The organism is Citrobacter sp. Awk 2, assembly GCF_028069815.1.
Lineage (GTDB): Bacteria > Pseudomonadota > Gammaproteobacteria > Enterobacterales > Enterobacteriaceae > Citrobacter.
In genome coordinates, this window is record NZ_JANEWL010000034.1 from 1 (window position 1) to 41,322 (window position 41,322).

42 protein-coding genes, 2 pseudogenes and 1 other annotated feature are annotated in these 41,322 nt (G+C 50.1%); of the genes and pseudogenes, 25 read left to right on the forward strand and 19 right to left on the reverse strand.

The window, feature by feature from the left end:
- Positions 1 to 102: 102 nt before the first annotated feature.
- Positions 103 to 1,077, reverse strand: a complete 975-nt coding sequence (gene cysB / locus NNO02_RS10860; protein ID WP_271450383.1) for an HTH-type transcriptional regulator CysB — start codon at positions 1,075 to 1,077, stop codon at positions 103 to 105.
- A 208-nt stretch (positions 1,078 to 1,285) separates the two neighbouring features.
- Positions 1,286 to 3,883, reverse strand: a complete 2,598-nt coding sequence (gene topA, locus NNO02_RS10865) for a type I DNA topoisomerase (protein WP_271440939.1) — start codon at positions 3,881 to 3,883, stop codon at positions 1,286 to 1,288.
- Between the two features lie 398 nt (positions 3,884 to 4,281).
- Here topA and NNO02_RS10870 point away from each other — a divergent pair, with 398 nt between their 5' ends.
- Positions 4,282 to 4,533 (forward strand): YciN family protein, encoded by a 252-nt coding sequence (locus tag NNO02_RS10870; RefSeq protein ID WP_003020616.1) that lies wholly within the window; start codon positions 4,282 to 4,284, stop codon positions 4,531 to 4,533.
- Positions 4,534 to 4,641: 108 nt separating this feature from the next.
- Here NNO02_RS10870 and sohB read toward each other — a convergent pair whose 3' ends face one another.
- Entirely contained in the window at positions 4,642 to 5,688 is a 1,047-nt protein-coding gene (sohB, locus tag NNO02_RS10875) for a protease SohB (protein WP_271454807.1), read from the reverse strand.
- A 221-nt stretch (positions 5,689 to 5,909) separates the two neighbouring features.
- On the opposite strand from sohB, the gene NNO02_RS10880 reads away from it, so the two are divergent.
- Both NNO02_RS10880 and cobO read left to right on the forward strand, forming a co-directional pair.
- Entirely contained in the window at positions 5,910 to 6,671 is a 762-nt protein-coding gene (locus NNO02_RS10880) for a YciK family oxidoreductase (RefSeq protein WP_271440937.1), read from the forward strand.
- Positions 6,668 to 7,258: a cob(I)yrinic acid a,c-diamide adenosyltransferase gene (gene cobO / locus NNO02_RS10885; RefSeq protein ID WP_271440936.1), complete on the forward strand. Its 591-nt coding sequence runs from the start codon at positions 6,668 to 6,670 to the stop codon at positions 7,256 to 7,258. The genes NNO02_RS10880 and cobO overlap by 4 nt, the downstream gene beginning before the upstream one ends.
- An 83-nt stretch (positions 7,259 to 7,341) precedes the next feature.
- Here the strand turns inward: cobO and rluB are convergent, their stop codons facing one another.
- Positions 7,342 to 8,217: a 23S rRNA pseudouridine(2605) synthase RluB gene (gene rluB / locus NNO02_RS10890; RefSeq protein ID WP_271440935.1), complete on the reverse strand. Its 876-nt coding sequence runs from the start codon at positions 8,215 to 8,217 to the stop codon at positions 7,342 to 7,344.
- A gap of 253 nt (positions 8,218 to 8,470) precedes the next feature.
- Here rluB and NNO02_RS10895 point away from each other — a divergent pair, with 253 nt between their 5' ends.
- Both NNO02_RS10895 and NNO02_RS10900 read left to right on the forward strand, forming a co-directional pair.
- On the forward strand, positions 8,471 to 9,268 hold the full coding sequence (locus NNO02_RS10895; RefSeq protein WP_271454808.1) for a hypothetical protein: 798 nt from the start codon (positions 8,471 to 8,473) through the stop codon (positions 9,266 to 9,268).
- Between the two features lie 345 nt (positions 9,269 to 9,613).
- Complete coding sequence (locus NNO02_RS10900) at positions 9,614 to 10,171, forward strand: recombinase family protein (protein ID WP_271454809.1); 558 nt, start codon at positions 9,614 to 9,616, stop codon at positions 10,169 to 10,171.
- Between the two features lie 283 nt (positions 10,172 to 10,454).
- Here NNO02_RS10900 and NNO02_RS10905 read toward each other — a convergent pair whose 3' ends face one another.
- Positions 10,455 to 10,889 (reverse strand): hypothetical protein, encoded by a 435-nt coding sequence (locus NNO02_RS10905; protein ID WP_271454810.1) that lies wholly within the window; start codon positions 10,887 to 10,889, stop codon positions 10,455 to 10,457.
- A 163-nt stretch (positions 10,890 to 11,052) separates the two neighbouring features.
- Between NNO02_RS10905 and NNO02_RS10910 the strand changes: the two genes are divergently transcribed.
- Genes NNO02_RS10910 through NNO02_RS10925 form a run of 4 tightly spaced genes read left to right on the forward strand, consistent with a single transcriptional unit; the run spans position 11,053 to position 13,765 of the window.
- Entirely contained in the window at positions 11,053 to 11,550 is a 498-nt protein-coding gene (locus NNO02_RS10910) for a hypothetical protein (protein ID WP_271454811.1), read from the forward strand.
- Positions 11,551 to 12,978, forward strand: coding sequence for a PAAR domain-containing protein (locus tag NNO02_RS10915; protein WP_271454812.1), 1,428 nt, complete (start codon positions 11,551 to 11,553; stop codon positions 12,976 to 12,978).
- Positions 12,978 to 13,373, forward strand: coding sequence for a hypothetical protein (locus tag NNO02_RS10920; RefSeq protein ID WP_271454813.1), 396 nt, complete (start codon positions 12,978 to 12,980; stop codon positions 13,371 to 13,373). The genes NNO02_RS10915 and NNO02_RS10920 overlap by 1 nt, the downstream gene beginning before the upstream one ends.
- Complete coding sequence (locus tag NNO02_RS10925) at positions 13,358 to 13,765, forward strand: hypothetical protein (RefSeq protein ID WP_271454814.1); 408 nt, start codon at positions 13,358 to 13,360, stop codon at positions 13,763 to 13,765. Before NNO02_RS10920 ends, NNO02_RS10925 begins: the two co-directional genes overlap by 16 nt.
- 356 nt (positions 13,766 to 14,121) lie before the next feature.
- On the opposite strand, the gene NNO02_RS10930 is transcribed toward NNO02_RS10925, so the two are convergent.
- Positions 14,122 to 14,742, reverse strand: a complete 621-nt coding sequence (locus NNO02_RS10930) for an L-threonylcarbamoyladenylate synthase (RefSeq protein WP_003833336.1) — start codon at positions 14,740 to 14,742, stop codon at positions 14,122 to 14,124.
- Entirely contained in the window at positions 14,739 to 15,617 is an 879-nt protein-coding gene (rnm, locus tag NNO02_RS10935) for an RNase RNM (RefSeq protein ID WP_271440934.1), read from the reverse strand. The genes NNO02_RS10930 and rnm overlap by 4 nt, the downstream gene beginning before the upstream one ends.
- Before the next feature lie 135 nt (positions 15,618 to 15,752).
- On the opposite strand from rnm, the gene trpL reads away from it, so the two are divergent.
- From trpL to trpA, 6 genes are all read left to right on the forward strand, one after another.
- The gene (trpL, locus tag NNO02_RS10940; protein ID WP_212734703.1) at positions 15,753 to 15,797 is read left to right on the forward strand and encodes a trp operon leader peptide; all 45 of its coding nucleotides are present in this window, start codon (positions 15,753 to 15,755) and stop codon (positions 15,795 to 15,797) included.
- Positions 15,774 to 15,868 (forward strand) — a sequence feature (Trp leader region). Its footprint overlaps the gene before it by 24 nt.
- Before the next feature lie 23 nt (positions 15,869 to 15,891).
- Positions 15,892 to 17,454: an anthranilate synthase component 1 gene (locus NNO02_RS10945; RefSeq protein WP_271454815.1), complete on the forward strand. Its 1,563-nt coding sequence runs from the start codon at positions 15,892 to 15,894 to the stop codon at positions 17,452 to 17,454.
- On the forward strand, positions 17,454 to 19,049 hold the full coding sequence (gene trpD / locus NNO02_RS10950; RefSeq protein WP_202038509.1) for a bifunctional anthranilate synthase glutamate amidotransferase component TrpG/anthranilate phosphoribosyltransferase TrpD: 1,596 nt from the start codon (positions 17,454 to 17,456) through the stop codon (positions 19,047 to 19,049). Before NNO02_RS10945 ends, trpD begins: the two co-directional genes overlap by 1 nt.
- Before the next feature lie 3 nt (positions 19,050 to 19,052).
- Positions 19,053 to 20,411, forward strand: a complete 1,359-nt coding sequence (gene trpCF / locus NNO02_RS10955; protein WP_271454819.1) for a bifunctional indole-3-glycerol-phosphate synthase TrpC/phosphoribosylanthranilate isomerase TrpF — start codon at positions 19,053 to 19,055, stop codon at positions 20,409 to 20,411.
- A 10-nt stretch (positions 20,412 to 20,421) separates the two neighbouring features.
- The gene (gene trpB, locus NNO02_RS10960) at positions 20,422 to 21,615 is read left to right on the forward strand and encodes a tryptophan synthase subunit beta (protein ID WP_202038508.1); all 1,194 of its coding nucleotides are present in this window, start codon (positions 20,422 to 20,424) and stop codon (positions 21,613 to 21,615) included.
- A complete protein-coding gene (gene trpA / locus NNO02_RS10965) occupies positions 21,615 to 22,421 on the forward strand; it encodes a tryptophan synthase subunit alpha (protein WP_271454816.1) in 807 nt (268 codons plus the stop codon). The genes trpB and trpA overlap by 1 nt, the downstream gene beginning before the upstream one ends.
- Before the next feature lie 32 nt (positions 22,422 to 22,453).
- Here the strand turns inward: trpA and NNO02_RS10970 are convergent, their stop codons facing one another.
- The 3 genes from NNO02_RS10970 to ompW form a co-directional block, all read right to left on the reverse strand.
- On the reverse strand, positions 22,454 to 23,926 hold the full coding sequence (locus NNO02_RS10970) for a GGDEF domain-containing protein (protein ID WP_271450390.1): 1,473 nt from the start codon (positions 23,924 to 23,926) through the stop codon (positions 22,454 to 22,456).
- Between the two features lie 191 nt (positions 23,927 to 24,117).
- Entirely contained in the window at positions 24,118 to 24,393 is a 276-nt protein-coding gene (locus tag NNO02_RS10975; protein ID WP_271450391.1) for a hypothetical protein, read from the reverse strand.
- 128 nt (positions 24,394 to 24,521) lie between these two features.
- A complete protein-coding gene (gene ompW, locus NNO02_RS10980; protein WP_040233206.1) occupies positions 24,522 to 25,160 on the reverse strand; it encodes an outer membrane protein OmpW in 639 nt (212 codons plus the stop codon).
- A 281-nt stretch (positions 25,161 to 25,441) separates the two neighbouring features.
- On the opposite strand from ompW, the pseudogene NNO02_RS10985 reads away from it, so the two are divergent.
- The 4 genes and pseudogenes from NNO02_RS10985 to yciA form a co-directional block, all read left to right on the forward strand.
- Positions 25,442 to 25,528 (forward strand): annotated as a pseudogene (locus NNO02_RS10985) (YkgJ family cysteine cluster protein); the annotation flags it as partial.
- A gap of 28 nt (positions 25,529 to 25,556) precedes the next feature.
- Positions 25,557 to 26,300: a YciC family protein gene (locus NNO02_RS10990; RefSeq protein ID WP_040233207.1), complete on the forward strand. Its 744-nt coding sequence runs from the start codon at positions 25,557 to 25,559 to the stop codon at positions 26,298 to 26,300.
- Between the two features lie 56 nt (positions 26,301 to 26,356).
- Positions 26,357 to 26,896 (forward strand): septation protein A, encoded by a 540-nt coding sequence (locus NNO02_RS10995; protein ID WP_003020667.1) that lies wholly within the window; start codon positions 26,357 to 26,359, stop codon positions 26,894 to 26,896.
- A gap of 165 nt (positions 26,897 to 27,061) precedes the next feature.
- Positions 27,062 to 27,463, forward strand: coding sequence for an acyl-CoA thioester hydrolase YciA (gene yciA, locus NNO02_RS11000; RefSeq protein WP_048211486.1), 402 nt, complete (start codon positions 27,062 to 27,064; stop codon positions 27,461 to 27,463).
- 69 nt (positions 27,464 to 27,532) lie between these two features.
- On the opposite strand, the gene tonB is transcribed toward yciA, so the two are convergent.
- On the reverse strand, positions 27,533 to 28,261 hold the full coding sequence (tonB, locus tag NNO02_RS11005; RefSeq protein WP_271440930.1) for a TonB system transport protein TonB: 729 nt from the start codon (positions 28,259 to 28,261) through the stop codon (positions 27,533 to 27,535).
- A 214-nt stretch (positions 28,262 to 28,475) separates the two neighbouring features.
- On the opposite strand from tonB, the gene NNO02_RS11010 reads away from it, so the two are divergent.
- The 4 genes and pseudogenes from NNO02_RS11010 (at position 28,476) to NNO02_RS11025 (ending at position 30,726) form a co-directional block, all read left to right on the forward strand.
- Positions 28,476 to 28,772 carry a YciI family protein gene (locus tag NNO02_RS11010; RefSeq protein ID WP_048211485.1) on the forward strand — a complete coding sequence of 99 codons (297 nt, stop codon included), beginning with the start codon at positions 28,476 to 28,478 and terminating at the stop codon, positions 28,770 to 28,772.
- A gap of 151 nt (positions 28,773 to 28,923) precedes the next feature.
- Positions 28,924 to 29,397, forward strand: a pseudogene (locus NNO02_RS11015) (SOS response-associated peptidase family protein); the annotation flags it as partial.
- Between the two features lie 156 nt (positions 29,398 to 29,553).
- Positions 29,554 to 30,018, forward strand: a complete 465-nt coding sequence (locus NNO02_RS11020; RefSeq protein ID WP_271454817.1) for a hypothetical protein — start codon at positions 29,554 to 29,556, stop codon at positions 30,016 to 30,018.
- 276 nt (positions 30,019 to 30,294) lie between these two features.
- A complete protein-coding gene (locus tag NNO02_RS11025) occupies positions 30,295 to 30,726 on the forward strand; it encodes a hypothetical protein (RefSeq protein ID WP_271454818.1) in 432 nt (143 codons plus the stop codon).
- A gap of 234 nt (positions 30,727 to 30,960) precedes the next feature.
- On the opposite strand, the gene NNO02_RS11030 is transcribed toward NNO02_RS11025, so the two are convergent.
- On the reverse strand, positions 30,961 to 31,134 hold the full coding sequence (locus NNO02_RS11030) for a YciY family protein (RefSeq protein WP_005126414.1): 174 nt from the start codon (positions 31,132 to 31,134) through the stop codon (positions 30,961 to 30,963).
- 142 nt (positions 31,135 to 31,276) lie between these two features.
- Here NNO02_RS11030 and cls point away from each other — a divergent pair, with 142 nt between their 5' ends.
- Both cls and NNO02_RS11040 read left to right on the forward strand, forming a co-directional pair.
- Complete coding sequence (gene cls, locus NNO02_RS11035; RefSeq protein WP_048211484.1) at positions 31,277 to 32,737, forward strand: cardiolipin synthase; 1,461 nt, start codon at positions 31,277 to 31,279, stop codon at positions 32,735 to 32,737.
- 34 nt (positions 32,738 to 32,771) lie between these two features.
- Positions 32,772 to 33,101 (forward strand): HI1450 family dsDNA-mimic protein, encoded by a 330-nt coding sequence (locus tag NNO02_RS11040; protein ID WP_040233211.1) that lies wholly within the window; start codon positions 32,772 to 32,774, stop codon positions 33,099 to 33,101.
- Positions 33,102 to 33,138: 37 nt separating this feature from the next.
- On the opposite strand, the gene NNO02_RS11045 is transcribed toward NNO02_RS11040, so the two are convergent.
- The 7 genes from NNO02_RS11045 to ychE form a co-directional block, all read right to left on the reverse strand.
- Positions 33,139 to 33,975, reverse strand: coding sequence for an ion transporter (locus tag NNO02_RS11045; RefSeq protein ID WP_137381706.1), 837 nt, complete (start codon positions 33,973 to 33,975; stop codon positions 33,139 to 33,141).
- Between the two features lie 47 nt (positions 33,976 to 34,022).
- Complete coding sequence (oppF, locus tag NNO02_RS11050; RefSeq protein WP_048211482.1) at positions 34,023 to 35,027, reverse strand: murein tripeptide/oligopeptide ABC transporter ATP-binding protein OppF; 1,005 nt, start codon at positions 35,025 to 35,027, stop codon at positions 34,023 to 34,025.
- Entirely contained in the window at positions 35,024 to 36,037 is a 1,014-nt protein-coding gene (gene oppD / locus NNO02_RS11055; RefSeq protein WP_124021107.1) for a murein tripeptide/oligopeptide ABC transporter ATP-binding protein OppD, read from the reverse strand. The genes oppF and oppD overlap by 4 nt, the downstream gene beginning before the upstream one ends.
- 11 nt (positions 36,038 to 36,048) lie before the next feature.
- Positions 36,049 to 36,957 carry an oligopeptide ABC transporter permease OppC gene (gene oppC / locus NNO02_RS11060; protein ID WP_048211481.1) on the reverse strand — a complete coding sequence of 303 codons (909 nt, stop codon included), beginning with the start codon at positions 36,955 to 36,957 and terminating at the stop codon, positions 36,049 to 36,051.
- 14 nt (positions 36,958 to 36,971) lie between these two features.
- Positions 36,972 to 37,892, reverse strand: a complete 921-nt coding sequence (oppB, locus tag NNO02_RS11065) for an oligopeptide ABC transporter permease OppB (protein ID WP_005126405.1) — start codon at positions 37,890 to 37,892, stop codon at positions 36,972 to 36,974.
- Between the two features lie 233 nt (positions 37,893 to 38,125).
- Positions 38,126 to 39,757: an oligopeptide ABC transporter substrate-binding protein OppA gene (oppA, locus tag NNO02_RS11070; RefSeq protein WP_040233217.1), complete on the reverse strand. Its 1,632-nt coding sequence runs from the start codon at positions 39,755 to 39,757 to the stop codon at positions 38,126 to 38,128.
- A gap of 773 nt (positions 39,758 to 40,530) precedes the next feature.
- Positions 40,531 to 41,178 carry an NAAT family transporter YchE gene (ychE, locus tag NNO02_RS11075; protein ID WP_137381703.1) on the reverse strand — a complete coding sequence of 216 codons (648 nt, stop codon included), beginning with the start codon at positions 41,176 to 41,178 and terminating at the stop codon, positions 40,531 to 40,533.
- Between the last annotated feature and the right edge of the window lie 144 nt (positions 41,179 to 41,322).

The following is a 41,322-nucleotide window of genomic DNA, read 5'->3' on the forward strand; positions in this document are numbered from 1 at the left end:
AAATAATATAGGGATAATAGACAAAAAGAAAATCATAAATACATTCAACCGCCCCGCGGGTATGGCTGGAGAACAAGGATACCAGCGAGGCAGCTTCCGTTATTATTTCTCTGGCAATTTAATATCTTTGAACATAGCTTCAATATCATCGTTGGAACGCAACGCCACCGCCGTATCCACCACATCGCGTGTCAGATGCGGTGCGAAACGCTGAATGAAATCATACATGTAGCTGCGTAAAAATGTGCTGCGACGAAAACCAATTTTCGTGGTGCTGTGACTGAAAATATCATGAGCATCAACACGCACCAGATCCGGATCAGAGAGAGGATCCACTGCCATGCTGGCAATCACGCCCACGCCCAGCCCCAGTCGGACATAGGTTTTTATCACATCAGCATCGGTTGCCGTAAAAACAATACGCGGTTCAAGACCCGCGCGATTAAACGCGGTATCCAGTTCTGAGCGCCCTGTAAAACCAAAGGTGTACGTCACCAGCGGGTATTGCGCCAGCTCTTCAATGGATACGGAGGCTTTGCCCGCCAACGGATGGTCTGGCGTAACAACAATCGAACGGTTCCAGTGATAGCATGGCAGCATCACCAGATCATCGTACAGATGCAGTGCTTCCGTCGCGATGGCAAAATCAGCATTCCCCTTCGAAACAGCCTCGGCAATTTGCGTCGGCGATCCCTGATGCATATGCAACGAAACGCGAGGATAACGCTCAATAAAACCTTTAATCACGTTGGGCAGCGCGTAACGCGCCTGCGTGTGTGTGGTAGCAATATATAACGAACCTTTGTCGGGCCAGGTATGTTCACCCGCAACCGACTTAATGGCATCCACTTTTGACAAGACTTCGCGGGCAATACGAATAACTTCCTGCCCTGCAGGAGTCACCTGCGTCAGGTGCTTACCGCTACGGGCAAAAATCTGGATGCCAAGCTCATCTTCCAGCATACGAACTTGCTTACTGATCCCAGGCTGGGAGGTATAGAGTCCTTCGGCCGTTGAGGAGACATTAAGGTTGTGGTTTACCACCTCAACGATATAGCGAAGCTGCTGTAATTTCATGTTAAGCCATCCAGAATTGTGCCATCAGAACATCGTTTAAAAGCAGACTCACACGCGCTGCTAATACGATTTAATAATAAAAAGCCTGTCAACTATAACCACTATATCATTTATATGTACGCTGTATAGGTATGACAAAAAATAATACGCCGCAAACAAAAAGGGTCGCTTACGCGACCCTTTGAGGAGAAATTCAGCCAGAACGCTGTTATTTCTTACCTTCTACCCATTTACCGTCAACGAAAAATGCAGACCACCCGGTTGCTTTACCGTCTTTTTCCGCAGCGACATATTGCTGCTTAGTTTTACGGCTAAAGCGAACCATCGACTTATTACCATCGGGGTCCGTCTGCGGCGCATCGGCCAGGTAACGCAGTTTTTCCGGCAGACGATCGCGGAAGCGATACAACTCTTCCACTAACGGTGCACGGGTTTCACGTGATTTCGGGAAGGTGTTAGCGGCCAGGAAAATACCTGCTGCACCGTCACGCAACACGAAATACGCGTCCGATTTTTCACACGGCAGTTCCGGCAACGGAACAGGATCTTCTTTCGGCGGAGCCACTTCACCATTACGCAGGATCTTACGGGTGTTTTTACACTCGTCGTTAGTACATGCCATGTATTTACCGAAACGCCCCATTTTCAGGTGCATTTCAGAACCACATTTCTCGCACTCAACGATAGGACCGTCATAACCCTTAATACGGAACTCGCCCTCTTCGATTTCGTAACCATCGCAGGTCGGGTTGTTACCACAGACATGCAGCTTACGTTTTGGATCGATCAGATAGCTGTCCATCGCCGTACCACACTTCTGGCAGCGACGCTTTGCGCGCAAGGCGTTAGTTTCGGCGTCATCCCCTTCCAGTACGTTCAGGACTTCGTTTTCCGGCACCAGGTTAATGGTGGTCTTGCAACGCTCTTTCGGTGAAAGCGCATAGCCGGAACACCCAAGGAAGACACCGGTGCTGGCGGTACGGATACCCATCTTGCGCCCACATGTTGGACAATCAATGCTGGTCAGTACCATCTGGTTCGGACGCATGCCGCCTTCTTCGGGATCTTTCTCGGCTTTATCCAACTGCTGAGTAAAATCACTGAAGAAGTTGTCGAGCACACCTTTCCACTCAGCTTCGTGGTTCGCCACCTGGTCAAGGCTGTCTTCCATCTGCGCGGTGAAATCGTAGTTCATCAATTCGCGGAAGTTTTCTTCCAGACGATCGGTGACAATTTCACCCATTTTTTCAGCGTAGAAGCGACGGTTCTCAACACGAACGTAACCGCGATCCTGAATTGTAGAGATGATCGAGGCATACGTTGATGGACGACCAATACCCCGTTTTTCAAGTTCTTTAACCAACGAGGCTTCACTGAAGCGCGCTGGTGGCTTGGTAAAGTGCTGAGCTGGTGTCAGCTCGACAAGTGTCAGTACATCGCCTTTATCCACGGCCGGTAAGATGCGATCTTCATCACCCTTACGCAGTGCAGGCATCACTTTTGTCCAGCCATCGAAACGCAGAATACGGCCACGTGCTTTCAGGCGGAAATCACCCGCGCCCACGGTTAACGTAGTGGAATCGTATTTTGCTGGCGTCATCTGACAGGCAACAAACTGGCGCCAAATCAGTTGATACAGTTTTTGAGCATCGGCTTCCATATCTTTCAGAGATTCCGCCTGAACAGCGACATCAGAAGGACGAATAGCTTCGTGCGCTTCCTGCGAATTCTCTTTGCTGGCGTACTGGTTTGCGCTTTCTGGCAGATACTTTTTGCCAAAATTATCGCTAATGTAATCACGGACCATCGCCACAGCATCCTGACTCAGGTTGGTGGAGTCAGTACGCATATAGGTGATATAACCCGCTTCATACAAGCGCTGCGCCATCATCATGGTTTTCTTCACGCCAAAGCCCAGACGCGTGCTGGCAGCCTGCTGTAACGTGGACGTGATGAAGGGGGCACCCGGCTTGCTACTGGTTGGCTTATCTTCGCGTTCCAGAACGCTATAACGTGCTTTTTCCAGCAGGCTTACTGCCGCGAGTGTTTGCTCGCGATTTACCGGACGGAACGGTTTATCGTTCTGGTGAGTAACCTCAAGCGGCAATGCATCACCGGCTGGCGTCGTGGTATTGGCATCAATTTCCCAGAACTCTTCGGGGACGAATGCTTTAATTTCACGCTCACGCTCAACAACCAGACGCACGGCAACCGACTGTACTCGGCCGGCAGACAGGCCACGGGCAATTTTTTTCCACAGCAGCGGCGACACCATATAGCCGACAACGCGATCCATAAAGCGACGAGCCTGTTGTGCATTAACACGGTCGATGTTCAGCTCGCCCGGTTTTTCAAACGCCTGACGGATAGCGTTTTTAGTAATTTCGTTAAACACCACGCGGCTGTAGCGGGTGTCGTCGCCACCGATAACTTCCCGCAGGTGCCAGGCAATGGCTTCCCCTTCGCGGTCAAGGTCGGTTGCGAGATAGATGTGGTCGGCTTTTTCAGCCAGTTGTTTCAGTTCAGAGACAACTTTTTCTTTACCAGGCAGCACTTCATAGCGCGCATCCCAGTTGTGCCACGGGTCAACGCCCATGCGGTTGACGAGAGCGCCACGTTCATCCTTTTTGGGCTTTTTAGCCGTTTTGGTGGAGGTTGAGTCGGCGCTCTTTTTAGTTGCTGAGCCACTGGTCGGCAAATCACGGATATGACCGACGCTGGATTTCACCACGTAGTCATTACCCAGATACTTGTTGATCGTTTTGGCTTTTGCCGGGGACTCAACGATGACAAGAGCTTTACCCATATTCACCTTTACCTAATTTGATTCTTCCAGAATGCGTCGCACGTTGATTCACCTTCCACTGGCGACGAGACATCGATATGGTCTCTGCGTCGGAGGATATCAACCCCTTAAACTGATTTGCGCTTGTAATGTAACTCTCATGTAACTGAGTTAACAGGCTTTTTCGCACACAAACGCTTTGGCGCGACGGAGTATTGGTCGAATGTCAAGCAAATCTGTTGCCAGATTGACGAAAGCGTCACACTGTACCTGATAAAATGCGTTACGCAACTTTATTAGCATGCAAAAACAAATCTCGCCAGTTGCAATCCCCTCCTATAGCCTTCATTTAAGTCAGGGAATATTTGCCCATAAGCTGGGCTCGGCGTAGACTAATGTCCTTGTTTAAGGAGTAAATAATGCATAAAGACACTCAACCCATCGATCGCGAAACACTGCTGATTGAAGCCAACAAAATCATTCGTGAGCATGAGGACACGCTGGCGGGGATTGTCGCCACCGGCGTAACGCAGCGAAATGGCGTGCTGGTTTTCAGCGGAGATTACTTTTTAGACGAGCAAGGGCTACCAACGCCCAAAAGCACTGCAGTGTTTAATATGTTTAAACACCTGGCGCATGTGCTTTCTGAAAAGTACCACTTGATCGATTAACGCGAGAAATGATTTGCCGGATGGCTGCGCTGCCTAATCCGGCCTACGATGTTACGAACCTGTAGGCCGGATTAGATGCGTGAGCCTCGCCATCCGGCAATTGCAATTTTACATCAGGGGCTTCTGTCCTCGCTGCCACCAGCGCATAAATAAGCGGTCTGCACTTTCTGCCGCGCTACCAGTGAAACGGTCCATCAGTTTTTTGCGCTGCATATAGCGGACGTTCAGCACTTCACGACCATCCATCAACCCTAAAATCACTTCATCACTGGTATTGATCTCATCGACCAACCCGTTTGCCAGCGCCTGTTGCCCGAACCAGTGTTCACCGGTAGCAACCTGTTCGATGTCCAGAGTTGGACGCATACGCTGCACAAAATCTTTAAACAGATGATGGGTTTCATTCAAATCTTCACGGAATTTCTGTCGCCCTTCTTCCGTATTTTCGCCAAGCAGTGTCAGCGTACGTTTGTACTGTCCAGCCGTGTGCAGCTCGATATCAATATCCTTGCCTTTCAGGAAACGGTTGAAGTTCGGGATCTGCGCCACCACGCCAATCGAGCCCACAATGGCAAACGGCGCTGAGACAATTTTATCCGCTACACAGGCCATCATATATCCGCCGCTCGCTGCGACTTTATCCACCGTTACCGTCAAGGGAATCGCTTTATCGCGTAGGCGCTGCAACTGCGAGGCAGCCAGCCCATAACCATGTACCACACCACCGGGGCTTTCCAGACGCACAACCACCTGATCCTGCGGTTTCACCACCGCCAGTACCGCCGTGACCTCTTCCCGCAGTGCGCTGACCTCGTGGGCATCCATACTGCCCTTAAAATCGAGCACCCAGACGCGAGGTTTTTCTGATGACGCACTGTCCCCCAGTTTTGCTTTGGCTTTGGCGGTTTTGGCCTCTAGCTTATGCTTCTTTTTCTGCGCTTTATGCCATAACTTCTGCTGATGACTATCCAGCAATGCCATCGACAGATCTTCCTTCATCTCTTTATATTGATCGCTAAGATTAATAACGCGTAATTCACCACGCTGACGCTTACGTTGTGTCGCGTTTACAATCAGCATGACAATCACCGCAATAGCCACCACAACAGTGACAATTTTTGCCAAAAACAGCCCATATTCAGACAACAATTCCACGAGACCCACCTTGATTAAACAACGCTACTTTCGCTCAGTGTACAACAGGCGTGTAAACCCGTCTTGCTTCATCCATCCGATGCTGAATCGGCAAAAAGCATGACAAAGTGTTCATTTTGCGGTGTTATTACCTTTGGCTGATTGAAAAACACCAGTGTTTAAGGCATAAAGCCGAAAAGTTATCGCGAACGAGATGGCCAAAGCGTCGCCGAGGAGTAGCCGTGCATTACCAACCTAAACAAGACCTGTTACAGGATCGCATTATTCTGGTCACCGGTGCCAGTGATGGCATCGGACGTGAAGCCGTGCTTACCTATGCACGCTACGGTGCGACCGTTATCCTGCTTGGACGTAATGAAGAAAAATTGCGTCAGGTTGCCCGCACCGTCGCCGATGAAAACGGAACACAACCACAATGGTTTACACTGGATCTGCTGACCTGTACCGCTGAAGAGTGTCACCAGTTGGCGCAACGCCTCGCCGCACATTATCCGCGTCTGGATGGGGTGTTGCATAACGCCGGGCTGCTGGGCGATATTTGCCCGATGAGCGAACAAAATCCGCAGGTATGGCAGGATGTTATGCAGGTCAATGTCAACGCGACGTTTATGTTGACTCAGGCATTGCTGCCGCTGTTACTCAAATCAGATTCAGGATCGCTGGTTTTTACCTCCTCAAGCGTCGGTCGTCAGGGACGGGCTAACTGGGGAGCGTATGCTACCTCTAAGTTTGCAACCGAAGGGATGATGCAGGTCCTGGCAGACGAATACCAGAATCGCCATTTGCGCGTAAATTGCATTAATCCAGGCGGCACGCGTACCGGCATGCGTGCCAGCGCATTCCCGACGGAAGATCCGCAAAAACTCAAAACCCCCGCCGACATTATGCCGCTGTACCTGTGGCTGATGGGCGATGACAGCCGCCGTAAAACCGGTATGACTTTTGATGCCCAACCGGGCCGTAAACCAGGAATTGCCCAATGAGTGAAGAACGCTATCAGCAGCGCCAACAGCGCGTAAAAGACCGGGTTGACGCGCGTGTTGCGGCCGCCAGGGACGAGCGCGGAATTGTCATCGTTTTTACCGGTAATGGTAAGGGTAAAACTACCGCTGCGTTCGGCACAGCAACTCGCGCAGTGGGCCACGGTAAAAAAGTCGGTGTAGTGCAGTTCATTAAAGGTACATGGCCAAACGGCGAAAGAAACCTGCTCGAACCTCATGGTGTAGAGTTTCAGGTGATGGCGACCGGGTTTACCTGGGAAACACAGAATCGTGAAGCTGACACCGCTGCCTGTCTGGCCGTATGGGAACACGGTAAACGAATGCTGGCCGATCCTGAGCTGGATATGGTTGTGCTGGATGAACTGACGTATATGGTGGCCTACGACTACCTCCCGCTTGAAGAGGTGATCAACGCCTTAAACGCGCGCCCGGCCCAGCAGACGGTCATAATTACGGGTCGTGGATGCCATCGCGATATTCTGGAGTTAGCCGACACGGTCAGCGAGTTGCGTCCGGTCAAGCATGCTTTTGAAGCGGGCATTAAAGCCCAAATGGGGATTGATTACTAATAGCAGGCCGGATAAGGCGCTTGCGCCGCATCCGGCTCCACGCTAACGCCTGATGGCGCTTTGCTTATCAGGCCTGTTCATGATTAACCGTTGTTGTTGCGTCCACCCGGGCGACGGCTGCTGCCAACCTGAGAGTGACGCTTCACCGCACGGCGGATCTGATTCGCTTTCATGCGACGACGGTCTTTCTCGACAGCGACTTTAGACGTGGTTTCCGGTTTCAACTCCACCAGTTCACGCAGATAGTTGGTCTGTGCAAGATCAAGCTCCGTCCAGCCGCCACGCGGCAGACCTTTCGGCAATGGAATATCGCCATAACGTACACGGATAAGACGACTTACCTGCACGCCTACCGCTTCCCACAGACGACGAACCTCGCGATTGCGGCCTTCAGTCAGCGTGACGTTATACCACTGGTTAATCCCTTCACCACCGCTGAACTTGATGGTTTTAAACGCAGCCGGACCATCTTCCAGCTGTACGCCACGGCTCAGATCACGCAGTTTAGCTTCATCAACCTGACCGAACACACGCACCGCATACTCGCGTTCAACTTCACGGCTCGGGTGCATCAGACGGTTCGCCAATTCACCATCTGTAGTAAACAGCAGCAGACCACAGGTATTGACGTCCAGACGACCTACGGCAATCCAGCGCGCGTCGCGCAGCTTTGGCAAGCGGTCAAAAACGGTTGGACGACCTTCCGGGTCGTTACGGGTACACAGTTCACCTTCCGGCTTGTAATAGGCCAGAACGCGGCAGATTTGTTCTGCAGATTCTTTCACCGAAATCAGATGGCCGTCGATACGGATTTTCAGACCCGGCGTCACTTCAACGCGATCGCCAAGCGTGGCAATTTTGCCATCAACGCTCACACGACCTGCTGCAATAATGGATTCAATTTCACGGCGAGAACCGTGGCCAGCACGCGCCAGCACTTTTTGTAACTTTTCGCTCATAGAGCTTCCTTTAGGTGTCGCCTTCCCAGGCGTCTGGTATACTTTCAAAAACAACGAGTTAGCCTGAATTTAAACTTAACTCACTGATCTGTAACTATTTCATGGTACACAGCATGCAAACAACGTGTCACACAAGCTGTCACACACAATGATTCGTGGGCGCACATACTACACGAATTTTAGACTAAATGATTCAACAAGTTTTGTGCGTCTGAGTCTTGGTACTGACAGTCAAAAACAAGCCGAAGTGGTCATGAATCAGATCCGCCCATACATTCCTCTCGTTCAGAATGGGACAATGGGTATTGAAGAGTTTAAGCGGAAGATTCAAGGCTACCGAGCCGCCACCAAGCAGGACTTTGATAGCTATCTACTACGTGCCCTTGAAAGAGATGTTGCCGAAGTGGAGCGCCTCCCAGAGTTGGGCCAGTGGCATAAAAGCATCAATCCTGATTCGCCATTATTGGCCTCTGATACGGTAGAAGCTGCCCAAGGTTATGCCGATGCACATTTCAAACGAATGGTGGACGGCAGCGAACAAACGGCGAACGAAGTGCTTGCCAGCTTACACATGAAGAAAATTGAGCTATCTAAGGCTGATCTACCGCTTGCAAATCAGGTTGCCGCAGCGCTTGATCTGAGTCGTACAACGGTAGCACAGGCGTATGAAGCATTTTATTCGAAAGACTTACTACGATACCGACAGATCACAGCGAGCCTACAGGCGCAGTTAGAAGAGGCAAAGCTCAAATCTGAGCCGCAATCTGACTTTGAACCCAAACAGCCCGTGATCCCACACGCCAAAGAGGTTGCAAGCCAAGCAATCACGCGGACCGAAGCATGGGTGATGTATGTCAAAGATAAAGGCCAAAAGTGGCGCAGGAGTATCGCCAATGAAAACCAGCGCTTCTTTGATGTACTGCTTTACGTCGTCGGTGACAAACCAATTGATTCGGTATCCAGCAAGAGCACCAGCTTAAAGCAGAGGCGCGAAGCACTGAGAGCATCGCAGATCATTTCCCTCGCATCATTCCTAATACGCCAATCATAGAATGGCTCCCCGGCTACTACATCCACCGCAGTGAGTGGGAAGCTCACCGTGACGGGGAAAAAGTTGTTGACGTAACAGAGGAACGAACCACCAGCGACCCGGAACTTATTTCCTATCAGTGGAACCACTTTGTAATCAACTCCCGTTTCCCTTGGCGATTAGAAAACTACGCCATCAAATACACGTTCTATCAGGCGTAGCGAAATAGCATACTACTTCAACACACCCAGATTCGGGCCGTTCCCCCCTCAAAACCCCTCGAAAATCGTAGCGAAATAGTTTGATCAATTTAATCGACACACCTATAATCGCTACATACTATTTCGATACATTTTGGAGAACAGAATGGCTAACATCGGTTATGTTCGAGTGAGTACAGATAAACAATACACAGAGCGCCAGCTTGACGGCGTGACCCTCGATAAGAAGTATGAAGAGAAAATGAGCGGCAAGAATGCCAACCGTCCGCAGCTTCAAGAGATGATCGCTTATGTTCGTGAAGGTGACGTGATCCACGTTCACAGCCTCGACCGCTTAGGGCGAAACATTCGTGATGTTTTGGACATTATCGAGCAGGTGAAAGACAAGGGCGCATCCGTGCAGTTCCACAAAGAAGGAATCACGGCAGGAACGGCAGCGAATGCCGCCAGCAACCTGATGCTAAACATCTTTGCCGCAATGTCACAGATGGAACGAGAACAGCTCCTCGAACGTCAGGCAGAAGGATACGCAGCAGCCAAAGCAGCGGGACGCAAAGGCGCTCGCGGCAATGGCGCAGCGGTTGACCGTGTAGGGATTGTGTCAGCGCTTGCCGCTGGTCAGTCTATCCGAACCATAGCGAAGGAGTTCAACGTGTCCACCAGCACCGTGCAGCGTATCAAGACCGAACAAGCCACAGCCTAACAACCCGCGAAGGTAGCCACCCCCTCACCTGTTCCGGGGCCACCAGCGCCCCGCTACTCCTCGATGCGCTACCGTACATCCTCCACCAGCTCCTTGATATTTGGGGATTGCCGGGGTAAAAACCGGGAGTGCCTCAAAATTCGCGCTTAATAGCCCAAGCAATGGCGAAGAGCATCACCCCCTTCCCTTGCCTTGGTAAACACTCCATTCCCCCCGATCATCTCTCCCACGTGACCGTAATCACGGCCCGGAATAATACTGACCAGCTAAACAAGGTAGGTTTTTAACTACTCTTTTTTTGGGAAAACTTGCAGTGCATACATGACCAATTATTCTTCGGGAGAATTCCATAAGCCCGATTTCCGGCGGTGACAATGGAACGCAGGTGATATTTCTTGTTATCACCTTCGTAGCATCTCGGACAGAAAGGGATTTCATCACCTTCTTTCCAATACAACGGCGGCTTAAATACGAAAGTTGATTTGTCTACCAACTGTTGTTCAAGATGTTTGTTTTTTTGTTCAGCGTCGAAAAGCAAAGTCTGCGTAGTTATCGCTTCGATTTTGGCGTTAGCAAGTTCAACCATCAGATTAGCCAATTCAAGTTTGAGCGTTGCCTTGTCAAGTTCATCACTGTTATTCGCCAGTTTCTGGGTGATGCTAACCGCTTTATCAAGGATTCCAACCGCTGCCGCCGTACCTGCCAAAATGCCTGCCATAGCATCCCTTGTCTGAGATTTGTTGAAGATTAATGCTCACTACTTTACCGGATAACCTTCTGTTACGAAACGAAGTTTCACTTAGGTCTAATGTTTGTTGCGCATGTGGTTATTGCTTGTAGAATGACCTCTGTGATTATTTCTATAACAAGTAGAGGGACTTATGAAACAGTACAACAACGATCTTACCCCTGAAATCATCGCATCTTTAGATGCTCCTCGTTATACCGACAACCAACTGTCCGAAATGAATGAAGAAGCCCGCCAACTCGTTATCGAGCAGCAAGAGTACGCCGAACACCATCCAGTTACAGCTATCTATCGTTCAGCCGTTGCCGGGAGCCGCACTCTTCGGGGCGGCATTGTCGATGTGCCTAATCCAGATCCAAGCCAGGGTATGAAAGTCCAACTCGATAGCGGTGAATGGGCCAGCATTGTCACAGAAGGTGCAACCGTCACTTATCCAGACGGAACGAAAGCTGTCATCATCACCAGCGCCGGGCAGTTAAGCGAATGGGAAGGTAAAGGAATAGCACTGGTTGGTAGCTTGCTTGATAACGGAGATGTAATTATCAGCACCCCTGATTATGGATTAGTGTTCTCTTTCCGCGAGGGTGAATCAATTCCAGATGATTTCCTGACTATTGCAAAGGTGGCATAAATGGGGGGAATGCGTCCAAACGTTTTAGGGCGGGGAATGGCGTTGTTTGGTGATCAAACCACAACTGGCGCTAAACTCATCCCCTCACTTTCTTGCGGTAACATTCTTGGTCGTCGTCCGATTGTTCTGGGTGACAAGACCACCGCTTGCCCGAAATGCGGCAAAGAAGGAAAAGTTGTTGAAGGTGAGTCACACCGCACAATTCACCAGATCCCTGTAGCCGTGGACAGGGGCGTCGTTTTATGTGGCTGCCCCTCTGGATCTAACCGTATCATAGCCCCTTTGGGATGGATCGGCCCAGGTGAATCTCCCTCTCAGGCAACAGCAAGGTATCTGGCAGAAGCGGCAACCGCAGCAGCCGCTCTTGCTGCATCTCAACAGCCGCAAGCAGAACCAGAACAACACGCCCAGACAGCAAAAAAGAAAACAGGCATCGACGCAGGTTTTGCCGTTATCCCCTACGGCGGCACCACCGAAGCCTGGCAACGTCTGTTATTCACAGGCACCCCGCCAGCACGAGCAAAGGAGTTATTCTCTACGCTGAACGGCCCGGATGAAAGATACAAAGCGGGTTCGATTATGCTTCTGGTTGATCCAGAAAAACAGGACGACGAGCAAATCGCCCACATGAAAGCCGCGAAAGCGCGAGTTGATGCGGCGTTAGAACCGCTGACAATCCAGGAAGCTAACTTCCTGCATAAACATAAAGACACCATTGATCTTTCTACCTCTCAAGCCAGTACGACAACAGGGATCGCCTCAGAAGCTGCGGGAAAATACTTTGAGAAGATCGAGAGTGTTCTGACCAAGATTCAGCAAGCATACAAAAATCAGTACATCACCAGCGGATCACTGATTAGTGAACAATTTTATGTTCAAAGACGGCAACTGTTCGGTGAACTCGATAGCATTCTAACGGATTTCACGCGTCACAAGCTGGCATTGCAGGACTACCCAGACATTAAACGGGCGTTGGGACTTTCAACCAGTTCGATTACACATCGCTGGAATCAGACCGGAGTTGCAGATATTGAGGGCTACGCCACCTTCATCGAGAAAGCTGCAAAGTATGTGAAAATGTTGAAAACAGCGGGCTATGTCGGAATCGCTCTTGATGGCGTGAACAGGCTGGATAAGATTTACGAAGCCTGCACAGTTGGGTCAGACTGCGAAAAAACGGCTTATACCGAGGTTGGAAGTTTTGGTATGAGTATAGGTGGAGGGATTGGTGCTGGAGTTCTCGTATCTGGTGGTGCCTCTACAGCTGTTTGTTCTATTGTTTTGGGGGCTTTAACCATTGAAGCAGCTGGTGCTGGAATGCTGGCTTGCGGTGTAATCTTCACTGGTGCGGCAGGTTATACCGGGGGAGAGTTGGGTGGCAAACTTGGTGAGACATTAGGAGAAAAAATCTATGAGGTAACCAAATAATGGTTACTCTATCTGATTTACTACTCTTCATCATTTCAGGCGTAATGATGGTTGCTATCGTCATGATGGTGGTCATCTCTTTTTTAAACAAAAAGCGTTTTGTTGAAGTATGCCGATTATACGAAGCGGAGTTTGGATCTTTGCCACTTGCTGCCGCAGTGTTAAAAGATGCCGACGTAATCGGTTTCACAGCAGGATACTCGACAAAAATAAACTTTATCATTCATCCGTTAATTTACGGGAAAAAGTCTGCACATAGCAAAATCGATGACGCTGCATTCATCAGAGGACTACCTGCAAACATCAGATACTGGTTTATCGCAGAATTCGTGTGCTCGGCAATAGGTTTTGTTGCCCTACTTCTCGGTGGTGTATGGCTTTGGGTCAACAAATGACCAACTTACCATCAGAACTAATCATCTGCGGATTTGGAGGGTTAAGCCTTGTCTGCGGTATCGCCGTCGCGTTGCTCTCATTTATCAACAAAAAGCGCTTCTCCGCGATCTGTACGCTGTATAAAGAAAAGTTTGGCTCTCTCCCGGCAGGGGCTATTATTTTCGACAAAGCGGACTCGATAGGATTTAGCTCAGGTTATGCCGCAAAGATCAATTTTATCGTAAACCCGTTAATCTTTGGTAAAAGCTCAGTAGACAGTACCAATGATGATGTTACGTTCATCAGAGGCTTGCCACCTCACCTCAAAAACTGGTTTATCGTCGAGTACGCTTTCTCTGTTTTAGGATTGCTATCAATCATTATCGCCGGGTCTGTTCTGTACTTCCGATAAACTCCCGAAGCCAAGCCAGCAATCATGCTGGCTTGCAATTAGCACATAGCGATCCCTCATTTCCACCAGACTCTCCCCCTGCTCCCGAATCAAAGAAGTCCGTTGGTGATACCAGCTTATTGGCGCAGACGTTAAAGCCTGCCAGAGAATAGAAAACGGTGTGCATAAAGGATGGGAGTCAAAGTGCTGCTAAAGCTGTCACACAAGGCGATGATCGCCATTCACGCACTTAGATTAATGTATTGATTAATAATGATTTTTTATTTTTCTTGCGCGCCTTCCCAGGCGTCGAACAGGAGAATCAACGGCGCCAGTCAGCGCCATTTTAAGGCCGCGTAGTATAGCGGTTCGCGCCTTTATAAGAAAGGTTTAACGTCACCAACGCCTTCGCGCAATACCACCGGGGAATCATCGGTTAAATCGATGACCGTCGTCGGTTGTTGACCAAGGTAACCACCGTGAATGATCAGATCGACCAACTTCTCCAGACGATCTTTGATCTCTTCGGGATCGGACTCGGTAAATTCGCTGCCCGGAAGCATCAGTGAAGTAGAAAGCATTGGCTCACCCAAAGCTTCGAGCAACGCCAGCGCAATGGGATTCGACGGAACTCGCAGGCCAATAGTCTTACGCTTTTCCTGCAGCAGTCGGCGTGGAACTTCTTTCGTCCCTTTCAGGATAAAAGTATAGTTGCCTGGCGTATTGTTTTTAATTAAACGAAAGGCCACGTTGTCGACAAATGAATAGGTAGACAGCTCCGACAAATCGCGGCACATCAGCGTAAAGTTGTGGCCGTCCGGCAGATGACGGATACGACAAATACGCTCCATCGCGCCTTTATCTTCAATTTTGCATCCCAACGCATAGCCGGAATCGGTTGGATAGACAATCACCCCACCTTTACGCACAATTTCAACGGCCTGATTGATCAACCGCTGCTGTGGGTTTTCGGGATGAATATAAAAAAACTGGCTCATACTTTCCTCTCTGTGATCTCGGGCTGTTCCCAAAGCTGCCACACGCCTTCGACGCCGGCAGGCAACCAAAGTTTGCGCCCCAGTTCAATCCATGGACACGGCTGGTGAAAATCAGACCCTTGCGATGCCCACAACTGATGCTGGCGCGCAAGCGTCGCCAGATGGGTACGTTCATTGGGAGACTGCTGGCACTGTGCCACTTCCATCGCGTCACCGTGATGTTCAGCAAAATGTGCGACCAGTCTTTTCAGCCACTTAGCGCTAAGATCGTACCGCCCAGGATGAGCCAGAACTGCCTTACCGCCAGAATGATGAATGACATCAATAGCTTGTTCTATTGTACACCACTGTGGCGGAACGTAACCGGTTTTCCCACGGGCAAGATATTTTTTAAAGACATCCGCCATGGTTGTGGCTTTTCCGCATTCCACCAGAAAACGCGCAAAATGGCCCCGCGTGACGGCCCCGCCGTCAGCCAAACGCAAAGCCCCTTCCCACGCTCCCGGAATATGCGCTTTGTCCAGCCGTTCTGCAATCAGGCGCGCGCGCTGCTGGCGGCGTTCCGTTTGCTGTGCCAAAAACGCATGCATCATAGGATGTGCGGTATCAATATTCAGACCCACAATATGGATCTCATGGTTTTCCCAGACCGTTGAAATTTCAACACCCGAGATCAGATTTAGCGCTAGCCCCGAACGTGAAATTTCTTCTCTTGCCGCCGCAATACCTGCCGTGGTGTCATGATCGGTGATCGCCAGTGTACCGACTCGCATCTCTACCGCACGATGTACTAAGGCCTCTGGCGTCAATCGCCCATCGGAGGCTGTCGTATGGCTGTGCAGGTCATAAATCACTGCGTAATTCGTGTCGCTCAAGGCGTCTCCCGTTTCAATAAATGTCGTATCACGATCATCATAGCGGTTTCGACAAATTAACTGAAATCAGGTGTTGACTTTACCCCATTGAACTAGTTAACTAGTACGCAAGTTCACATGAAGAAGGTATCTGAGATGAAAGCACGCTTTGTTCTGCACGGTTGGTGGCGCACTTCCTGATTTCGGGCAGTGTCTTACGTCTGCACTATGCAACCAGATACCCGGCCCGCCACATGAGCGGGCTTTTTTTTGAACAAAATTAATGAGAAGAACGATGCAAACACAAAAACCAACACTTGAACTGCTCGCCTGCGATGCCGCCTACCGTGAGAACCCAACGGCGCTGTTTCATCAGGTATGTGGCGCACGACCGGCAACGTTGTTGCTGGAATCCGCCGATATCGACAGCAAGAACGATCTCAAGAGCCTGCTACTGGTAGACAGCGCGTTGCGTATTACCGCCCTGGGTGACACTGTCACTATTCAGGCATTGTCGGCGAATGGCGCATCGCTGCTTCCTCTGCTGGACGCCGCCCTGCCCACGGGCGTTGAAAACGATAAACAGCCGAACGTTCGTCAGTTGACATTCCCCAGCGTAAGCCCGCTGCTGGATGAAGATGCCCGTTTATGCTCACTTTCTGTATTTGACGCGTTCCGTTTGTTGCAGGAGCTGGTCAATGTTCCGGCGCAAGAGCGTGAAGCCATGTTCTTCGGCGGTCTGTTTTCCTACGACCTGGTTGCCGGATTTGAAGATTTACCTCAGCTTGAAGCGGGTAACCGTTGCCCGGACTACTGCTTCTATCTGGCAGAAACGCTGATGGTTATCGACCACCAGAAAAAAAGCACCCGCATTCAGGCCAGCATCTTTACGCCAAATAACGAGGAAAAACAGCGACTGAACACCCGCCTGGCACAGCTGAGCCAACAGCTCACCGAACCCGCACCGCCGCTGCCCGTCACTGAAGTCCCGCAAATGCGCTGCGAATGCAATCAGAGCGATGAAGAGTTCGGTGCAGTAGTGCGTGGCCTGCAAAAAGCGATTCGCGCAGGTGAGATTTTCCAGGTGGTTCCATCTCGTCGTTTCTCGCTGCCCTGCCCGTCGCCGCTGGCAGCCTACTATGTGCTGAAGAAAAGCAACCCCAGCCCGTACATGTTTTTCATGCAGGACAATGATTTCACCCTGTTTGGTGCATCGCCGGAGAGCTCGTTGAAATACGATGCCACCAGCCGTCAGATTGAAATTTACCCGATCGCCGGGACCCGCCCGCGTGGTCGCCGTGCGGATGGCTCGCTGGATCGCGATCTCGACAGTCGTATCGAGCTGGAAATGCGTACCGACCATAAAGAACTTTCCGAACACCTGATGCTGGTCGACCTTGCTCGTAACGATCTCGCACGTATCTGCACCCCAGGTAGCCGCTATGTTGCCGACCTGACCAAAGTCGACCGTTACTCTTTCGTGATGCACCTGGTATCCCGTGTGGTGGGCGAACTGCGTAGCGACCTGGATGTGCTGCATGCTTACCGCGCCTGTATGAACATGGGCACGCTGAGCGGCGCGCCCAAAGTCCGCGCAATGCAATTAATCGCCGAGGCCGAAGGTCGCCGTCGGGGCAGCTATGGCGGCGCGGTCGGCTACTTTACCGCCCATGGCGACCTGGATACCTGCATTGTGATCCGTTCAGCCCTGGTGGAAGACGGCATCGCCACCGTGCAGGCCGGTGCCGGGATTGTTCTGGATTCTGTTCCGCAGTCTGAAGCCGATGAAACCCGTAATAAAGCGCGTGCCGTTTTGCGTGCTATTGCCACCGCGCACCACGCACAGGAGACTTTCTAATGGCTGACATTCTGCTGCTCGATAATATCGACTCATTTACCTACAACCTGGCAGATCAGCTGCGTACTAACGGTCACAACGTAGTGATTTACCGTAACCATATTCCGGCTCAGACGTTAATTGACCGTTTAGCGACGATGAAAAACCCTGTGCTGATGCTTTCTCCAGGGCCTGGCGCACCCAGTGAAGCGGGCTGCATGCCGGAGCTGTTAACCCGCCTGCGCGGCAAACTGCCCATTATCGGTATTTGTCTGGGGCATCAGGCGATTGTTGAAGCCTATGGTGGATATGTCGGTCAGGCGGGGGAAATCCTGCACGGCAAAGCCTCCAGCATTGAACACGATGGGCAGGCGATGTTCGCCGGTCTGGCAAACCCGCTGCCGGTGGCGCGCTATCACTCGCTGGTTGGCAGCAACGTACCGGCCGGATTGACCATTAACGCGCATTTTAACGGTATGGTCATGGCAGTTCGTCACGATACCGACCGCGTATGCGGCTTCCAGTTCCATCCGGAATCGATTCTGACCACTCAGGGTGCGCGTCTGCTGGAGCAAACGCTGGCCTGGGCGCAACAGAAGCTCGAACAAACCAATACGCTGCAACCGATCCTGGAAAAACTGTACCAGGCTCAGACGTTATCCCAGCAGGAAAGCCACCAGCTGTTCTCTGCTGTCGTTCGCGGTGAACTGAAGCCGGAACAGTTGGCTGCGGCACTGGTCAGTATGAAAATTCGTGGCGAACACCCGAATGAAATTGCCGGTGCGGCAACGGCATTACTGGAAAATGCCGCCCCGTTCCCGCGCCCGGACTATCTGTTTGCCGACATTGTCGGAACCGGCGGTGACGGCAGTAACAGTATCAATATTTCCACCGCCAGCGCGTTTGTCGCGGCGGCCTGTGGATTAAAAGTGGCCAAACACGGCAACCGCAGCGTCTCCAGTAAATCTGGCTCTTCGGATCTGCTGGCGGCATTTGGTATCAACCTGGATATGAACGCCGATAAATCCCGTCAGGCGCTCGATGACCTGGGCGTGTGCTTCCTGTTTGCACCGAAATATCACACAGGTTTTCGCCATGCGATGCCGGTACGCCAGCAGTTGAAAACCCGTACGTTGTTTAATGTGCTTGGGCCATTGATAAATCCGGCGCATCCACCGCTGGCGCTGATCGGCGTTTACAGCCCGGAACTGGTGTTGCCGATTGCCGAAACACTGCGCGTGCTGGGATATCAACGGGCAGCCGTGGTACACAGCGGCGGAATGGATGAAGTTTCACTGCATGCGCCGACCATAGTGGCAGAACTGCATGATGGTGAAATCAAGAGCTACCAGCTAACGGCGGAAGACTTTGGCCTGACGCCATATCATCAGGAACAGTTGGCTGGCGGCACGCCGGAAGAAAACCGTGACATTCTGAGTCGCTTGTTACAAGGTAAAGGTGAGGCCGCTCATGAGGCTGCTGTTGCCGCGAATGTCGCCATGTTAATGCGCCTGCACGGTAAAGAAGACTTAAAAGCCAACGCGCAAACCGTGATTAATGTGCTGCGCAGCGGTGCGGCTTACGACCGTGTCACTGCACTGGCCGCAAGAGGGTAAATGATGCAAACCGTTTTAGCGAAAATTGTCGCTGACAAGGCGATTTGGGTAGAAGCCCGCAAACAGCAACAACCGCTGGCCAGCTTTCAAAATGATGTTCAACCCAGCACGCGTGATTTCTACGATGCGCTGCAAGGGACACGAACCGCTTTTATTCTGGAGTGTAAAAAAGCCTCTCCGTCAAAAGGCGTGATCCGTGATGACTTCGACCCGGCACAGATTGCGGGAGTGTACAAACATTACGCGTCCGCAATTTCCGTGCTGACGGACGAGAAATATTTTCAGGGTAGCTTTGATTTCCTGCCCATCGTCAGTCGCATCGCACCACAGCCGATTCTGTGTAAAGACTTTATTATCGATCCTTACCAGATTTATCTGGCACGTTTCTACCAGGCCGACGCCTGCCTGCTGATGTTGTCGGTTTTAGATGATGAACAGTATCGTCAACTCGCTGCCGTCGCCCACAGTTTGAAAATGGGCGTGCTGACTGAGGTCAGCAATGAAGAAGAGTTGGAGCGCGCCATTGCGCTGGGTGCAAAAGTCGTCGGCATTAACAACCGTGATTTACGTGACCTGTCGATTGACCTCAATCGTACCCGCCTGCTTGCACCTCGTCTGGGCCATGGTGTCACCGTCATCAGTGAATCCGGGATCAACACCTATGGCCAGGTTCGCGAACTCAGCCATTTTGCCAACGGCTTTCTGATAGGCTCGGCGCTGATGTCCCATGATGACCTGCATACCGCCGTGCGTCGTGTTTTGCTTGGCGAAAATAAAGTCTGCGGACTGACCCGTGCACAGGATGCAAAAGCAGCGTACGAATCTGGGGCCATTTATGGCGGCGTAATTTTTGTCCCAACCTCACCGCGCGCTGTCAGTGTTGAACAGGCGCGAGACGTTATGACGGGAGCGCCGTTACAGTACATCGGCGTGTTCCGTAACGCCGAGATCGCTGACGTCCACGAAAAAGTCACCGCACTGTCGCTGGCCGCCGTACAACTACATGGAAGCGAAGATCAGGCCTATGTCGATGCTCTGCGCAAGGTGCTGCCCGCACAGGTGCAAATTTGGAAGGCACTGAGTGTTGGCGAATCACTGCCTGCTCGTCGCTATCAACATATTGATAAATACGTTTTTGATAACGGCCAGGGTGGCAGCGGTAAGCGCTTTGACTGGTCGCTACTGGGCGGACAATCGCTGGATAACGTTTTACTGGCTGGCGGACTCGGTGCAGATAACTGCGTCGACGCGGCTAAAACCGGCTGTGCCGGGCTCGATTTTAATTCTGGCGTAGAGTCACAGCCGGGCATCAAAGATGCACGTCTTCTGGCTTCAGTCTTTCAGACGCTGCGCGCATATTAAGGAAAAGGACATGACAACATTACTCAATCCGTATTTTGGTGAATTTGGCGGTATGTATGTGCCACAGATTCTGATGCCTGCACTGCGCCAACTGGAAGAAGCGTTCGTCAGTGCACAAAAAGACCCTGAGTTTCAGGCCCAGTTTACCGACCTGCTGAAAAACTATGCCGGGCGCCCTACCGCGTTGACCAAATGCCAGAACATCACTAACGGCACCAGGACTACGCTGTATCTCAAGCGTGAGGATCTGCTGCACGGCGGCGCGCACAAAACGAACCAGGTTCTGGGACAAGCGTTACTGGCGAAGCGCATGGGGAAAACAGAAATCATCGCAGAAACCGGTGCGGGTCAGCACGGTGTGGCGTCTGCCCTTGCCAGCGCCCTGCTGGGTTTAAAGTGCCGTATTTATATGGGTGCGAAAGACGTCGAGCGTCAGTCTCCGAACGTTTTCCGTATGCGTCTGATGGGTGCTGAAGTTATTCCGGTACACAGCGGCTCTGCCACGTTGAAAGATGCCTGTAACGAGGCGTTGCGCGACTGGTCTGGCAGTTACGATACCGCGCACTATATGCTGGGTACGGCGGCAGGCCCGCATCCTTTCCCGACTATCGTACGCGAGTTCCAGCGCATGATTGGTGAAGAAACAAAAGCACAGATTCTGGAAAAAGAAGGCCGTCTGCCGGATGCCGTGATCGCCTGTGTCGGCGGCGGCTCAAATGCAATCGGCATGTTCGCCGATTTTATAAATGAAACCAGCGTTGGTCTGATTGGCGTTGAGCCTGGTGGTCACGGGATCGAATCCGGCGAGCACGGCGCACCGCTGAAACATGGTCGTGTCGGGATTTACTTCGGCATGAAGTCGCCAATGATGCAGACCACTGAAGGGCAAATCGAAGAGTCCTACTCCATTTCTGCGGGGCTGGACTTCCCGTCAGTCGGGCCACAACACGCTTATCTGAACAGTATCGGACGCGCTGACTATGTTTCGATTACTGATGATGAAGCGCTTGAAGCCTTCAAAACACTGTGTCTGCATGAGGGGATTATCCCGGCGCTGGAGTCTTCCCACGCCCTGGCACATGCGTTGAAAATGATGCGGGAAAACCCGGAGAAAGAGCAATTACTGGTGGTCAACCTCTCTGGTCGCGGCGACAAAGACATTTTCACCGTACACGATATTCTGAAAGCGCGAGGGGAAATCTGATGGAACGTTATGAAAACCTGTTTGCACAACTGAAGGACCGCAAAGAAGGCGCTTTTGTCCCCTTCGTAACCCTGGGCGATCCTTCTGTTGAACAGTCACTGAAAATCATTGATACGCTGATCGAAGCGGGTGCCGATGCGCTTGAGCTGGGTATTCCGTTCTCCGATCCGCTGGCCGACGGTCCAACCATTCAGGAAGCGACCTTACGTGCGTTCGCGGCAGGCGTCACACCGTCACAATGCTTTGAAATGTTGGCACTGGTTCGGCAAAAACACCCAACCATTCCGATTGGTTTACTGATGTATGCCAACCTGGTGTTCAGTAAAGGTATTGACGAATTTTACGCACAGTGCGAGAAGGTCGGTGTAGATTCGGTATTAGTCGCCGATGTGCCGGTTGAAGAATCTGCGCCATTCAGAACGGCGGCATTACGCCATAATGTCGCGCCAATTTTCATTTGCCCGCCTAACGCTGACGAGGAACTGCTGCGCCAGATTGCCTCTTATGGCCGCGGTTATACCTATCTATTGTCACGCGCAGGTGTTACAGGTGCCGAAAATCGTGCAGCGTTACCGTTACATCATCTGGTCGAGAAGCTAAAAGAATTTAATGCCCCGCCTTCATTACAGGGCTTTGGTATCTCTGCACCGGAACAGGTGACAGGCGCCATTGAAGCAGGTGCTGCGGGGGCTATTTCTGGATCGGCGATTGTCAAAATCATTGCGAAGAATGTTGCAGCACCAGAGCAAATGCTGGCTGAGCTGAAATCCTTTGTCAGTGCAATGAAAGCCGCGACCCATCAGTAAGCTGAAATAACCGCCAGAAACGTCTGGCGGTTTTACCCTTCTTTCGCCTGCTTCATTTTGTACATGGCGTTATCCGCATTCTGGATGGCCACATCCAGTTCGCCCTTCACCTCAGCAACGCCCCATGACACTGACAGCGGTACGGTGTGGCCATCCACCACAAAGACGTGATTGTTGACCTGGCCACTGATACGCTGCGCAATCGCGATAGCATCACTTGTCTGGGAGCGAAACAGCAGGATCATAAATTCATCCCCACCGGTACGAATCACGAGATCGTGGCTGGTACGAGTGTTTGACAACATTCTGTTGGCAATAGTTTGCAGCGCGCGATCGCCTGCGGCATGCCCCCAGGTGTCGTTGACTGCCTTAAACTTATTGCAATCCAGCAGCACCACAGAACAATGTGATAAGTCCCGACGCTTAATAATGTCTAGAATACGCCGATTAAAGCAGCCAGTCAGCGAATCAATATAGACTTTGAGGTCGCTTTGATTCAGCCACGACTTCAGCGAGAAACTGATCATAATAAAGAAGAATGGTGCCAGCAGTATCACAATTCCGGCGTGCGTATCGCGCACCATAAACCGGCCTAATGCTATTGAGTAGTACAGCGCATATTTTTCTGACAACTTCCGCACCATAATGCGCGTTTTCCCCGTACATTTGCCAGATAAACAGAGGCGCTCATTATTGGATAAATTCACCAGAGCCACATTTAGGCCCGGTGGCATTTGATAGTCAAAAGCATTTGCCAACGCCTCCTGCAACTCCGGCTTTGAATGGTCATAGACCAGATAGGCGACGATTTGATCCGATATCTCTTTCCCGGAAAGGTCATAGATATAGCTCACCACGCTGTAGGCTTTTTCACCGGTAATTTTATCGGTATAAAAATTCGTTGAACTGAGCGCTTTATTCTTGATGTTTTTTTGCAGCAAACGGGTATAAAAATCGACTGGCGGATAGAAAAATCCGGTAATGTCCTGCGCCATTTCAGAATCAGAGAACGTAAAATTGCGCGAATCAGAAGGCATAAACCAGTAAAAATAATCCGCATTCTTGGCAATGATGTAACGATGCGCGTCAAAACTGCCAGGATTTAACTCATTAACCATGCCGCGAATAAACTCCGCTGCCGTATACATACATATAGCTTTAAGGTTAGCTTGTCGGGCGATAATCGTCCCTGTTGCCGAATGCACCCGCTTTGGGTCGGCATTAATTCCCCATTCACCTGCATTTCGCGGAACAAACTGCGCCGCATTATCACATTGATCGTCATTTTTAATGTGATGGTAGCGCTCACCAATCGCATCAGCGATGAGTTCATTATCATTAAAGATATCCAGCATACGGGCTTGCAGGCGGTTAATCCCTTCGCTGGCCGTGGCCATACGCTGTTCGTAGATGATAAACAGAAACAACGAGGTAAATATCAGCGTAATCAGCCCCGAGACCAGCAGTGCCTGCCTGTTCCTGAGCTTATCTTGCACAATCTTCACGAGTCCACCCTGATAGTTAACGGTAATGCCAAACCGGTTACCCGTTTATGTTGTTGCATAACAGCGCTGAGTATTAAAAATAATAGTGATCGTCCTGCGGCCCTGATAATGGATGAAAATAAGGTCTATCCCGTGTACCTAAGTTACAGATTTATACAACAAAAGAACATTTTTGTTAACAAAAATGCAAACTAGTCATCCCCGGCTATCGGATAGCCGGCACGCCGAATCGCCTCCCGACAGTCGCTCACGCCTGCGGCATACCCCGCTTCGATTTCACAAACCGGACTGGCGCTGCAATAAGGTAGTGTGATTTGTGTGGCGATGACCTTTTCCAGGGCTTCCACCCTGCTCATGTAATTCAATAATTCGCGCGCAGCATACACGGCAAACTCTTTCGTATCATCGTCTATGGATGCTTCCATAAGGGAAATTTTTTGTTGTAGCAGCTGACGGGTCAATATCATCGTCAATACCCTCAAAGCCAGTTTGCTTAAAGAGTAGCATTACATCAAAGGGGAGAAAGTCGGGAAGGGAAAAGAGAGGAGAAAAGCTGGCCGCTAAACGACCAGCCTTTCAGACTGGAATCGCTGACTTAAAAACGATAACCCGCGGAGAACATAAACACCCACGGATCAAGGCGTACGCTGTCGCGCTGCTGGACGCCACCCATTTTATAGCTCGCGGTGGTGTCGATATCCATGTACCAGACCGACATGTTAATCAGCCAGTCGCGGTTGATCAGATAGTCCATACCGACTTGTCCTGCCGCACCCCAGGAGTCTTTCAGGCTCAGATCGGATAAACCCGCTTCTTTCCCGTTGTTGTTAAAACCTTCATCGAAGAAAGTCGTGTAGTTCACACCTACGCCAACGTAAGGACGCAGTTTGCTGCTGGAGTCGCCAAAGTACCACTGCGCCATTAATGTCGGCGGTAAATGATGAACGGTGGCAATATCACCGGTTGCCCCGGTACCGATCTTATGGCGGAACGGCGTGGCTGCCAGTAACTCAACGCCAATATTGTCGGTTGCCATATACGTGAATGTCAGGCCCAACTGCGTATTGTTGCTGACATCAAAGCCACCCAGGCTTCCCAGCGTACCACCCGCGCCTTCCGTCGGTCTGACGGTAGCCGAACCTGCACGAATAAAGAACTCTCCGGCCTCATGCGCAAATGCGTTCCCAGAGAGAAGAGTTGTTAAAGCCAATGCTGCAACTGTTAATTTTTTCATGTCCGCTCCATCGTTATGGTTATAAAAGCGGAACGAATATACCCACAATGGAGTAATAAGTGATCTAACCTGGATCACATTGAGTTTGATAATTTAACATTTATTGATCCAGATTAAGTTAGAACTTGCATTCAAAATCCTGGTTAAATTAATTCAGATCAATTTTGATATATTTTCACTATGCAAGTACCTTTAGCTCCAACAGGAAGCGTTTGTTATTTGAACGTGATGTACAGAGAACACACAATGATGTTTCAAGATGCTGAAGTCCTGGCCAAAAATTACCGGAGCTTTACAAAGATATGCCTTTCCATACATCGTACGATGCTGCCACTGTAGAGTTATCCAGGGTACAATTGCGCGCAAATGAACACCTGCAAAACTCAAGGAGAGTGCATGTCTATCACGGCGAAATCCGTTTACCGTGACACGGGAAACTTTTTCCGTAATCAATTCATTACCATCTTGCTGGTATCGTTATTGTGCGCGTTTATCACAGTGGTGCTAGGGCATGCCTTTTCTCCCAGCGACGCGCAAATCGCGCAACTGAGCGAAGGGGATCAGCTAACCAGCAGTGTGGGCTTGTTCGACCTGGTACAGAATATGACGCCGGAGCAGCAGCAAATTTTGCTACGCGCTTCTGCAGCATCGACGTTTTCAGGGCTGATTGGTAATGCCATCCTTGCAGGAGGCATCATCCTGATGATTCAACTGATTTCGGCGGGTCATCGGGTTAGCGCATTACGCGCCATTGGCGCCAGCGCGCCGGTATTACCTAAATTGTTTATTCTGATTTTTCTGACTACCCTGCTGGTACAGGTCGGTATTATGCTGGTTGTCGTGCCTGGTATTCTGCTGGCTATCTTGCTGGCCCTCGCGCCAGTGATGGTCGTGCAGGATAAAATGGGCGTCTTTGCCGCTATGCGCAACAGTATGCGTCTGGCGTGGTCTAATATGCGACTGGTAGCGCCGGCAGTAATCGGTTGGTTACTGGCAAAAACGCTGCTGTTGCTTTTTGCGCCAAGTTTTGCAGTACTAACGCCAAACGTAGGCGCGGTATTGGCGAATACGCTGAGCAATATGATCTCTGCTGTGCTGCTGATCTATTTGTTCCGCCTGTATATGCTGATTCGTCAATAAACCCTGAACGCATGCCGGGTGTGTTACCCAATGCTTTTTGATTACGGACTCGAAGAATGAAGCAGTTTCTTGATTTTTTACCGCTGGTTGTCTTTTTTGCTTTTTATAAGCTCTATGACATCTACGCGGCAACCTCGGCGCTTATTGTCGCAACGGCTGTGGTGTTGATTTACAGTTGGGTTCGCTATCGCAAGGTCGAGAAGATGGCGTTAATCACCTTTGTTCTGGTTGCCGTCTTCGGTGGCCTGACGATTTTCTTCCACAACGATGAATTCATTAAGTGGAAGGTTACGGTGATTTACGGACTGTTTGCCGGTGCACTACTGGTTAGCCAGTGGGTGATGAAAAAGCCACTGATTCAGCGCATGTTAGGAAAAGAGCTGACGCTGCCGCAGCCGGTATGGTCAAAGCTGAATCTGGCCTGGGCTGTCTTCTTCATCCTGTGTGGACTGGCCAATATCTACATTGCGTTTTGGCTGCCGCAGAACATTTGGGTCAACTTCAAAGTGTTCGGATTAACCGCCCTGACCTTATTCTTCACGTTGCTGAGCGGAGTCTATATCTACCGCCATCTGCCGCAGGAAGATAAATCGTAATATGTGTTCGCCAGATCTGCGGATCTGGCGAATTATTATCCGCTTGCGTTCTTCGTGGCAGACAAGCTGGCTTACATCCCCTCCGCACGCCGCATCCCCTCTGTTCTCCGCCCGTAAATTCTAGTAGCATCGCGCCTGTAATCTTTCTCTACAGTCGGTTCTACAATGACAACAACGAATAACACCCCCCAGGGTGAACTGGTTTTACGCACTCTGGCCATGCCTGCCGATACCAATGCTAACGGTGATATTTTTGGCGGCTGGCTGATGTCACAGATGGATATTGGTGGCGCTATTCAGGCCAAAGAGATCGCACACGGCCGCGTGGTGACGGTGCGAGTTGAAGGAATGAGCTTTTTGCGCCCGGTTGCCGTAGGTGATGTCGTCTGTTGCTACGCTCGCTGTGTAAAACGCGGAACGACGTCAATCAGCATTAATATTGAAGTCTGGGTGAAGAAAGTCGCTTCGGAACCCATTGGCCAGCGTTACAAAGCCACTGAAGCCCTGTTTATCTACGTCGCTGTAGATAAAGACGGTAAACCCCGTCCGATACCAACACAGGTCTGATAACCAGCGTTAACACCGTTATCAAACCTGCTTGCCGGAGAAGGCCTGACGCCAACTCCGGCACGCCAGTTACTCAATCTGCGCCGTACCGTTCAGACGGAAAACGATATTCACCACCAGGCCAGATCCCGGTTTGCCCGCCTCGTAACGCCATCTGCGCATCGCATTTTTCACTTCACGCTCAAACATATTGGCAGGCTGTGCGGAAAGCACCTCAACATTCTCTACACGGCCATCTGATGTGACATCAAACTTGACCTTCACCCGGCCTTCAATGCGCAGAGCCTGCGCGCGCGCCGGATACTGTGGTTGATTACGACTTAAGGCGCGTGGCCCAGACGGTGCACTAACCGCAGGTTTACTGGTTGCCGGTGCGGTACTGGTTGCTGCCGGACGAGCAGGCGCCGTGTTCTCAAACGGCGATGCCGGACGCGACTCAGCCGGTTTCACGTCACGTTTTGGCTGCTCTTCAACCTTTTTCACCGGTTTCGGCTTCGGTTTTGGCTTAGGCTTCGGTTTCTCGATCACCACCGGAGCCTCTTTTGGCGGTTCCGGTATAGGTTCAGGTTCCGGTTCAGGCTCAACGACTGGCTCCGGCGGCGGTTGAACTGCCTGAGGCGGCTCAAGATCGGCAGGTGCGACCATCGTGATGGAGATCGGCTGCGCGGGTGCAGGCAGTTCAATAACCTGATGTACCGAGGTATACAGCAGACCCGCCACTACAGCGCCGTGAATGCCGACGGAAAGCAACGTCGGCCAGGGAAAGCGACGAGGTAAATCAAGGGTCATTGCAGTCATAATCGTTTCAGTTATAAAACCAGGCCTCGATTTTAAATGCAAATAGCAATCATATTCAATAAGCCCATGACAGTAAGCCGCATTTAAAACGCAATTTCATGTAAAAAAACCATTATCTTAATATGGCCTTAACAAAGCTATTATCTTTACGTTGCAGTTACCAGGGCTTTCCAATAACGTAAACGCGACTTTTACCGATCAAGGAGCTCTACCCGTGCTGTATGTAATTTATGCTCAAGATATCGCAGATTCTCTCGAAAAACGTCTTTCCGTACGCCCCGCTCACCTGGCCCGCCTGCAACTCCTCCATGATGAAGGTCGTCTACTGACGGCAGGCCCCATGCCCGCGGTCGACAGTAACGATCCGGGTGCGGCGGGATTTACCGGCTCGACGGTGATTGCGGAGTTTGAATCTTTAGAGGCAGCACAGGCGTGGGCAGATGCCGACCCGTATGTGGCTGCAGGAGTTTATGCGCAGGTTTCGGTCAAACCATACAAAAAGGTTTTTTGAATTTACATAATTCATTAGAAATTCAAACACATAAATAAAAACAATCATCCGAAATACAAATTAAGGGCGCATTTAGGTACACATTAACCTACGCGCCCTCTCTTTTAGTTACCGCCTATACTTTCAGTCTGACATATGGCTGGAGATTTCTATGTGTGGACGCTTTTCACAGTCGATGACGCGTGAAGATTATCTCGCCCTTCTCGCTGAAGAAGCCGAACTCGACATGCCATACGATCCAGAACCCATTGGCCGTTTTAACGTAGCGCAGGGTGCCAAAGTTCTACTTCTGAGTGAACGTGATGAACAACTTCATCTTGATCCAGTTATCTGGGGATACGCACCTGGATGGTGGGATAAACCGCCGCTAATTAACGCACGCGTCGAGACTGCGGCCACAAGTCGGATGTTTAAACCATTGTGGCAACATGGTCGGGCGATCTGTTTCGCTGATGGTTGGTTTGAGTGGAAGAAGGAAGGCGACAAGAAACAGCCCTACTTCATTCATCGGGTCGATGGTCAGCCAATATTTATGGCGGCAATCGGCAGCACACCATTTGAACGAGGTGATGAAGCAGAAGGTTTTCTGATAGTTACAGCTGCAGCTGACAAAGGACTGGTAGAGAGGTGTCTTAATCCAATGAGGACTAGGTCAAAATCCCCTCCCTCAGGATCTACACCAAGGCTTTCTTTAGTCTATTGCTAAAAATCAACGCTGCGTTACCGCGAAAAAGTATATATTTTTTTCTCACACCCACTTTGTATTACGGATACACGAAAAATGAAGCGTTTAATGCTGGCGTTTGCAGCAACAACTATTCTTGCTGGCTGCGGCTCCCACTACGATGAAGAAGAAGCACTGGCCCGTGGAGCTGCAGCTCAAGCGGCTAAAGAACAACATAACATCACCGCATACGGCTTCAAGTCTGTGCTGAATGTCTGGAATTGCACAAACGCTAACGGGAGTGGCGAATCAATACTGGCTGTACGAGGAATGACGAATGATGAACGAGGTCAGGATATGCCGCTGATGATCACTCGCGCTGGTGTTAAAACGCTATACAAATACAACTCAGGGATGGGGGATGGTGTCCTGTACTTGACTGATCCTAATGGTGAATCTAAACATTTAGCCCGTTTTAAATGGGGTGCTTACGCTGACAGCTACGATATATTGGCTCTGCGTGATACTGGCGTTGAGTCCGAGTTTCATTGCCATCGGGTCAAGGACCCGTCCTCTAATTAGTTGCCTTTGTCTCGAGACGACTGGTTCTCGTCTAATGTGAACCCGTAAACTATAACCCGCATAGCTGCTTTGGATCATCGAGCTGTTGCCCCAATTTACAATCTCATTTTAATATCCAGCCTGCATCAGGGTTGGATATCATCATTCGCTGCTCGGTTTGACTATATGGTTAAGAATTTGCAGGCGCATATAAAGTAGAAAATCGTTCGACTAGAGTTAAGTTATCTAGTTATTTTGCCGATACTTCAATCAATCCCACTCTACAAGGAAAAACCGATGTTAGGACTTTATGGCGGAGCAACCGGGTTATTTATTGAATTGGCTGCACGAAAAGCTATTGAAGCATTTAGTAAAAAATCGACTGATGCCTCTCAGACTTCAGCCCAATTATCAGATGAAGCTCAAAAGGCGGAACTTCAGTCGCTAGTTTTTCAATCTCAGGCAAAAGTTCAACAAGAGCTCGCTATAGCAAGAAGAATTCTCGCAGCTGAAGAAGTTGAAATTGAAGAGTTCTACGATGGCTCCGCATCGGCTGAATTAGGCGCGAAAACCTCTACTGAGAAAGTGTCACTTGGACTCAGTGGCGAGGGAAGGAAAATTACTAAGCGCGTCATTAAATTCAAAGGGTTCAATAACCAGATTGAGCATATATTGCAGGAGATTGATAGAAGTACGACGGAACCATCAGGTCCGCAGTCCAAACTATAGAGCAGGATCGTCTATCGGGCGGGGTCAGTCCACTCTAAGCTACCCGCAATGTAACACTTGTACTCGAGGTGTGATGATTGGAAGGCCGGAAGGCAGGTAATAGAAGGCTTTAGCGTAACAGATCGTTTTTACGCGGAATTCTTCGAAATAGGCCGAATGGCAATACAAAAAAGTTCGTTAAAAAACAGAACGGACAGGAATACATTGGGCACCGCCTGCGGTGCCCTTTTTGGATCAAATGCTGTAGATCGCAAACAGCAACGAATTTCGTTGATGATTGAGAATGCATTTTCTGATGGAGTGGATACGCATGTTACGGCGCGATTGTCCTTCAAGCCAACGTGCTTTACGGCGGCTAGCCTGACGCAGCATCCGCCAGCGTCCCACTTCCGTTCTACTACGCTTCATGTTAACTACTCTTCCAGTCACAGAGCGGGCATTATACCCCCAGACCGAATGCAGACCAGTGGTTTTCCCGTGTTTTTATTTGCCAGATGACTCCTGATGCGTAAACTCTTAACAATACGCTTTCAAAAGGATTTTTAAATTTATGACAACCTTCTACACCGTGGTGAGTTGGCTGGTCATTCTGGGTTACTGGGTACTCATTGCTGGCGTTACATTACGCATTCTGATGAAGCGACGCGCAGTACCCTCCGCAATGGCCTGGCTTTTGATCATCTATATACTGCCATTGGTAGGGATCATTGCTTATCTGTCCTTTGGTGAACTTCACCTGGGCAAACGCCGGGCCGAGCGTGCCAGAGCGATGTGGCCTTCAACGGCTAAATGGCTGAACGATCTCAAAGCCTGCAAACATATTTTCGCGCAAGAAAACAGCAGCGTTGCCTCATCATTATTTAAGTTATGCGAGCGTCGCCAGGGCATTGCTGGCGTTAAGGGCAATCAGCTACAGCTTCTCACCAGCTCTGATGACGTGATGCAGGCGTTAATCCGCGATATTCAGTTGGCGCGTCACAACATTGAGATGGTGTTCTACATCTGGCAACCTGGCGGTATGGCCGATCAGGTCGCGGAATCATTGATGGCCGCCGCCAGACGGGGGATTCACTGTCGTTTGATGCTGGACTCCGCGGGCAGCGTGGCATTCTTCCGTAGTCCGTGGGCGGCGATGATGCGCAACGCGGGTATCGAGGTGGTCGAAGCGCTAAAGGTTAACCTGATGCGTGTGTTTTTACGCCGTATGGACCTGCGCCAGCATCGTAAAATGATCATGATCGACAACTACATCGCCTACACCGGTAGCATGAATATGGTCGATCCGCGTTTCTTTAAACAGGATGCCGGTGTCGGACAATGGGTTGACCTGATGGCGAGAATGGAAGGCCCGGTGGCCACTGCCATGGGGATCGTCTACTCCTGCGACTGGGAAATTGAGACCGGTAAACGCATTTTACCGCCGCCTCCCGATGTCAACATCATGCCGTTTGAGCAGGCTAGCGGACACACCATTCACACTATTGCCTCCGGCCCTGGCTTCCCTGAAGACCTGATCCATCAAGCCTTATTGACCGCCGCATATTCTGCTCGTGAATATTTAATCATGACCACCCCGTACTTTGTCCCCAGTGACGATTTGCTGCACGCCATCTGTACAGCGGCGCAGCGCGGTGTAGATGTCAGCATCATTCTTCCTCGCAAGAATGACTCAATGCTGGTTGGCTGGGCAAGCCGGGCTTTTTTCACCGAGTTACTGGCGGCAGGCGTGAAAATCTATCAGTTCGAAGGCGGATTGTTACATACCAAAAGCGTGCTGGTCGATGGCGAACTGAGTCTTGTCGGTACCGTAAACCTGGATATGCGCAGCCTGTGGCTGAATTTTGAGATAACACTGGTGATTGACGATGCCGGATTCGGCGGTGACCTCGCCGCGGTACAGGATGATTATATTTCGCGTTCCCGCCTGCTGGATGCACGTTTGTGGGTAAAACGACCACTCTGGCAGCGTATCGCTGAGCGACTGTTTTACTTCTTTAGCCCGTTGCTGTAAAACGTGCCCATCAGACAGTAAACAGGTAGTCATTATGGATATGGATTTGAACAACCGCCTGACCGAAGACGAAACGCTTGAGCAGGCTTATGACATTTTTCTCGAACTGGCGGCGGACAATCTCGATCCGGCCGACATCCTTCTGTTTAATTTGCAGTTTGAAGAACGTGGCGGTGCAGAGTTATTTGACCCTGCACAAGACTGGCAGGAGCACGTCGATTTTGATCTGAATCCTGACTTCTTCGCCGAAGTAGTGATTGGTCTGGCAGACTCAGAAGACGGTGAGATTAACGATATTTTTGCGCGTGTTCTGTTATGTCGCGAAAAAGATCACAAACTCTGCCACATTCTCTGGCGCGAATAGTGAAAACAAAAAGCTGCTCTCGCAGCTTTTTTTATTTCTAGTCAGGCAATTTACTTCCGCAGCGATTACAAAATTGCGCGCTGTGCTCATGCTGGCTTTGTTGACACTGCGGACATTTGCGCTGATTTTGCCGATGCTGAAACGCACTGCTCATGTGTGTTGTTATCAATCCTGTCGGGATTGCAATAACCGAATAACCAATCAGGATCAGTACTGACGCAACCATGCGGCCAAGCGGGGTATGCGGGGTAATATCACCATAACCGACTGTCGTAACAGTAACGATTGCCCAATATACCGACGCATTCAGCGTGGTAAAACCATATTTCGGGCCTTCGATCAGGTACATCAGTGCACCAAAGACAATCATCAGAATGGCAATAAACGAGTAAAACAGCATCAACTGATGACGGGCACTTTTAATTGCGCTCCAGAACACACGTAGCGACGGCATAAATCGCAACAGTTTGAGTATTCTCAGTACACGCAGCACGCGCATCGCTCGCCAGGCGAAAACATAACTCAGACTAATTTCCGGCCATAGCCACATCACATACAGTGGCAGAATCGTCGCGAGATCGATAATTCCCCAAAAGCTAAACACATATTTTGCAGGATTGGCCCAGCAGCACAATCTGAGCAGATATTCGAGGGTAAAGACCAGCGTAATAAAGACTTCCAGCCAGACAAAAATATGCCATTCATCATAGGTTAAATGGTATTGCGTCCCAACCCCAGACTCAATGAAGATAACAATCACGCTCAGCAATGCGAACAGTGCACACATGCCTTCAAAACGGCGCCCCGAGCGTGTATCTAAATCAAATAATGTACGGTAGAGAGTACGGCGAACAGAAGAGACTAAGCCTGACACATTTACCTCACCAAAAAGAAGGGCTGACAGTATGTCAGCCCTCTCGATTATAGCGGGTCTACTTTTAAGCAGGAAACCGCGTGTCGGAAACTCCCTTCAAGTACAGGACGCGTTTTCGCGCATTCTGGTCCGGCGATCGGACAACGCGTGCGGAACACACACCCCGAAGGCGGATTAATCGGGGACGGTAACTCACCTTCCAGCAGTTGGATAACCTTGTTCCTCTCCATATCAGGATCGGGAATTGGCACCGCTGACATTAGCGCTTTGGTATAGGGATGCAGCGGGTTATGGTACACCTCGTCATAGGTCCCTAATTCCACCGCATGCCCGAGATACATCACCAGCACGCGATCGGAAATATGTTTAACCACTGCCAGGTCATGGGCAATGAAGATTAATGATAAACCCATCTCACGCTGTAATTGCTGCAACAGGTTAACAACCTGCGCCTGAATCGACACATCCAGCGCGGATACGGGCTCATCACAAATTATCAGCTTCGGCTCAAGGATCAACGCGCGGGCAATACCAATACGCTGGCACTGCCCACCGGAAAACTCGTGCGGATAGCGGTTAATCAGGTTAGGCAGTAACCCCACTTTCATCATCATCGCCTTTACGCGGTCACGAACTTCCTGCCCAGGCAGATTCGGGTGATAAGTCCTCAACGGTTCAGCGATAATTTCACCGATGGTCATACGCGGGTTTAGCGATGCCAGTGGATCCTGGAAAATCATCTGGATGTCACTGCGTACCGCCCGCCACTCATCGGGTTTCATGCCAAGCAAATCTTTGCCGAGCCAGGCGACTTTACCATCGGTCGCTTTTACCAGACCGATAATCGCACGCGCAAACGTCGATTTCCCGCAACCGGATTCCCCCACCACACCTAATGTTTCGCCCTCATACAGACGTAGTGTAACGCCATCAACGGCTTTCAGCGTTTTCGACGGTTGCCAGAACCACTGTTTACCATCTTTGATGTCGAAATGGACTTTCAGATCGGCAATTTCGAGGAGTACTTTTCGTTGTTCGGTTACCGCATTCATACCAGTTCCTCCACCGGTTTAAAGCAGGCACGCAGACGGCCCGGACTAAACTCTTCCAGTGGCGGAGCACTGCTACAGATTTCCATGGCATGCGGGCAACGGGGCTGGAACGGGCAGCCTTTCGGTAAACGCAACAGGTTCGGCGGATTACCCGGGATAGTCAGCATTTCTTCCCCTTCGGCATCCAGACGCGGGACGGCATTAAGCAGGCCAATTGAATACGGATGAACAGGCTTATAAAAGACATCGCGCGCACTACCATATTCCATCGTGCGTCCGGCATACATCACCAATACTTTGTCGCAAATACCGGCAACAACACCGAGGTCGTGGGTAATCATGATGATTGCGGTATTGAATTCACTTTTCAGCTCATTCAGCAGCGTCATGATTTGCGCCTGAACCGTAACATCCAGCGCAGTAGTGGGTTCATCGGCAATCAGTAACTTTGGCCTGCACAGTAGCGCCATGGCGATCATCACACGTTGACGCATACCGCCGGAGAATTCATGCGGGTACATTTTCATACGCTTACGCGCTTCCGGCATTTTCACCGCATCCAGCATTCTGACTGACTCTTCAAAGGCTTCTGCTTTGCTCATACCTTTGTGTAGCATCAGAACTTCCATTAACTGTTCGCCGACCCGCATATACGGATTCAGAGAGGTCATAGGGTCCTGGAAGATCATCGAGATTTGCTCGGCGCGCAGTTTGTTCAACTCACGCTCCGGTAAGTTCAGGATCTCACGACCGTTAAATGTAGCGGAACCGCCAATTCGGCCATTTGCGGCCAACAGGCCCATCAAGGCAAATGCAGTCTGCGACTTACCTGAACCAGACTCACCCACAATACCCAACGTTTCCCCGGCGCGTAGTGAAAAGTTTAAATCGTTTACTGCAGTAACATCACCATCAGGGGTGGCAAACGTCACTCGCAGATCGGTAACGTTCAGCAGCGCGTTAGCCTGTTGTTGCGCGAGCGGCGCGGTTGAGGTCTCAATTACGCTCATGGCGGCACTCCTTAACGGTCTTTCGGGTCGAGGGCATCACGCAGGCCATCGCCAATAAAGTTAAAACAGAATAGCGTCACCACCAGGAACCCTGCCGGGAACAGCAGTAACCATGGCGATACTTCCATCGAGTTGGCACCATCACTGAGTAATGCGCCCCAGCTACTTAGCGGCTCTTGTGTGCCAAGTCCCAGGAAGCTCAGGAACGATTCAAACAGGATCATGCTGGGAACCAGCAACGAGGCGTAGACCACCACTACACCCAGTACGTTTGGCACAATGTGGCGCACAACAATACGCACGGTAGACACCCCACCGACCTGGGCTGCTTCAATAAACTCTTTGCGCTTCAGGCTCAGCGTCTGGCCACGAACGATACGCGCCATGTCAAGCCAAGACACCATCCCAATCGCCACAAAGATCAGCAGAATGTTTTGCCCAAAGAAGGTGACCAACAGAATAACGAAGAACATGAACGGGAAGGAGTTAAGGATTTCCAGCAGACGCATCATCACGGAGTCGATTTTACCGCCCAGGTAACCCGATAGTGAACCGTACAGCGTGCCCACAATCACCGCCACCAGCGCCGCCGCAATCCCCACCATCAACGAGATCCGTCCCCCAATTGCCACCCGCACCAGCAGGTCGCGTCCCGACGAGTCAGTACCGAAATAGTGGCCTGATTCCGTATCCGGCGCGCTGGACATCATGCCCCAGTCGGTATCGAAGTAGGTAAACTGCGACAACATTGGCGCCAGGGTCACAAACAGCGCAATAATCACCAGTACCACGAGGCTGGCTACTGCCGCCCGGTTATGCATAAAGCGTCGACGCGCGTCCTGCCACAGGCTACGGCCTTCGACCTCCAGCTTCTCACTGAAATTTTCCAGCGCTTCGCTGTTTTTCTTACTTAACATCATAGCGAGCTCCAGTATCAGTAACGGATTTTCGGGTCGATTACGGCATACAGCACATCGACAATCGCGTTAAACACGATGGTCAGCGCGCCGACCAGAATAGTCAGGCTCAGTACCAGCGAGTAATCGCGGTTTAATGCGCCATTCACAAACAACTGCCCAATGCCCGGTAAACCATAGATAGTTTCAATAACCATCGAACCGGTAATGATGCCGACAAACGCGGGGCCCATATAGGACAACACCGGCAACAACGCAGGTTTTAACGCATGGCGGAAAATAATCCGTCGCATCGGTAACCCTTTAGCACGCGCGGTCCGAATAAAGTTAGAGTGCAGCACTTCAATCATCGAGCCGCGGGTAATACGCGCAATACTGGCAATGTAGGCCAGGGATAGCGCCACCATTGGCAGGATCATAAATTTCAGCGCCCCACCATTCCAGCCGCCACCGGGTAGCCATTTCAGTGTGATTGCAAATATCATGACTAATAAGGGAGCAACGACAAAACTGGGGATCACCACCCCGGTCATCGCCACCCCCATAACTGTGTAATCCCACCGCGTGTTTTGCTTCAACGCGGCGATTACGCCCGCACTGACGCCGATCACCACCGCCAGAATAAAGGCCGCAGCCCCCAGCTTCGCGGAAACCGGAAAGCTTGACGCGACCAGGTCATTAACGGTGTAGTCTTTATATTTAAAGGATGGCCCAAAATCACCGTGCGCCAGCTGTTTCAGATAGCTAAAGTACTGCGTTGAGATCGGGTCATTAAGATGGTATTTCGCTTCAATATTCGCCAGAACTTCTGGCGGTAACGCGCGCTCTCCGGTGAAAGGACTTCCCGGTGCAAGACGCATCATAAAGAATGAAATCGTAATAAGAATAAATAGCGTCGGAATCGCTTCCAGACAGCGGCGTAATATAAATTTCAACATTGCCCGTACCTTCTGGCGTGTGCCTTTATACCCGTCATACTTCAAGCTGCAGGTGCGTTGGCTTTACTCGCTCACGCCAGTCACTTACTTAAGTTAGCGACTGGCGATTCGCTGCGTTGCCGCCTTCCTGCAACGTGAATTATTTAGGGTATACCTCTCTTTGTCGAAAGAGGTATTTATAGTTCGAAGAAAAAGACACTGTGGGGCAAACATGATTACCCCACGTCTTGCCATTAATGCTTGATAATATACAAGTCTTTAACGTGGATATTATCCATCGGGTCTTTACCGGAGTATCCGCCTACCCAAGGTTTCACCAGACGGGCGTTAACGTAGTAGAACACCGGTACAATTGCAGAGTCTTTATCCAACAGCTGTTCTGCTTGCGAATACAGTTCACTGCGCTGAGCATCATCAGTTGCTTTCAGGGTATCAGCAATCAACTTGTCAAATGCAGGGCTCTTATAGTGGACGGTGTTGTTGGAGCTGTCAGACAGCACCATATTCAGGAAAGACGTCGGTTCGTTATAATCCGCACACCAGCCTGCGCGTGAAACGTCATAGTTGCCCTGATGACGCGTATCGAGGAAAGTCTTCCACTCCTGATTTTCCAGCTTCACGTTCGCACCCAGATTTTTCTTCCAGATGGATGCCGCAGCGATAGCCAGCTTCTTGTGCAGATCGGAGGTGTTATACAGCAGATCAAAGGTCAACGGTTTATCCGCGGTAAAACCAGCTTCGGCCAGCAGTTTTTTCGCTTCTTCGTTACGTTTTTCCTGTGACCACTTGAACCACTCTGGCTCAACCAGTTTAGCGCCATCAGTATATGGCGGGGTAAAGCTATAGGCAGGCAGATCGCCCTGGTTTTTCACTTTGTTGACGATAATGTCACGATCCAGCGCCAGCTTCAGGGCGGTACGAACACGAACATCGTTGAACGGTGCTTTTTGGTTGTTAATTTCGTAATAATAGGTGCACAGGTAAGGATCAACGTGAACTTCGTTCGGGATCTCTTTTTTCAGTTTCTGGAATAACTCAATCGGCATGTTGTTATAGGTCATGTCGATTTCACCGCTGCGATAGCGGTTCACGTCAGTCACTTCAGAAGAAATTGGCAGGTATGTAACCTGGTTAATAATGGTTTTCGCGTTGTCCCAGTAGTGGGTATTACGCTCAAGAACAATACGCTCGTTGACAACCCAGTCTTTCAGTTTATAAGAGCCGTTAGAAACGATGTTAGCGGGTTGGGTCCATTTTTCACCGAATTTTTCCACCACGGCTTTAGGCACAGGTGAAAGAGAGGAGTGCACAAGTAGTTTGTAGAAATAAGGAACAGGTTCGCTCAGAGTGACTTCAAAGGTATGGTCGTCAATCGCTTTTACACCGAGATCGGTAACTGGCTTCTTACCGGCGATGATGTCATCAATATTGACAATATGTCCGTACTGTAAATAGCTGGCGTACGGTGAAGCAGTATTAGGGTTCGCCAGACGTTGCCAGCTATAGACGAAATCTTGTGCGGTAACGGGCGTTCCATCAGACCATTTAGCGTCTTTACGCAGATGGAATGTCCAAACTTTAAAATCTTTATTTTCCCATTTATCAGCCACGCCCGGTGATGGTTTGCCATCAACGTCACTGATTAATAAACCTTCAAATAAATCACGGTTAATGTTGGATTCCGGTACACCTTCGATTTTATGCGGATCGAGTGACTGGACTTCCGAACCATTATTACGCACCAGAGTCTGCTTCTCAGCTAACTGTACGCCTGCTGGTACTACTGCTGCTGTAGCAACATTTCCAGCGATTAGCGCAGTTAGGATCCCCGCAGCTACTAAACTTTTTTTAGTGATGTTAGTCATTGTGTTTGTACTCCCTCATTATTATGGCTGGTTTTATAACCAGACTGTTAATCCTGTCAGGATCCCTGTACGGCACCGGAGATTTTCTACCGTCAGGTGTTTTTTTGTTTACTGCTCGCTATCACCGACTTTATTTATTCTGACGATTCGTTTGATCGCCTTGCGTCGATTATCTACGTGCCTCCCCTGCCGGAAGCACGCTATTATCCTGTTGAGAGAAACTAACTGAAAATGATTCTCATCAACGTGAAATCTTCTGCTAAATACCTGGCCGGAAAGTATCAAATGCGTTTCTTCACCGCCAATACATTTTACAGATTTGTTAACCAATTCTCTTTTATCGAAAAAAAACCGCACTAAAAAATCATCAAAAAAGCAATTTTTCAACAATAAAATCAATTAATTCAATACATTGCATGAGACACCCCGTTCATCACCCTGTCCGGCATCGAAGAGACGTCAGAATGCACATAAATTTAACAATTGGTTATTAATTAGCACATTCATCTAAATTAGGTGCTGAAATAACTAATATCATTTCGATAATCCTTCAGCAAGCCCCAGAGTATGATGTTAATAAAATAACAATGCAGCCCTGTTTCATCTGTTCTGCGGAAAAGGTAATTGTGTTTAAAATCAATACATAAAAATGCAGTTGGCTATCATCATTTTTTAGTATTGCTATGCCACTTTTCAACTTTCGTGAGAAGTTTTACTGACAATGGAGGGAAACGGAGCCAGAGAGCAGCTCCGTTTATATTGAATGGGTGTATTCAGGCAAGTAAACCCGGGAAAATGGACTTGATACCGGTCACAATGAACTCAATACCCAACGCCATGAGTAACAACCCCATAATACGCGTGATGACGTTGATACCGGTTTGTCCCAGCAGGCGAACCAGCCATGGCGCCATTCGAAACAATCCCCAACAGCACAGAGCAAACAGCGCAATTGCCACGAAAAAACCAAACAGATTAATGGCACTATGATAACGCGTGCCCCAGACGATCGTTGAGCTTATTGCCCCCGGCCCCGCCATTAACGGCAGCGCTAACGGGACAACGCCAATGCTCTCGCGTATTGCCGTCTCCGACTTTTCCTGCTTGTTTTGCTTATCTTCCCCAAGTTTTCCGCTGATCATCGACATCGCGATAGTCACGACCAGGATACCACCAGCAATCCTGAACGAATCAATTGAGATGCCAAACAATTGCAGAATTCCATCCCCCAGAAACAGAGAGGTCCACAGAATGATAGCAACCGACAGGTTTGCCGTAAGGTTGGTTTTATTGCGTGCGGCAGCGGTCTGGTAGCTGGTCATGCTGATAAAGACAGGGATGATCCCTACCGGGTTGACCAATGCAAATAACCCAATGAAAAATTTAAAATAGACAGGAAAATCGAATAGCGTATGGATCACGGTTAGCTCCGAAGCGTTAGCCGGATAAAATGAGTCATAAAAATTGATGAAATCCGCGCTGAAGATACGCCTTTTGTCAGCATACTTCACCTGCTATCTGCGTATATCTGCGTAAATACGCTACCATTACTCAGTGTTATTAAT

Excerpts from the sequence above, each read along its gene's own strand:
- oppB (WP_005126405.1), bottom strand. The coding sequence starts at position 37,892 with ATGTTGAAATTTATATTACGCCGCTGTCTGGAAGCGATTCCGACGCTA.
- NNO02_RS10870 (WP_003020616.1), top strand. The coding sequence starts at position 4,282 with ATGCATAAAGACACTCAACCCATCGATCGCGAAACACTGCTGATTGAA.
- oppA (WP_040233217.1), bottom strand. The coding sequence starts at position 39,757 with ATGACTAACATCACTAAAAAAAGTTTAGTAGCTGCGGGGATCCTAACT.
- oppD (WP_124021107.1), bottom strand. The coding sequence starts at position 36,037 with ATGAGCGTAATTGAGACCTCAACCGCGCCGCTCGCGCAACAACAGGCT.
- trpB (WP_202038508.1), top strand. The coding sequence starts at position 20,422 with ATGACAACATTACTCAATCCGTATTTTGGTGAATTTGGCGGTATGTAT.
- NNO02_RS10990 (WP_040233207.1), top strand. The coding sequence starts at position 25,557 with ATGTCTATCACGGCGAAATCCGTTTACCGTGACACGGGAAACTTTTTC.
- tonB (WP_271440930.1), bottom strand. The coding sequence starts at position 28,261 with ATGACTGCAATGACCCTTGATTTACCTCGTCGCTTTCCCTGGCCGACG.
- cysB (WP_271450383.1), bottom strand. The coding sequence starts at position 1,077 with ATGAAATTACAGCAGCTTCGCTATATCGTTGAGGTGGTAAACCACAAC.
- NNO02_RS10995 (WP_003020667.1), top strand. The coding sequence starts at position 26,357 with ATGAAGCAGTTTCTTGATTTTTTACCGCTGGTTGTCTTTTTTGCTTTT.
- NNO02_RS10900 (WP_271454809.1), top strand. The coding sequence starts at position 9,614 with ATGGCTAACATCGGTTATGTTCGAGTGAGTACAGATAAACAATACACA.
- NNO02_RS10975 (WP_271450391.1), bottom strand. The coding sequence starts at position 24,393 with ATGATATTGACCCGTCAGCTGCTACAACAAAAAATTTCCCTTATGGAA.
- trpD (WP_202038509.1), top strand. The coding sequence starts at position 17,454 with ATGGCTGACATTCTGCTGCTCGATAATATCGACTCATTTACCTACAAC.
- oppF (WP_048211482.1), bottom strand. The coding sequence starts at position 35,027 with ATGAATGCGGTAACCGAACAACGAAAAGTACTCCTCGAAATTGCCGAT.
- topA (WP_271440939.1), bottom strand. The coding sequence starts at position 3,883 with ATGGGTAAAGCTCTTGTCATCGTTGAGTCCCCGGCAAAAGCCAAAACG.
- NNO02_RS11025 (WP_271454818.1), top strand. The coding sequence starts at position 30,295 with ATGTTAGGACTTTATGGCGGAGCAACCGGGTTATTTATTGAATTGGCT.
- NNO02_RS11040 (WP_040233211.1), top strand. The coding sequence starts at position 32,772 with ATGGATATGGATTTGAACAACCGCCTGACCGAAGACGAAACGCTTGAG.
- NNO02_RS11030 (WP_005126414.1), bottom strand. The coding sequence starts at position 31,134 with ATGAAGCGTAGTAGAACGGAAGTGGGACGCTGGCGGATGCTGCGTCAG.
- NNO02_RS10895 (WP_271454808.1), top strand. The coding sequence starts at position 8,471 with ATGAATCAGATCCGCCCATACATTCCTCTCGTTCAGAATGGGACAATG.
- cls (WP_048211484.1), top strand. The coding sequence starts at position 31,277 with ATGACAACCTTCTACACCGTGGTGAGTTGGCTGGTCATTCTGGGTTAC.
- NNO02_RS10930 (WP_003833336.1), bottom strand. The coding sequence starts at position 14,742 with ATGAGCCAGTTTTTTTATATTCATCCCGAAAACCCACAGCAGCGGTTG.
- NNO02_RS10920 (WP_271454813.1), top strand. The coding sequence starts at position 12,978 with ATGGTTACTCTATCTGATTTACTACTCTTCATCATTTCAGGCGTAATG.
- NNO02_RS10905 (WP_271454810.1), bottom strand. The coding sequence starts at position 10,889 with ATGGCAGGCATTTTGGCAGGTACGGCGGCAGCGGTTGGAATCCTTGAT.
- NNO02_RS10915 (WP_271454812.1), top strand. The coding sequence starts at position 11,551 with ATGGGGGGAATGCGTCCAAACGTTTTAGGGCGGGGAATGGCGTTGTTT.
- NNO02_RS11020 (WP_271454817.1), top strand. The coding sequence starts at position 29,554 with ATGAAGCGTTTAATGCTGGCGTTTGCAGCAACAACTATTCTTGCTGGC.
- NNO02_RS10910 (WP_271454811.1), top strand. The coding sequence starts at position 11,053 with ATGAAACAGTACAACAACGATCTTACCCCTGAAATCATCGCATCTTTA.
- oppC (WP_048211481.1), bottom strand. The coding sequence starts at position 36,957 with ATGATGTTAAGTAAGAAAAACAGCGAAGCGCTGGAAAATTTCAGTGAG.
- rluB (WP_271440935.1), bottom strand. The coding sequence starts at position 8,217 with ATGAGCGAAAAGTTACAAAAAGTGCTGGCGCGTGCTGGCCACGGTTCT.
- ompW (WP_040233206.1), bottom strand. The coding sequence starts at position 25,160 with ATGAAAAAATTAACAGTTGCAGCATTGGCTTTAACAACTCTTCTCTCT.
- trpA (WP_271454816.1), top strand. The coding sequence starts at position 21,615 with ATGGAACGTTATGAAAACCTGTTTGCACAACTGAAGGACCGCAAAGAA.
- NNO02_RS10945 (WP_271454815.1), top strand. The coding sequence starts at position 15,892 with ATGCAAACACAAAAACCAACACTTGAACTGCTCGCCTGCGATGCCGCC.
- yciA (WP_048211486.1), top strand. The coding sequence starts at position 27,062 with ATGACAACAACGAATAACACCCCCCAGGGTGAACTGGTTTTACGCACT.
- cobO (WP_271440936.1), top strand. The coding sequence starts at position 6,668 with ATGAGTGAAGAACGCTATCAGCAGCGCCAACAGCGCGTAAAAGACCGG.
- trpCF (WP_271454819.1), top strand. The coding sequence starts at position 19,053 with ATGCAAACCGTTTTAGCGAAAATTGTCGCTGACAAGGCGATTTGGGTA.